Origin of the sequence: Rheinheimera texasensis DSM 17496 (assembly GCF_000711985.1) — a bacterium.
Lineage (GTDB): Bacteria > Pseudomonadota > Gammaproteobacteria > Enterobacterales > Alteromonadaceae > Pararheinheimera > Pararheinheimera texasensis.
The window spans coordinates 1-41,365 of record NZ_KL544005.1 but is presented as its reverse complement, the minus strand read 5'-3'; the positions used below and the strand labels follow the sequence as shown (position 1 = coordinate 41,365).

37 protein-coding genes and 2 tRNA genes are annotated in these 41,365 nt (G+C 51.8%); 22 read left to right on the top strand and 17 right to left on the bottom strand.

Translation table 11 applies throughout. The annotated features are described in order from the left end of the window. Window positions 1–117 precede the first annotated feature (117 nt). Window positions 118–414, bottom strand: a complete 297-nt coding sequence (gene yhbY / locus Q399_RS0110780; RefSeq protein ID WP_031568373.1) for a ribosome assembly RNA-binding protein YhbY — start codon at window positions 412–414, stop codon at window positions 118–120. 83 nt (window positions 415–497) lie between these two features. Between yhbY and rlmE the strand changes: the two genes are divergently transcribed. The 17 genes from rlmE (at window position 498) to Q399_RS0110695 (ending at window position 18,081) form a co-directional block, all read left to right on the top strand. Beyond that, on the top strand, window positions 498–1,127 hold the full coding sequence (rlmE, locus tag Q399_RS0110775; protein WP_031568372.1) for a 23S rRNA (uridine(2552)-2'-O)-methyltransferase RlmE: 630 nt from the start codon (window positions 498–500) through the stop codon (window positions 1,125–1,127). 53 nt (window positions 1,128–1,180) lie between these two features. Then, window positions 1,181–3,100: an ATP-dependent zinc metalloprotease FtsH gene (ftsH, locus tag Q399_RS0110770; RefSeq protein WP_211253298.1), complete on the top strand. Its 1,920-nt coding sequence runs from the start codon at window positions 1,181–1,183 to the stop codon at window positions 3,098–3,100. A gap of 55 nt (window positions 3,101–3,155) precedes the next feature. After that, a complete protein-coding gene (gene folP / locus Q399_RS0110765; RefSeq protein WP_031568370.1) occupies window positions 3,156–3,998 on the top strand; it encodes a dihydropteroate synthase in 843 nt (280 codons plus the stop codon). After that, window positions 3,995–5,329, top strand: coding sequence for a phosphoglucosamine mutase (gene glmM, locus Q399_RS0110760; RefSeq protein ID WP_031568369.1), 1,335 nt, complete (start codon window positions 3,995–3,997; stop codon window positions 5,327–5,329). Before folP ends, glmM begins: the two co-directional genes overlap by 4 nt. Before the next feature lie 149 nt (window positions 5,330–5,478). Beyond that, on the top strand, window positions 5,479–6,219 hold the full coding sequence (tpiA, locus tag Q399_RS0110755) for a triose-phosphate isomerase (protein ID WP_031568368.1): 741 nt from the start codon (window positions 5,479–5,481) through the stop codon (window positions 6,217–6,219). Between the two features lie 2 nt (window positions 6,220–6,221). Beyond that, window positions 6,222–6,566 carry a preprotein translocase subunit SecG gene (secG, locus tag Q399_RS0110750; protein ID WP_031568367.1) on the top strand — a complete coding sequence of 115 codons (345 nt, stop codon included), beginning with the start codon at window positions 6,222–6,224 and terminating at the stop codon, window positions 6,564–6,566. 26 nt (window positions 6,567–6,592) lie between these two features. Then, window positions 6,593–6,676: transfer RNA gene (locus Q399_RS0110745), tRNA-Leu, on the top strand. Between the two features lie 119 nt (window positions 6,677–6,795). Next, window positions 6,796–6,872 (top strand) — tRNA-Met (locus tag Q399_RS0110740). A 212-nt stretch (window positions 6,873–7,084) separates the two neighbouring features. Further along, window positions 7,085–7,540, top strand: coding sequence for a ribosome maturation factor RimP (rimP, locus tag Q399_RS0110735; protein WP_031568366.1), 456 nt, complete (start codon window positions 7,085–7,087; stop codon window positions 7,538–7,540). Window positions 7,541–7,572: 32 nt separating this feature from the next. Then, on the top strand, window positions 7,573–9,069 hold the full coding sequence (gene nusA / locus Q399_RS0110730) for a transcription termination factor NusA (protein WP_031568365.1): 1,497 nt from the start codon (window positions 7,573–7,575) through the stop codon (window positions 9,067–9,069). Window positions 9,070–9,093: 24 nt separating this feature from the next. Continuing rightward, on the top strand, window positions 9,094–11,766 hold the full coding sequence (gene infB, locus Q399_RS0110725) for a translation initiation factor IF-2 (protein WP_031568364.1): 2,673 nt from the start codon (window positions 9,094–9,096) through the stop codon (window positions 11,764–11,766). Window positions 11,767–11,843: 77 nt separating this feature from the next. After that, window positions 11,844–12,278: a 30S ribosome-binding factor RbfA gene (rbfA, locus tag Q399_RS0110720; protein WP_031568363.1), complete on the top strand. Its 435-nt coding sequence runs from the start codon at window positions 11,844–11,846 to the stop codon at window positions 12,276–12,278. 2 nt (window positions 12,279–12,280) lie between these two features. Next, on the top strand, window positions 12,281–13,207 hold the full coding sequence (gene truB / locus Q399_RS0110715; protein WP_031568362.1) for a tRNA pseudouridine(55) synthase TruB: 927 nt from the start codon (window positions 12,281–12,283) through the stop codon (window positions 13,205–13,207). A gap of 107 nt (window positions 13,208–13,314) precedes the next feature. Further along, the gene (gene rpsO, locus Q399_RS0110710; protein WP_031568361.1) at window positions 13,315–13,584 is read left to right on the top strand and encodes a 30S ribosomal protein S15; all 270 of its coding nucleotides are present in this window, start codon (window positions 13,315–13,317) and stop codon (window positions 13,582–13,584) included. Between the two features lie 271 nt (window positions 13,585–13,855). Beyond that, window positions 13,856–15,982, top strand: coding sequence for a polyribonucleotide nucleotidyltransferase (gene pnp / locus Q399_RS0110705; protein ID WP_031568360.1), 2,127 nt, complete (start codon window positions 13,856–13,858; stop codon window positions 15,980–15,982). Continuing rightward, window positions 15,963–16,934, top strand: a complete 972-nt coding sequence (nlpI, locus tag Q399_RS0110700) for a lipoprotein NlpI (protein ID WP_084164264.1) — start codon at window positions 15,963–15,965, stop codon at window positions 16,932–16,934. The genes pnp and nlpI overlap by 20 nt, the downstream gene beginning before the upstream one ends. Beyond that, window positions 16,918–18,081, top strand: coding sequence for a zinc metalloprotease (locus tag Q399_RS0110695; protein ID WP_051685910.1), 1,164 nt, complete (start codon window positions 16,918–16,920; stop codon window positions 18,079–18,081). The genes nlpI and Q399_RS0110695 overlap by 17 nt, the downstream gene beginning before the upstream one ends. Here Q399_RS0110695 and Q399_RS0110690 read toward each other — a convergent pair. The 16 genes from Q399_RS0110690 to Q399_RS0110615 all read right to left on the bottom strand — a co-directional run bounded on the left by Q399_RS0110690 (window position 18,062) and on the right by Q399_RS0110615 (window position 36,252). Further along, window positions 18,062–18,415, bottom strand: coding sequence for a PilZ domain-containing protein (locus tag Q399_RS0110690; protein ID WP_031568357.1), 354 nt, complete (start codon window positions 18,413–18,415; stop codon window positions 18,062–18,064). The genes Q399_RS0110695 and Q399_RS0110690 overlap by 20 nt on opposite strands. A 102-nt stretch (window positions 18,416–18,517) precedes the next feature. Then, complete coding sequence (gene lipA / locus Q399_RS0110685; RefSeq protein WP_031568356.1) at window positions 18,518–19,483, bottom strand: lipoyl synthase; 966 nt, start codon at window positions 19,481–19,483, stop codon at window positions 18,518–18,520. 5 nt (window positions 19,484–19,488) lie between these two features. Next, the gene (gene lipB, locus Q399_RS0110680; RefSeq protein ID WP_031568354.1) at window positions 19,489–20,136 is read right to left on the bottom strand and encodes a lipoyl(octanoyl) transferase LipB; all 648 of its coding nucleotides are present in this window, start codon (window positions 20,134–20,136) and stop codon (window positions 19,489–19,491) included. 72 nt (window positions 20,137–20,208) lie between these two features. Next, entirely contained in the window at window positions 20,209–20,487 is a 279-nt protein-coding gene (ybeD, locus tag Q399_RS0110675; protein WP_245612876.1) for a DUF493 family protein YbeD, read from the bottom strand. 114 nt (window positions 20,488–20,601) lie between these two features. Next, window positions 20,602–21,759 (bottom strand): D-alanyl-D-alanine carboxypeptidase family protein, encoded by a 1,158-nt coding sequence (locus Q399_RS0110670; RefSeq protein WP_031568351.1) that lies wholly within the window; start codon window positions 21,757–21,759, stop codon window positions 20,602–20,604. 45 nt (window positions 21,760–21,804) lie between these two features. Beyond that, window positions 21,805–22,860, bottom strand: coding sequence for a septal ring lytic transglycosylase RlpA family protein (locus Q399_RS22460; RefSeq protein ID WP_084164262.1), 1,056 nt, complete (start codon window positions 22,858–22,860; stop codon window positions 21,805–21,807). Next, window positions 22,857–23,972: a rod shape-determining protein RodA gene (gene rodA, locus Q399_RS0110660; protein ID WP_031568349.1), complete on the bottom strand. Its 1,116-nt coding sequence runs from the start codon at window positions 23,970–23,972 to the stop codon at window positions 22,857–22,859. The genes Q399_RS22460 and rodA overlap by 4 nt, the downstream gene beginning before the upstream one ends. Then, entirely contained in the window at window positions 23,969–26,194 is a 2,226-nt protein-coding gene (mrdA, locus tag Q399_RS0110655) for a penicillin-binding protein 2 (RefSeq protein ID WP_211253296.1), read from the bottom strand. Before mrdA ends, rodA begins: the two co-directional genes overlap by 4 nt. 3 nt (window positions 26,195–26,197) lie before the next feature. Continuing rightward, window positions 26,198–26,668, bottom strand: a complete 471-nt coding sequence (gene rlmH / locus Q399_RS0110650) for a 23S rRNA (pseudouridine(1915)-N(3))-methyltransferase RlmH (RefSeq protein ID WP_031568347.1) — start codon at window positions 26,666–26,668, stop codon at window positions 26,198–26,200. Window positions 26,669–26,671: 3 nt separating this feature from the next. Next, window positions 26,672–26,992 (bottom strand): ribosome silencing factor, encoded by a 321-nt coding sequence (gene rsfS, locus Q399_RS0110645; protein WP_031568346.1) that lies wholly within the window; start codon window positions 26,990–26,992, stop codon window positions 26,672–26,674. 95 nt (window positions 26,993–27,087) lie between these two features. Continuing rightward, window positions 27,088–27,720, bottom strand: a complete 633-nt coding sequence (gene nadD, locus Q399_RS0110640; RefSeq protein ID WP_031568345.1) for a nicotinate-nucleotide adenylyltransferase — start codon at window positions 27,718–27,720, stop codon at window positions 27,088–27,090. 3 nt (window positions 27,721–27,723) lie between these two features. Further along, on the bottom strand, window positions 27,724–28,764 hold the full coding sequence (holA, locus tag Q399_RS0110635; protein ID WP_031568342.1) for a DNA polymerase III subunit delta: 1,041 nt from the start codon (window positions 28,762–28,764) through the stop codon (window positions 27,724–27,726). Between the two features lie 3 nt (window positions 28,765–28,767). Then, window positions 28,768–29,253 carry an LPS-assembly lipoprotein LptE gene (locus tag Q399_RS0110630; protein ID WP_031568341.1) on the bottom strand — a complete coding sequence of 162 codons (486 nt, stop codon included), beginning with the start codon at window positions 29,251–29,253 and terminating at the stop codon, window positions 28,768–28,770. Then, window positions 29,253–31,883, bottom strand: coding sequence for a leucine--tRNA ligase (gene leuS, locus Q399_RS0110625; protein ID WP_051685909.1), 2,631 nt, complete (start codon window positions 31,881–31,883; stop codon window positions 29,253–29,255). Before leuS ends, Q399_RS0110630 begins: the two co-directional genes overlap by 1 nt. Window positions 31,884–32,033: 150 nt before the next feature. After that, on the bottom strand, window positions 32,034–33,236 hold the full coding sequence (locus Q399_RS0110620; RefSeq protein WP_106388981.1) for a serine hydrolase domain-containing protein: 1,203 nt from the start codon (window positions 33,234–33,236) through the stop codon (window positions 32,034–32,036). 142 nt (window positions 33,237–33,378) lie between these two features. Further along, window positions 33,379–36,252, bottom strand: a complete 2,874-nt coding sequence (locus Q399_RS0110615; protein WP_031568338.1) for a TonB-dependent receptor domain-containing protein — start codon at window positions 36,250–36,252, stop codon at window positions 33,379–33,381. A gap of 350 nt (window positions 36,253–36,602) precedes the next feature. On the opposite strand from Q399_RS0110615, the gene Q399_RS0110605 reads away from it, so the two are divergent. The 5 genes from Q399_RS0110605 to Q399_RS0110585 all read left to right on the top strand — a co-directional run bounded on the left by Q399_RS0110605 (window position 36,603) and on the right by Q399_RS0110585 (window position 41,200). Beyond that, the gene (locus Q399_RS0110605; protein ID WP_031568337.1) at window positions 36,603–37,055 is read left to right on the top strand and encodes a zinc ribbon-containing protein; all 453 of its coding nucleotides are present in this window, start codon (window positions 36,603–36,605) and stop codon (window positions 37,053–37,055) included. 92 nt (window positions 37,056–37,147) lie between these two features. Further along, on the top strand, window positions 37,148–39,568 hold the full coding sequence (locus Q399_RS0110600) for a Lon protease family protein (RefSeq protein WP_031568336.1): 2,421 nt from the start codon (window positions 37,148–37,150) through the stop codon (window positions 39,566–39,568). Then, entirely contained in the window at window positions 39,569–40,210 is a 642-nt protein-coding gene (locus Q399_RS0110595; protein ID WP_031568335.1) for a DUF2959 domain-containing protein, read from the top strand. 23 nt (window positions 40,211–40,233) lie between these two features. After that, on the top strand, window positions 40,234–40,557 hold the full coding sequence (locus Q399_RS0110590) for a hypothetical protein (protein ID WP_031568334.1): 324 nt from the start codon (window positions 40,234–40,236) through the stop codon (window positions 40,555–40,557). A gap of 112 nt (window positions 40,558–40,669) precedes the next feature. Further along, entirely contained in the window at window positions 40,670–41,200 is a 531-nt protein-coding gene (locus Q399_RS0110585) for a cytochrome b (RefSeq protein WP_031568333.1), read from the top strand. Window positions 41,201–41,365 lie beyond the last annotated feature (165 nt).

Below are 41,365 nucleotides of genomic sequence, written 5' to 3'. Positions count from 1 at the left end.
GCGTTGGCCTGAAAGGTGAGCGCCATGGATGGAAGCACATAAAAAAACCGCCTGGAGCGGTTTTTTAAATTTCATGTACTCAAACAACAGAGTCATCTGCTGTTTGTGCTGACGAAATCAGCCACGTGGCAGTTGCAGTTTTTTGTCCTTGGCGGCGCGGTACAGCACCAGAATATGACCAATTACCTGCACTTTCTCGGCTTTGGCTTCACGGACAATAGCGTCCATTACAGCCAGTTTTTCTTCGCGGTCAATGCTTGGCACTTTGACTTTAATCAGCTCGTGGTGCTCCAAAGCCAGGTCGACTTCGGCCATCACGCCCTCGGTCAGACCATTGCCACCCAGCAGGATCACCGGCTTTAATTCGTGGGCTTTGGCTTTTAAAAATTGTTTTTGCTTGTTTGTAAGACTCATAAAATAGATTTTTCCGTGTGGAAAGCTTGAAATAGCGTCATTGTACCGCCATCTTGCAGGGAAGACCAATTAAGAGTGTTTCCATGACAAAGAAAAAGCGCTCGGCCAGTTCCAGCCGCTGGCTGCAGGAACATGTGTCCGACCCTTTTGTGCATAAGGCACAAAAATTAGGCTTGCGCTCCCGGGCTTCTTTTAAGCTCGAAGAGATCCAGCAAAAAGATAAGTTGATCAAAAGCGGCATGACAGTCGTAGATCTGGGCTCAGCCCCCGGTAGTTGGTCGCAGTTGGCGGCAGAACTGGTGGGGCAGGACGGCATGGTCATCGCCTGCGATATTTTACCGATGGACCCGCTGGCCGGTGTGGCGTTTTTACAAGGCGATTTTCGCGAAGACGCAGTGCTGGAAGCCTTACTGACCCGAATTGACGGCCGCAATGTCGATGTTGTGTTATCTGACATGGCGCCGAATATGAGTGGCAATGCCACAGTAGATCAGAGCAGAAGCATGTATCTGGTCGAACTGGCGCTGGATATGTGTAACAAAGTGCTGAAGAAAAACGGTAGTTTTGTCGTCAAAGTGTTCCATGGCGAGGGCTTTGAAACCTTTGTCCAGCAGGTCCGGGACGTATTTACCAATGTACGGATCCGCAAACCCGATTCGTCCCGCGCCCGTTCCAGCGAGACATATATCGTGGCGACTGGTTTCAAACTCTAGTAAAGTAGCAACAGAAGCAATTCTGGTAACAAGAGGTTATTTCCTTGAGCGACATGGCAAAGAATCTGATGGTATGGCTGGTGATAGCCGTCGTACTGATGACGATGTTCAACAGCTTCAGTCCGGCCGACCGGTCAGACCGCAGCACCAGCTATACCCAATTCATCAATGATGTGAACCAGGGACAAATCCGTGAGGTCCAGGTTGACCGCGGTGGCGTGGTGCGGGCAGTCCGTAAAGACGGCCAGCGTATCGAAACAACAATTCCTGGCGGTTATGATGAAAAACTGCTGGACGATCTGATTAAAAACAACGTGGATTCTACTGGCGTGAAACCGGAAGAAACCAGCCTGTTGGGTCAGATTTTCATTTCCTGGTTCCCGATGCTGTTGTTGATTGGTGTATGGATTTTCTTCATGCGCCAGATGCAAGGCGGTGGTGGCAAAGGCGCGATGTCTTTTGGTAAGAGCCGCGCGCGCCTGATGGGTGAAGACCAGATTAAGACGACCTTTGCTGACGTTGCCGGTTGTGACGAGGCCAAAGAAGAAGTGACTGAGCTGGTTGATTATTTGAAAGACCCGTCACGCTTCCAGAAACTTGGTGGCCGTATTCCGAAAGGCGTGCTGATGGTAGGCCCACCGGGCACAGGTAAAACATTGCTCGCTAAAGCAATTGCCGGCGAAGCCAAAGTGCCGTTTTTCACCATTTCCGGTTCTGACTTCGTCGAGATGTTTGTTGGTGTCGGCGCGAGCCGCGTGCGTGACATGTTCGAACAGGCGAAAAAAGCTGCTCCGTGCATCATCTTCATCGACGAAATTGATGCGGTTGGCCGTCAGCGTGGCGCAGGTCTTGGCGGTGGTCATGACGAGCGCGAGCAAACGCTGAACCAGATGTTGGTAGAGATGGACGGTTTTGATGGCAACGAAGGTATTATTGTCATCGCGGCTACCAACAGACCAGACGTGCTGGACCCGGCGTTATTACGTCCGGGCCGCTTCGACCGTCAGGTCGTGGTGGGTTTACCGGATGTCCGTGGCCGTGAACAAATTCTGAAAGTGCATATGCGCAAAGTCCCATTGGGTGATGGCGTAGATGCGTCATTAATTGCACGTGGAACGCCGGGTTTCTCTGGCGCTGATTTGGCCAATCTTGTGAACGAAGCGGCTTTGTTTGCAGCACGCAATGGTCGGCGCGTGGTGTCGATGGACGAGTTTGAAAAAGCCAAAGACAAAATCCTGATGGGCACAGAGCGTCGCTCTATGGTCATGACGGAAAAAGAAAAAGAAATGACGGCTTATCACGAAGCTGGTCACGCTATCGTCGGTCGTCTGGTGCCGGAACACGACCCGGTGTACAAAGTCAGTATTATCCCGCGTGGTCGTGCTTTGGGTGTGACTATGTATTTGCCGGAGCAGGACCGCCACAGCCACTCTAAACGTTTCCTCGAGAGCATGATTAGCTCTTTGTTCGGTGGCCGGATAGCGGAAGAGCTGATTTACGGCTCTGAGGCGGTCAGCACCGGTGCTTCAAACGACATCGAGCGTGCAACCAATCTGGCGCGGAAAATGGTGACGCAGTGGGGTTTCTCTGAAAAGCTGGGCCCATTGCTGTACGCTGAAGAAGAAGGTGAAGTGTTTCTTGGGCGCTCAGTGACCAAAAACAAGCACATGTCTGAAGATACGGTGAAGCTGATTGACCAGGAGATCCGCGAGTTTATCGACCGCAACTATGTGCGGGCAAAGCAGCTGATCGAAGAGAACATGGACATATTGCACGCGATGAAAGATTGCCTGATGCAATACGAAACTATCGATGCTAAGCAAATCGATGACCTGATGGCCCGCCGTGAAGTACGTCCACCAGAGCACTGGGAGCCGAAGGACAAAAAGCCGGAAGCTCCAGGCTCAGGCGGCGCGGCGGCGACAGCAGCACCAGCTGCTGACGTGACGCCAAGCGAAAGCCATAGCAGTTAATCCCTGTGTATCAATGGAAACCCCGGCAAGCCGGGGTTTTCTGTTTGGAGTCCCAATGGAATTGTTATTACCCCGCCAACGCCGGTTGGACTTGCGCCAGACCAGACTCATGGCGATCCTGAATGTCACCCCTGATTCTTTTTCTGACGGAGGCCATTTTACCGGCGAACAAGCTTGTTTAACGCGGGTCAACGAATTAGTCGCCGCCGGCGCTGAAATCATTGATATCGGCGGAGAATCGACCCGGCCCGGTGCTGCCGATGTTGCGCTGGACGACGAGTTACAGCGAGTTGTGCCGGTGCTGAGCACTATCCGGCGTAAATTTCCTGACCTGGTGATTTCAGTGGACACCAGTAAAGCCGAAGTGATGCGGCAGGCGGCGCATGCCGGCGCTGACATTCTCAACGATGTGCGGGCTTTGCAGGAGGCAGGCGCTCTGGAGGTTGCGGTTGCCAGCCAATTGCCGGTGTGTCTGATGCATATGCAGGGGCAACCCCGGTCGATGCAGCATCAACCGGTGTATCAGGATGTTGTCAGTGAAGTTCTGCATTGGTTAGTCTCGCGGGCAGAACAATGCCAGCAAGCAGGGATCCCGGCATCACAAATCATCCTGGACCCAGGATTTGGATTTGGTAAAAGTCTCAGCCACAACTATCAGCTGCTGGCGGCGATGCCGGATTTTGTCGGGAGCGGATATGCGATTCTGGCCGGAATGTCACGTAAGTCGATGATCGGCCAGTTACTTCAGCGGGATGTGTCAGAACGTTTGGCAGGCAGTATTGCCTGTGCCACAATAGCCGCCATGCAAGGGGCACAGATTATTCGTGTCCATGATGTCAAAGAAACGGCAGATGCTTTAGCTATTGTTGCCGCGACCAAATCTGGAGTAATTCAATGAGCAGGAAGTTTTTTGGAACTGATGGTGTACGTGGCCGGGTCGGCGAGTTTCCAATCACACCGGAATTCGCGATGAAATTAGGCTGGGCTGCAGGCCGGGTGTTGTCACAGCGCGGTACGCGCAAAGTGTTGATTGGTAAGGACACCCGTATTTCTGGTTATTTGCTGGAGACAGCATTAGAAGCCGGCTTAATCTCTGCAGGTATAGATGTACGGTTATTGGGCCCAATGCCAACTCCGGCAGTTTCTTACCTGACCCACACTTTCCGCGCGGAAGCCGGTATTGTGATCAGTGCGTCGCACAACCCTTATTACGACAATGGCATTAAGTTCTTCTCCGGCGACGGCAGTAAACTGGCCGATGACATTGAACTCGCGATTGAAGCCGAGCTCGAGCAGCCAATGGTGTGTGAGCCTTCCGAAAAGCTCGGTAAAGCGCAGCGCATTGACGATGCTTCAGGTCGTTATATTGAATTTTGTAAAAGCCACCTGCCGAATCATATGTCGTTGAGCGGCTATAAAATCGTGCTGGATTGCGCCAATGGCGCCACCTACCACATTGCACCAAATGTATTTCGTGAGTTAGGCGCGGAAGTTCACACCATCGCTTGTACTCCAAATGGTCTGAATATTAATGAAAAGTGCGGCGCAACGCACACAGACGACCTGCAAAAAGCGGTGGTTGAATTAGGCGCTGACCTCGGTATTGCTTATGATGGCGATGGCGACCGGGTGATGATGGTGGATCATTTAGGTCGCCAAATCGATGGCGACGAAATTATCTATATGATTGCCCGCTCTGCGAAACAACGCGGCCGCCTGACCGGAGGTGTCGTTGGGACTTTGATGAGCAATATGGGCCTGGAATTAGCATTGGCTGAACTGGATATTCCATTTGTGCGCAGTAAAGTCGGCGACCGTTATGTAATGGAATTGCTGCAGGAAAAAGGCTGGCGCATTGGTGGTGAAAACTCTGGTCATGTGATCAATCTCGACCATACCGGTACTGGCGATGGTATCGTCGCGTCGTTGCAGGTCCTGGCTGCGATGATGGATACCAGCCTAAGCCTGGCCGAACTGAGTCACGGCATGACCAAGCTGCCGCAAGTACTGGTCAATGTGAAGTTTGAAAAAGGTTCGGCGCCGCTTGATAACATGCATGTAAAAGAAGTGATTGCTCAGGTTGAAGCTGAATTACACGGTCAGGGCCGGGTGCTTATTCGTAAATCCGGTACAGAGCCGTTAATTCGTGTAATGGTTGAAGGAAGAGAACAGACCCAGGTACAGGAATATGCTGAGCGAATTGCTGCAGCAGTAAAACTGGCCAGCTAAGTTCTGCGTTGTTTCAGCGCAATTCTCTCTGCGCAGATGCGCTGAAAAAATGAGCCGGAAAAAATCTAGGCACAGGTTTTTTTCGGCTTTTGCTTGTCTGCAGGTGCGATGTTCGTTAAGATCGCGCCGGCTGAAACAGGGGAGTCCGCATGACAGTCCGTCGTCCGTTAATAGCTGCAAACTGGAAAATGAATGGCGATCGTGAGCTGGTCACTATGATGGCTGCCACACTGCAATGTATAGATAGCAGCCATGAAATTCTGATCTGTCCACCTGTAATATTTCTTTCTGACTTCCCGAAATCGACACAATACCGGCTCGGTGCTCAAAATGTCAGCAGTGAGAAGGCTGGAGCCTTCACAGGTGAAATAAGTGCTGATATGATTCGCGCCGCTGGAGCCGAGTATGTGATTCTCGGACACAGTGAACGGCGTTGTCTGTTTGCAGAAACTGACGCAACAGTTTTGCAAAAAGCACAGCAGGCTTTACGGGTCGGGATCACGCCAATTATTTGTTTTGGCGAGACTTTATCCGAGCGGCAGCAAGAAAAAACCATGTGGGTTCTTGCGCAGCATTTAGATGCAGTGTATGCTGCGCAGCCTGATTTACTGGCCGAATCCGTGATTGCTTATGAACCCGTTTGGGCCATTGGCACCGGTCTGACAGCAACGCCTGAACAGGCACAACAAGTGCATTCGTTTATCAGGCAACACCTGGCACGCATCAATGCGGATGCAGCTGCTAAGGTCAGAATTTTATACGGTGGCAGTGTCAATGCCGACAACTGGCCGACACTGTTCAGCCAGCCAGACATCGATGGTGCACTGGTTGGTGGAGCAAGTTTAAAACCAGCAGAGTTTGCTGCAATTTGCCAGATGGCAAAGGAATAAAGATGTACGAAATTATCATCGTCTTATACGCAATCGTCGCGCTGGCAATTATCGGTCTGGTACTAATCCAGCACGGTAAAGGTGCAGATATGGGCGCGTCATTTGGCGCCGGTGCTTCTGCAACAATTTTTGGTTCTGCCGGTCGTGGTAATTTCCTGACCCGTTCAACCACAGTCTTAGCAGTGTTATTTTTTGTGTTGAGCCTGATTTTAGGAAATTACAACACCACGCACATTCAGAAAAAATCTGAATTTGAGAACATCACAGCGCCGGCTGCCGCAGAAACTGCACCAGCTAAGCCTGAAGAGAAAAAAGAAGCTGCAAAAGATATTCCGGTTGGTAATTAATTCTCCCGGAATACCCTCTGAATAATGCCGAGATGGTGAAATTGGTATACACGCTACCTTGAGGTGGTAGTGCCCTAGGCATGCGGGTTCGAGTCCCGCTCTCGGCACCAATTCTTGTTATCGCCGTTGATGAATCGCGGTGGTTACGCAGTGTAATACAGACAGTGCACTGCTAAACAATATGTTGCGATACAGTGGTCTCCACTATATAATGCACGCCAGTTACGGACGCGGGATGGAGCAGCCTGGTAGCTCGTCGGGCTCATAACCCGAAGGTCGTCGGTTCAAATCCGGCTCCCGCAACCACTTTTACCAGCAATGATCGTTTTCACTGAATTCAGTCGTTGTAGCGAACCGCAAGTGAAACTTGAGTTCGCAACCAGATTTAAAGCAGGATTGGCGATATCCTGTTTTACCGGTGTAAAGTCGCCCCGATCTATCGGGGCGTTTTTATATCTGGGGTAACGTTGTACTACTATTCTGGGCTATATGCCCTTTTTTTATTTCCGGAGGTCTCTTTGACTAAACAAGAACAGCGTTTAACCGAGCTGTTGGCACCTACAGTAGAGGCTAATGGCTTCGAATTGCTGGGCATAGAGTTCATGGCCGCAGGTCGGCATTCCACCCTGCGTTTATTTATCGATCATCCGGACGGGGTTAATGTTGACCACTGTGCGTTGATCAGCCGTGAAGTCAGTGCCGTCCTTGATGTCGAAGACCCAATTCCCAACGAATACAACCTGGAGGTTTCTTCTCCGGGTTTAGATCGTCCTTTGTTTACCCCGGCACATTTCGCCAAGGTGGTCGGACAAAAAATTGAAGTCAAACTGGCCATTCCTCAGGATGGCCGCCGGCGTTTCAAAGGGCTTCTTAACGCAATAGAAGATGACATGCTCGTCATCGAAGTGGATGGCAAACCTTATCGTTTGCTTATGGATAACGTAGATAAAGCAAACGTAGTTCCGGTGTTCTGATAAGAACCACGGCTCTGAGTGAGGCAGAAATCATGGCAAAAGAAATATTATTAGTTGTTGACGCGGTATCGAACGAAAAATCAGTTCCGCGTGAAAAAATCTTCCAGGCGCTGGAATTCGCGCTGGCAGCAGCCACCAAAAAGAAAAATGAAGGCGATATTGAAGTTCGTGTAGCTATTGACCGTAAAACCGGCGCTTATGAAACTTTCCGTCGCTGGTTAGTTATTCCGGACGACCAGGTGCAGGAACATCCGTTCCGTGAAATGACCTTGTCTGCGGCTCAATATGATGAGCCAAATCTGAAAGTCGGCGATTACGTTGAAGAACAAATTGAATCTATTCAGTTTGACCGTATCACCACGCAAATGGCCAAGCAGGTCATCGTACAAAAAGTTCGTGAAGCAGAACGTTCACAAGTTGTTGAAGCTTACATCGACCAGGTCGGTGAGCTGGTTACCGGCGTAGTGAAAAAAGTCAATCGCGAAAGCGTTATCGTGGACCTCGGTAACAATGCCGAAGCGATGTTAGCCCGCGAAGAGATGATCCCACGTGAAACTTTCCGTCCTGGTGACCGCATCCGTGCACTGCTGTATGCAGTGAACCCGGAAGCCCGCGGTGCCCAGTTATTCTTAAGCCGTACCCGTCCGGAAATGCTGATCGAACTGTTCCGCATCGAAGTGCCGGAAATTGGTGAAGAAATGATCGAAATCCGGGGCGCAGCCCGCGACCCAGGTTCTCGCGCTAAAATTGCCGTCAAAACCAATGACCGCCGGATTGACCCGGTTGGCGCCTGCGTAGGTATGCGTGGTTCTCGCGTACAAGCCGTGTCAGGCGAACTGGGTGGTGAGCGCGTCGATATCGTTCTGTATGACGACAATGCCGCTCAATATGTGATCAACGCGATGGCGCCGGCAGAAGTCGCCTCCATCATTGTTGATGAAGATGCCCACTCGATGGATATCGCGGTAGAAGATTCAAACCTGCCAATGGCGATTGGCCGTGCCGGTCAAAACGTGCGTCTGGCCAGTCAGCTGACACAGTGGGAACTGAACGTGATGTCAGTGTCTGACATGAAGAAAAAGCATCAGGAAGAAACGTCGAAAGTGCTTAGTGTGTTTATGGACGCGCTGGAGATCGACGAGGATTTCGCTTCTATTCTGGTCGACGAAGGTTTCTCTACACTGGAAGAAATTGCTTATGTACCGGTCTCTGAGCTGCTCAGCATCGACGGTCTGGACGAAGAAACTGTTGAAGAATTACGCCGCCGCGCCAAAGCCGTTCTGACGACCCGTGCGCTGGCCAGTGAAGAGTCACTGGAAGGTTCACAGCCAAGTGAAGCGCTGCTGAGCCTGGAAGGCATGGAAACCCACACCGCTTATGTCCTGGCCAGTAAAGGTGTGGTGACGCTGGATGATCTGGCCGAATTAGGTGTCGATGATTTGATTGAAATTGAAAAAATGGCAGAAGATAAAGCTGCTGCATTAATTATGGCTGCACGCAATATCGTTTGGTTTAGCGAGCAGAACTGATAGGTCAACGGAGGAAACTATTACATGGCAGATGTCACGATAGAAAAACTGGCCAGTGATGTGGGAACGACTGTTGATCGGTTGGTTCAACAATTTGCTGATGCAGGTATTGCAAAGCAGGCTGGCCAAATGGTCAGCGAAGATGAGAAAAAATCGCTGCTGGAGCACCTGAGTAAACAACACGGCGGTGCCAGCAATGAGCCATCACGGCTTACGCTGAAACGCAAAGAAAAAACCACGCTGAGTGTCAGCGGTGGTGCTGGCCGCAACCGCGAAATCCAGGTTGAAGTCCGCAAGCAAAAAACTTATGTCAAACGTCCGTTGATGGATGACGCTGCGATCAAAGCGGAAGAAGAAGCCCGTCTGGCCGAAGAAAAAGCCAAAGAGGAAGCTCGTCTGGAAGCTGAACGTCAGGCCGCTGAAAAACGCGCCCGCGAAGAAGCTGAGCGTAAAGCCGAAGCTGAGCGTAAGGCCGCTGACGCGAAAAAACGCGAAGCCGAGCGTGCCCAATTGGCTAAAGACGATCCGGAAGAAGCGGCCCGTCGTGCGGCGAAAGAAGAAGCCCGCAAAGAAGCCGAGCGCATCAAAGCGCAACAGGATGCAGAGCGTCTGCGCAAGCTGGAATTAGAAGCTCAACGCCAGGCCGAAGAAGCTCGTCGTCTGGCGGAAGAGAATGCTGAGCGCTGGTCACAGGAAGCTGCTCCGGCAGTGGAAGTTGGGGATTACCACCTGACCAGCAACGTATTTGCGAAACAAGCTGAAGACGAAGAAGATTCACGTGATGAGCGTGGTGGTCGTCGTCATGGCAAAAAAGCACCAGTTGGCAAAGCCAAGAAAAAAGACGACGCCGATGATAAAGACGCTTTTAACCGCGCCAATCGTCACAAGAAAAAGAAAACCCCAACCAGTATGTTGCACGGCTTTAACAAGCCAGCGCAGCCGGTTGAGCGTGAAGTAAAAATCGGTGAAACCATCACTGTTGCAGAACTTGCTGCCAAAATGGCGGTGAAAGCCTCTGAAGTCATCAAAGTGATGATGAAAATGGGCGCGATGGCTACCATCAACCAGGTGATTGATCAGGAAACTGCAGCTATCGTCTGTGAAGAAATGGGCCACAAGTTCACACTGACCCGTGAAAACGAGTTAGAAGAAACCGTGATGGCGGACCGTGAAGGTGAGGGCGCACTAGAGCCACGTGCTCCGGTCGTCACCGTGATGGGTCACGTTGACCATGGTAAAACCTCGTTACTTGATTACATCCGTAAAGCGAAAGTGGCCGCTGGCGAAGCTGGTGGTATTACCCAGCATATCGGTGCTTACCACGTTGAAACAGACCGTGGCATGATCACGTTCCTTGATACTCCGGGTCACGCTGCATTTACCTCGATGCGTGCACGTGGTGCCAAAGCGACAGACATTGTAGTTCTGGTTGTTGCTGCAGATGACGGTGTGATGCCACAAACTAAAGAAGCTATCCAGCACGCAAAAGCGGCCGGTGTGCCAATTGTTGTTGCCGTGAACAAGATTGATAAACCTGATGCAGATCCAGATCGTGTCCGTAACGAACTGTCGCAATACGGCGTTATTTCTGAAGACTGGGGCGGCGATACACAATTCGTGCAGGTTTCTGCGAAAACGGGCTTAGGCATCGACGACTTGCTGGAATCACTGTTGGTACAGTCTGAATTACTGGAACTGACCGCGGTGCGTGAAGGTATGGCGCGTGGTGTGGTTATCGAGTCCCGTCTGGACAAAGGTCGTGGTCCGGTGGCGTCTATCCTGGTACAGGAAGGCACGCTGAGCCAAGGCGACATCGTGTTGTGTGGTCTGGAATATGGCCGTGTGCGTGCGATGCGTGACGAAAATGGTCATGAAGTGAAAGAAGCTGGCCCGTCGATTCCGGTCGAAATTCTGGGTCTGTCCGGCGTTCCTTCAGCCGGTGACGAAGTGACTGTGGTTCGCGACGAGCGTAAAGCCCGTGAAGTTGCACTGTATCGTCAGGGTAAATTCCGCGACGTTAAACTGGCACGTCAGCAAAAAGCCAAGCTGGAAAACATGTTTGCAAACATGACTGAAGGCGATGTGGCCGAGCTGAACATCGTACTGAAAGCCGACGTACAGGGTTCTGTTGAAGCGATCAGCGAGTCACTGTCACGCTTGTCGACAGATGAAGTGAAAATTCGCATCATCGGTAGCGGTGTTGGTGGTATCACTGAAACTGACGCCACGTTGGCAGCGGCCTCGTCTGCCATCGTTATCGGCTTTAACGTCCGTGCCGAAGCCAACGCCCGTAAGATTATCGAAGACGAGAATCTGGACTTACGCTACTACAGCATCATCTATGAACTGTTAGATGAAGTGAAGGCTGCAATGACCGGCATGCTGGCGCCCGAGTTCAAACAACAGATCATCGGTCTGGCTCAGGTTCGCGATGTGTTCCGTTCACCGAAATTCGGTGCAGTTGCCGGTTGTATGGTCACTGAAGGTATCGTCAAACGCAATGCGCCAATCCGTGTACTGCGTGACAACGTGGTTATTTACGAAGGCGAACTGGAATCGCTGCGCCGCTTTAAAGACGACGTCTCTGAAGTGCGGAACGGCTTCGAGTGTGGTATCGGCGTGAAGAACTACAACGACGTTCGTGAAGGCGACCAAATCGAAGTGTTCGAAGTGGTTCAGGTTGAACGTACACTGTAATCTATTGAGTTAATAGAAATTATTGAATGAAGCAGGGGCCAGCGGCCCCTGTTTGTTTCTAATTTCAGGTGAGTATTATGGCAAAAGAATTCAGCCGGGTTGACCGGCTCGCCCAGCAAATGCAGCAGGAAATGGCACTCATTCTGCAGCGGGAAATTAAAGACCCACGGTTACATACCATGATCACAGTGTCTGATGTGGATGTGTCCAAAGACCTGTCACACGCCAAAATCTATGTAACTTTCCTTGGCCTCGAAGCGGACAAAGTCAAACAAAACCTCGACATCCTGAACGATGCCAGTGGTTTTATCCGTAGTTTGATCGCCAAACGCATTCAGGCACGCATTGTGCCGACAGTTCGTTTTTACTTCGATAAGTCGCTGGATGAAGGCATCCGGATGGCGAATCTGGTGGAAAATGTGCGTAAAAGCGACGAACAGAAGCGTAAAGACGCAGGCCAGGAACTGGAAGCGAAACCAGTCGCTGACACAAAGTCTGACGAAGAAGAATAAGCATGGCGCGACGTATCGTTGATGGCATACTGCTGTTGGATAAACCGCTGGAAGTGTCCAGTAACGGCATTTTACAGCGGGTACGCTGGTTATATCAGGCTGAAAAGGCCGGTCATACCGGTGCTTTAGACCCGCTGGCGTCTGGTTTATTGCCAATCTGTTTTGGTGAAGCCACCAAATTCAGTCAGTTTTTGCTGGATACCGACAAGACTTATGAAGTCAGTGCGCGTTTTGGCGTACGCACCGATACTTCAGATGCGGCCGGTGAAATTATCAGCGAAAAACCGATTAACTTTGATTTGGCACAGTTACAGCAGGCAGTTGAAAAGATGCGGGGGCCGCAGCTGCAGGTTCCTACGATGTTTTCTGCGCTGAAGTATCAGGGGCAGCCGCTGTACAAATATGCCCGTCAGGGCATCACAGTGCCGCGCGATGCCCGGCCCATCAATATTTTCCGCTTTGATTTACTCGATTTCGACGGTCAGAATGCCCGGTTTATTGTGCATTGCAGCAAAGGCACATATATCCGCACTTTGATTGATGATTTGGGTGAAACGCTCGGCAGCGGTGCTTATGTCACCGCGTTGCGCCGGACTCAGGTCGGGCCTTTTCAGGCCAGTCAAATGCTGACTGATGCGTTTCTGGCGCCGCTGAATCAAGCGCAGGATTGGGCGGGGCTGGATGCCTTGTTGTTGCCAATGGATTATGCACTGGCCGGTTTGCCGCGGCTGACATTAGACCCTGCGGCAGTGAAACGTCTTCGGCATGGCCAGACAGTTTTGCTGACCCCTGAGCTGCTGGCACTGTTGCCGGCAGAGCCAAGCGATGCTATTGCGCTTTATGACGACCAACAAAGTTTTATTGGGGTTGGGATGCAGGAAGGCGCGGAACTCAAAGTGCGGCGTCTGCTGAATACGGCTAATCGCTGAGATAATGCTTGTACTGAGCGCGTGCTGTGTTAGAATGCGCGCTCTTTTTTGGTCGTAGGCTGGATTAGTGCCTGGCTGCGGCTGTATTTCATATCCTGGAGGATACTATGTCACTAACTACTGCTGAAAAAGCAAAAATCCTGGCTGACTTCGGTGCAAACGCTGCTGATTCAGGTTCAACTGAAGTTCAGGTCGCTCTGCTGACCGGTTCTATCAACAAGCTGCAACCACACTTCGCTGAACACAAACACGACTTCCACTCACGTCGTGGTCTGTTGCGGATGGTTTCTCAGCGTCGTAAACTGCTGGACTACCTGAAGCGTACTGATTCAGCTCGTTACGCAACACTGATCGAGCGTTTAGGTCTGCGTCGTTAATCGACCAGCCAAACCAGAAAAAAAAGGAGCTTTTAGCTCCTTTTTTTATGCCTGCTATATTTCAATCCCTCTGCGTTCAGCGAATTCCTCGGTTCCCCCATTTTACTGCGATAAAAAGCCGGGCTTTTTCCTGCTGCACTTTGGTGCTGAACTATCTTTTCCGCCCCTGAAACAGCTATACTGTGCCGCGCAATATCGAGCCAAAAATATACCGCGTAAAAGGCCCAGCAGGGCCCTGATCCACGCGTACAAGACAAAGGAAAAATATCAAGTGAATCCTATCGTAAAATCATTTCAATTTGGTCAGCATACCGTCACATTAGAAACCGGTGTTATTGCCCGTCAGGCAGACGGCGCCGTATTAGCCAGCATGGGCGATACCGCAGTTCTGGTCACTGTCGTTGGTAAAAAAGAACCAAAACCAGGTCAGGACTTTTTCCCGCTGACTGTAAACTATCAGGAAAAAATGTACGCAGCCGGCCGCATCCCAGGTGGCTTCTTTAAACGTGAAGGCCGCCCAAGCGAAGGCGAAACGTTAACTTCACGTCTGATCGACCGTCCAATCCGCCCACTGTTCCCTGAAGGCTTCACCAACGAAGTTCAGGTCATTGCAACTGTGGTTTCTGTTGAGCCGGACATCCAGCCGGACATCATCTCTATCCTGGGTACTTCTGCCGCACTGGCGATTTCAGGCATTCCGTTCAGTGGTCCGCTGGGCGCTGCCCGCGTCGGTTATATCAACGACCAGTACGTACTGAACCCGTCTGAAACTGCACTGAAAACCAGTAAACTTGACCTGGTTGTAGCCGGTACTGCCAACGCGGTATTGATGGTTGAATCTGAAGCTCAGGTACTGTCAGAAGACGTGATGTTAGGTGCAGTGGTTTACGGTCACGATCAAATGCAAGTCGCAATCAAAGCCATTGCTGAATTTGCTGCTGAAGCTGGCAAGCCAGCCTGGAACTGGGTTGCTAAGCCGAAAAATGACACGTTGATCAGCAAAATTGAAGCACTGTCGACTGCTGCCGTTGGCGAAGCATACCGCATCACGGAAAAGGCTAAGCGTTACGAGCGCATTGGCGCTATCAAAGCCGAAGTCTTTGCCCAAATCAAAGCTGAGCTGGCTGAAGGCGAAAGCTTCAACGAAACTGAAGCCGGCGAAATTTTCCATAACCTGGAATCAAAAATCGTTCGTAGCCGCATCATTGCCGGCGAACCACGTATCGATGGTCGTGACAACGAAATGATTCGTGGTCTGTCTGTGATGACTGGTTTACTGCCACGCACGCACGGTTCAGCACTGTTCACCCGTGGTGAAACGCAGGCACTGGTGACTTGTACTTTAGGTACTGCCCGTGACGCACAAACAGTTGACGATCTGCTGTCAGACAAAACTGACAACTTCCTGTTCCACTACAACTTCCCTCCGTTCTCAGTTGGCGAAACCGGTATGGTCGGTTCACCAAAACGCCGCGAAATCGGTCACGGTCGCCTGGCAAAACGCGGTGTTGCTGCAGTTATGCCTGATTTTGATGCTTTCCCGTACACAGTGCGGATGGTATCTGAAATCACTGAATCAAACGGTTCAAGCTCGATGGCGTCTGTGTGTGGTTCTTCGCTGGCACTGATGGATGCTGGTGTACCAATCAAAGCGTCTGTTGCTGGTATCGCCATGGGTCTGGTCAAAGAAGGCGACAACTTCGTTGTACTGTCGGACATTCTGGGCGACGAAGATCACCTGGGCGACATGGACTTCAAAGTAGCCGGTACTACAGCTGGTATCACTGCACTGCAGATGGATATCAAGATTGAAGGTATCACCAAAGAAATCATGCAGATCGCACTGAAACAAGCCAAAGCCGCCCGTATCCACATTCTGGGTGTTATGGATTCTGCGATCAGCACGCACCGTTCAGAGTTGTCTGAGCACGCGCCACGCATCTACACCTTGCACATCAACCCGGAGAAAATCCGTGATGTGATCGGTAAAGGCGGCGCTGTGATCCGTCAGATCACTGAAGAATCAGGCACCACCATCGAAATCGAAGATGACGGTACAGTCAAAATCGCCGCCACCAACAGCGCTGCTGCTGGTATTGCAATCGCGAAGATTGAAGCCATCACTGCTGAAATCGAAGTGGGCGCAGTGTACGAAGGCGAAGTGGTTCGGATCGTTGATTTCGGTGCTTTCGTCAACGTACTGCCAGGGAAAGATGGTCTGGTGCACATTTCACAAATCTCTGATGAGCGCGTGAATAACGTGGCAGAGCACCTGCAACTGGGTCAGAAAGTTAAAGTGAAGGTACTGGAAGTAGACAAACAGGGCCGTGTCCGCCTGTCTATCAAAGAAGCCAATGCAAAACCGGGCGAGGCTGCCCATGCCGAAGCAGTTAACTAAGCTGCTGTTGGTGCCACTGCTGCTCAGCGCAGTAGTGGCGTTACCTGCCTGCCAACTGGCGCCCAAAGCGCCTGTTGGTGTCCTCGTTGAAAACCCGCTTGAACCAGAGCCTCTCGCTGCGCCATTTCGCACTGAAATCGCTATCGCGCGGATCAGTGAAATGCTACAGAGCGCGAAAATGGATGACGCCGAACGTGGCCGTTTGCACTATGACCGTGGTGTGATGTATGACAGTGTCGGTTTGTCAGCATTGGCACGGTATGATTTTATGCGTGCCTTGCGCCTGCAGCCTGATATGGCCGATGCCTATAACTTTATGGGCATTCAGCACACGCTGAGCGGTGACTATGAATTGGCTTACGATGCTTTTGATTCCGCACTCGAACTGGAACCCAAGTATCAATACGCCTATTTAAACCGCGGTATTGCTTTGCAGTATGATGGAAAGCTGGCGCTGGCTATCAGCGATTTTCAACAGTTTCAGGCGTTAAAGCCGGATGATCCGTACCGGAGTCTCTGGCTGTTTTTAGCCGGAGCCGAACAGTCAGAGCCGCAGGCATTGGCTTTATTAGCGAAGCAACAAGCGGCGCTGGATAAAAAAGCCTGGTCTGCGCAGATTGTGGCGTTTTATCTTGGACAAATCAGTGAAGCAGAGCTGTTAGAGCTGGCCAGCACTGATGCTACAGATCCGAAGCAACTCGCTGAACAGTTGTGTGAGGTGTATTTTTATCTGGCGCGCTGGCATGCTCTCAAACATAACCCGACACAGGCAGCCTTGTACTTTAAAAAGTCATTGGCGACCAATGTGTATGAGTTTGTTGAACATCGTTACGCCCGGCTTGAGCTGGAACGGTTGCGTCAGGCTGTGATTGAACAAGCTGATGCGCATGAGCATGGCGGTTCTTCAGAACAGACTGACGAGCAGGATAAGTCGGATGCACATCAGCATTAAGCTGTGTTATCTGGTTAAAAAAAGCCGGCTTGCTGGCTTTTTTTTATTTGCGCTGCTGGCGGGCTGCCAGCCAAAGCCCGTACCGGAACCGGGCTCACTGGAACTAACCAGAGCCCAACAATCGTTACAGGCTGGCTTGCCAATCAAAGCAGCCGAGCAGCTGGCTATTGCTATCCGGCAAGGTCATCCTGAAGCCGTCACACTATGGCTGGAACTGACACTGCCGCAGCTTGGCCCGTTGCAACAATACCAACAACTGCAGGCATGGTCTAAAGCACCATTGTCATCTGCACAGGCGGTGCGTTTAGGCTTATGGCACGACGCAGCTGTGATGCCGCCAACCTTGGCCGCAAGTTCAGCGCCAGCCGGTTGTAAGTTGACCGTACAGCCTGTACTCAGCACAGAAACGTCGGTCGCGCATTGGCAACGGTTGCAGCAAGACTGGCCACAGTCGGATTTTGCGCCACTGCCAGTCTGTTTTTTAGCGCCGATTTTCGTTGATAGCCGCGAGCTGCGCTGTACTGAGCAGGCACAGCAGCGTATTGCCTGTGAAACGAGCCGTTTAAGTGACATTATGCAGCACAGCACCGCACAAATTCTGCTGGTCGCGGCAGGGCGGGGCCAGGCCAGTTTTAACAATGGCTGGCTGCAATTGCCCGAGCAGTTTTCACCGGCGTTGTTCCGGCACGAATTTAGCCATGCGCTGGGATTTATCGATGAGTATCAGCTGCCTGCGTTAACTGCGGCAGCAGAATGTGTGCGTACTGATATTCTTGCAAATTTGTTGCTGGATACTGCTGATGTAGGCCGTTATGCCAGGCACTGGCAGCTTGATGTGCAGGACTTGCAGTTAACACCAGTGGAAACTTGTCGTGCGGCCGGCATTCAGGCGTGGCGACCGGTGCAGGCAGACAGCCATATGCAGCATTTTGAACTGGCAGTACCGGTGTTATATCAGCAGGTGATGCAACAGCAGCTCTCGCAAGCAGCATCGCTGATGCCGGTGCAGTATTATTTTGCTTATCTGGCGCGGCAGCAGCAGGATATGCAGCGTTGGCAGCTATTAATGGAACGAGCGGCCGCCTTTGGTTATCCGGCCGCTGTGGCGGCGCTGGAGGCCGTCGGGGCTAGTTTGACAGCTCGCTGAGTTCGCGGCTCAGCATTTCTGCGTCACCCAGATTCAGCTCTAACAACCGGCGCAAATGACTGGCACTTTCGATGTCGATGCGCTCACAGCGCAGGCCAATAGTGGCGTCGTGTAAGTGGGCAATGCTGACATCCATTTCTAACACCAGTTCAGACTGGTCCAGCTGAAACTGTAATTGCGCCTGTTCACCGACCAGCCCCTGAAAATCGGCCGGGCGCTGTACCAGTGCACCTTTTAACGACAGGTCCAGCACCTGAGTGAAGAAGTTCTGCCCCTGAAAACGCAGAGTGGCCTGATTGTTATACAAAATACGGCTGAACTTACGGTGGTCCATGACTGCTCCTTGAGAATCGTTAAAAGCATAAGCTGTTTTAGCGAAAAAAAACAGGCTGTTGTGATACAGCCTGTTCCGGAATAACTTAAGTCTGTCCAGCGGTTAACTGATATCTTCGCCGGCAGCCTGACGGTCGGCATGATAGCTTGAACGCACAAATGGGCCTGAGGCGACGTGTTTAAAGCCAATTTCGTAACCGATGCGTTTGATCTCATCAAACTCTTCCGGCGACACATAACGTTTGACCGGTAAGTGGTGTTTGCTCGGTTGCAGGTACTGCCCAACGGTCAGCATATCGACGTTGTGGGCGCGTAAGTCTTTCATCACTTCAATGATTTCTTCGGTGGTTTCACCAAGACCAACCATCAGTCCGGATTTGGTTGATACTTCCGGATGTGCTTCTTTATAACGACGTAACAGTTCCAGTGACCATTTATAGTCCGCGCCCGGCCGCGCCAGTTTATACAGGCGTGGTGCGGTTTCCAGGTTATGGTTAAACACATCCGGTGGCGTCTGGGTCAGAATATCCAGCGCTGTGTCCATGCGGCCGCGGAAATCCGGCACCAGCACTTCAATTTTGATCGCCGGGGTTTCGCGGCGGATAGCAGTGATACAGTCGGCAAAATGCTGGGCACCGCCATCACGCAGGTCATCGCGATCGACCGAGGTGATCACGACGTATTTCAGCTTCATATCTTTGATGGTCAGTGCCAGTTTTTCCGGCTCTTCGGCGCTTGGTGGCAGTGGGCGGCCATGCGCCACATCACAAAACGGACAACGGCGGGTGCAGATCGCGCCCAAAATCATGAAAGTCGCGGTACCGTGATTAAAACATTCGGTCAGATTCGGACAAGACGCTTCTTCACACACCGAATGCAGGCCATGCTTACGCAGGGCACCTTTGATTTCATCGATGCGTTCAGAGCTTTTTGGTAATTTGATTTTGAGCCATGCCGGCTTGCGCTGCATTTCAGCTGGTTCGGTTGGCAATACTTTTACCGGGATTAAGGCCATTTTGTCGGCGTCACGCAGTTTGACGCCTGGCTCCATACGGGCAGTTTTGGTCATCTGTACTAAAACCCTGTTAATTCCTGAAATTCACTGACATTCAGCAGTTTTACCAGCTGAGCACTCAGTTGCTGTTTTGCCTGTTGCATCGACACAGGCCCGCCCAAATCTTTACTTTGCACCATTTGCATGCCGGCATAACCGCAAGGGTTAATGCGGGAAAATGGTGATAAGTCCATATCGACATTCAGTGCCAGACCATGGAAGGTACAGCCTTTACGCACGCGAAGGCCTAATGAGGCCACTTTTTTTTCATCAACATAAACACCGGGTGCGTCGGCCTTGGCATATGCCTCCACATCATTTTGCGCCAGTGTAGCAATAATGCTCTGTTCAATCAGGTTCACCAGTTGGCGTACCCCTAAATTGCGGCGTTTGATATTGAGCAACACATAAGCCACCAGCTGGCCCGGACCGTGATAAGTGACCTGACCTCCCCGGTCAACCTGTACCACCGGAATATCGCCAGGGAACAGCAGATGCTCGGCTTTGCCGGCCTGGCCTTGAGTGAACACCGGCGGGTGCTCCAGCAACCAGATTTCGTCGAAAGTGTTGTCGTCACGTTGATCGGTAAATTGCTGCATCCGTTGCCAGGTGGAGGTGTAGTCCACCAGACCTAAATCGCGGATGATCAGTGCATCAGAACAGGGCAATCGGCAATCCTCGGCTGAATTCTGAGTGTCAAAGCCGGCGCATTATAAGGAACCGGCCGGCTTGCGCGAGTGTTACATGACATAGCGGACCAGTTCGAGCCTGCCAAGTTCGGTATACAGCAGTTCGATATGGTCTTTGTCCCGCACTACCACAGACACTGATACTGAGTGGTAGTTGCCTTTACTGGAAGGTTTGACCGTCGGTGCGTAATCGTTGGCACCGGCATGTTGTTGCAAAGTCGCAATCACCTGCGGCACCAGATCTTCGTGGGCCAGCCCCAGTACCTTGAAGGTAAATGCGCAGGGGAACTCCAGAAATTCGTCAAATTTGGTATCTTTAACCACAGTCACCACAGGACACCTCTTGCTCGTAGCAGGGAACAGCGAAAAAACGGGCTCTATTCTAACAAAAAGTCCCGGGCTGTGCCGGGACTTTCTGAACTCAGGGTAAATTTTCAACCGCTGTTATTGCAGCTGCATCTTCACATAATCGACTAAACGGCCAAAAATACCTGCTTGTTCAATATCTTCCAATGCGACCAGTGGATATTCGGCGACGTCTTCGTCATTTAACTTCAGGTACACAGTACCGACCACCTGGCCTTTAGTGACAGGCGCAACCAGTTGCTGGGTCAATTTAAAGTCGGCTTTGAGATTTTTACGCTGACCGCGTTGCAGCGTGATCGGGGTTTCGCTCAGCACGCCCAGGCTGATGTTTTCTTTGACACCTTGCCAGATACGCTGCGAAGCGAATTCTTCGCCGGCTTTATAAGGTGAAAAGGTTTCAAAAAAGCGGAAGCCATAAGTCAGCAGTTTTTTGTTTTCTGCTTCACGGGTCTTGGCGCTGTCAGTTCCCATGACGACAGAAATCAGCCGCATACCGTCTTTGGTCGCTGAGGTGATCAAGCTATAGCCGGCTTCTGAAGTGTGGCCGGTTTTGATGCCGTCGACGTTCAGGCTCTTGTCCCAGAGCAAACCGTTACGGTTGTATTGTTTGATGCCGTTAAACACATACTCTTTTTCAGCGTAGATTTTGTATTCTTCCGGTACATCACGAATTAATGCGACCGACAACTTCGCCATATCGCGGGCGGTGGTTTTCAGCTCCGGGTCCGGGTAACCGTGTGAGTTGGTAAAATGGGTATTTTCCATGCCAATACGTTTAGCATGAGCATTCATCAGCTCGGCAAACGCGCCTTCAGTACCGGCAATATGTTCGGCCATGGCTACACAGGCGTCGTTGCCGGACTGGATGATAATGCCGCGGTTTAACTCTTCGACGGAAATGGTTTTGCCCACTTCGATAAACATCTTGGACGAGTCAGTGTATTTTTTCGCCCAGGCATTTTCGCTGATGGTCACCTGATCAGTTGGCTTGATGTTGCCGTTTTTGATTTCTGTGCCGATGACATAGCTTGTCATCATCTTTGTCAGACTGGCTGGCGCTAACGACGTATCAGCATTGCCTTCAGCCAGTACTTTGCCGGTGTGGTAGTCAATCAGGATAAAACCTTTGGCATTCACTTCCGGTGGGGTCGGGGTGATCTGTACAGCCTGGCTGTGCGCGAAGAAACTGAAGCAGCTCAGGCTGCTGGCGAGTAAAAGACGACGATACTGATTCATGAGACTCTTTCTTATTGTGCTAACAGATTAATTGGATTGGGCTTTTCAGCCACATAAACTCTTATTGGTGAAATATGCCTGCGGATATTCACCGGAACGCACTGTGTCAAGCACATGCTGCGCATTGCCCTGTAATGGGCCCGCCAGCAGCCGGAATAAGCCGTTGGCACTTTCAATCGCTGTAGGTACGGACAATTGCTGTTGTAATTCGTTCCCTAAACGCTGCACTTTCGCTTTATCGCTGCTGGCAATTAGCTGGATAAAACAGCCATCGGCACTGCTGCTACTGGCCAGTTGCGGTGCAGTGGCCGGACGTGCGGGTGCTGAAGGTGCTGTGTTCACACGGGCCGGCGCAGTGGCAGGCACTGCGGCAGCTGGCACATAAGGCCGTTCGACAAATGCAGTGCTGCTGCGGCTTGGGCGTTCGCTTGGAGTCACCGGCTGATAAGGAATGTCTGGCAGTTTGGCGATAGGGGTGGCAAAACTTTCCTGCGATGCCATCGCCGGTGATGAAATCAATTCCAGCTTCACCCGGCCTGTGCCGCCCGGGAAAATACCCAGTTTGTAAGCCGCAGAGTAAGACAAATCGATAATACGGTTGTCGTGGAAAGGGCCGCGGTCATTAACCCGCACTATCGCGGTGCGGTAGTTATCCAGATTCGTTACCCGCACATAAGAGGGCAGAGGCAATGTTTTATGCGCCGCTGTCATCGAAAACACATTGTACACTTCGCCGTTTGAAGTCAGATGGCCGTGAAACTTGCTGCCGTACCAGGACGCGATGCCTTCTTCTTCATACTGCAGGATGTCGGTACGTGGCGAGTAATTCACGCCATAGATGTTATAAGGTTTGTTGCCACCGCGACTCAGCGCTTCAACGGTTGGTTCCGGGTCGCGTAATTCGTCTTCGGTCGGCAGGCGCAGCGGAATACTGTCTTTATCCTGCGAATAACGGCCGGCGTTTGGGTCCATATTGTCGCGCAGCCCACTGTCGGTCGATTCCGGCGCGCTGGAGCAGGCAGCAAGAAAAACGGCAAGAGCGATAACGGAAACTGTTTTGCCGGAGCAAGGGAGATGAAAAATTCGGGCGCTGTGCTTCATGATTGTTTTGCTAACATCCGTTTGTGGGTACTGATCGACATCAGAATGCCAAAGCCGGCTAATAAGGTCACCAACGAGGTGCCACCGTAACTGATAAGTGGCAATGGCACGCCAACTACCGGCAGGATACCAGATACCATGCCGATATTAACAAACACATAGACAAAAAACGTCAGCGTGATACTGCCGGCGAGGAATTTGCTGTAATTGTCCTGCGCCTGGCTGGCAATGATAAGGCCACGCCCCAGAATAAACAGATAAATCCCCAGCAGCGCCAACACGCCCATCAGACCAAATTCTTCGGAATACACGGCAAAAATAAAATCGGTATGGCGTTCCGGCAAAAATTCCAGCTGCGACTGAGTGCCATGTAACCAGCCTTTGCCTTCGATACCACCGGAACCGATGGCGATTTTTGACTGAATGATTTGAAAGCCTTTGCCGAGTGGGTCCCGTTCTTCGTCCAGCAGTGTGAGCACGCGCTGACGCTGGTAATCATGCATCAGGAAGTTCCACAATATCGGAATAAAACCGGCGATTAGAGCCGCGATCACGCCGATGATTTTCCAGCTCATGCCACTGAAAAAAATCACAAAAACCCCGGCGACACAAACCAGAATGGAAGTACCGAGATCGGGCTGTTTGGCAATCAATAACGTGGGCACCAGACAGATGGCAAAGCCGATTAAAATATCGCGGATGCGTGGCGGAATAGCCTGGTTGCCCATGTACCAGGCCACTGCCATCGGTACCGCCAGTTTCATTACTTCTGACGGTTGAAACTTGGTAAAGCCGAGGTCCAGCCAGCGGGTTGAGCCTTTCGCGGTATAACCGAACAGTTCAACCAGTACCAGCATCACCACGCCAAAGCCGTACAATGGCACAGACCAGTGCTGATAAGTTTTGGGATTGACCTGGGCAAGGCCAAACATCACGATGAGGGCAAAACCAAGCCGGGCTGTTTGTTGTTCCAGTTTAATTAAATCCTGGCCATCGGCACTATATAGTGTGGCCAGTCCGAGTACGGTCGCGACCAGTAAACCAATCAACAACGGCAAATCGATATGCCAGCGTTGCAGACGATGCTGGGTGTTTTCCATAAAGCTGTTCATTGGCGGCCTCCGCTGTTCGTGCCCGTTGCGTTATTGCCGTTTTGTTGCTGGCCTTGCTGCTGACCTTCCTCGTCCAGCTGTGGTGCCGGCAGGTTTTCAGGTTCAGGGGTTGGAATGACCGGAGCGGCGTTTTGCGGCTGGCTGCGGGCCGGCACATTGTCGGTGTTTGTTTCAACGTTTGCCGGTGCCGGGCCTGAATTGGTGTCGGCTTTGTTCTGGCTGGCTTTTTGCGCAGCCAGAGCTTTGGCAGCTTTTTCCCGCGCCGCTTCTTCAGCGTAACGTTGTTCACGTGCAAGCATGGCTGCTGCACGTTCGGCCTGAATTTTTTGTACTGTGGCGCGGTCCGGCAGTTGCGGCGCGTCATACTGCGGCGAGAAATAATAATCCATCAGCTGGCGTGCAACCGGTGCAGCGTTGGTACCACCGCCGCCACTGGCGACGTTTTCAACGATGACTGAGATTACAATTTCCGGCTTGTCGTGCGGCGCATAACCAACAAACAAGGCGTTATCGCGATGGCGCTCACTGATGTTAGTCGCTTTGTATTTGGCGCCGGCGGCAATATTGATTACCTGGGCGGTGCCGGTTTTACCGCCAACGGTGTAGGGCACACCGATAAAAGCGCCGCGTGCGGTACCGCCTTCCTGATGTGCGGTGCGATACATAGCTTCGCGTGCAATGGCCCAGTTTTGTGGATTAACGACTTCGATCACCTGCTCTTTGGGTTGTAACAGCGAGGTTTGCTGCTCTTTATTGCGAAAACTCTCACCAAGGCGCGGTGTGATGCGGGCGCCGTCGTTAATCAAGGTGGCGGTGGTCAGTGCAATTTGCAGTGGGGTGGATTGCCAGTAGCCCTGACCGATGCCGATATTGATGGTGTCCCCTGGTCCCCAGTTTTGTTTGCGCCGGACTTTTTTCCACTCACGGCTTGGCATCAGGCCTGACGTTTCTTCTCCAATATCGATGCCGGACAGATGGCCGAAGCCGGCTTTCTGCATAAAATCAGAAATGCGATCAACGCCCATTTTGTACGCTAAATCATAGAAATAAGTGTCGCAGCTTTTGATGATGCCGGTATAAACATCAACATAACCATGGCCATATTTGAAATGGTCGCGCCAGGGCCGGCTGACTTTGGGCAAGCGGTAAAAGCCAGGGTCCGGCACCCGGGTGTGCTCAGTGACAATCCCGGCTTCGAGGCCTGCGACCGCCATCAGCGGTTTCACGGTCGAGGCTGGCGGGTACACGCCTTGGGTCATCCGGTTCACCAAAGGCCGATCCGGTGAATTCAGCAACATGCGATAGTCTTTGCCACTGATGCCATGGACAAATAAATTCGGGTCATACGAGGGGTTGGAATAAAACGCCAGAATGCCACCGGTGCGCGGGTCCAGTGCGACAATAGCGCCACGGTTTTCCCCCAGAGCTTCCTGCGCTTTTAATTGCAGGCCTAAATCCAGCGTCAGATATAAATCGTCACCGGAAACGGCTGGTTGTTCGCGTAGTGTGCGGATCACCCGGCCGCGGTTGTTAACTTCCACTTCCTGAAAGCCAACAGTGCCGTGTAGCTGGGCCTCATAATATTTTTCGATACCGATTTTGCCGATATCGCGGGTAGCTGCGTAGTTCGGGCTCTGGCCGTTTTCTTCAATCTGCTTAAATTCTTTATCGTTGATTTTGCCGATGTAACCCAGGCCATGCGTCAGCAAATCGCCGTAAGGATAATGCCGGGTTAAGCGCGCTTCTAAGGTCACGCCTTTGAGATGATGCAAATGCACCGCCAGACGTGCGACTTCCTGCTCGGTCAGCAGTTCTTTCAGTGCAATACTTTTAAAACGGCGCTGTGCTTTGACTTCTTTGAAAAAGTCCGCTTTTTGCTCTGGTGTGATCTCGATAATCGCTGCGATTTGTTCGACTGCAGCCTGCAGATCCGGCACTTGCTCCGGCACCAGTTCGACCGAGTGCACCGGCGCATTTTCTGCCAATAAAGTGCCGCGCCGGTCGAAAATCATGCCGCGATTCGGCGATAAGGGTACCAGCTTGATGCGGTTACCGTCGGCACGGGTCGAGTATTCCTCGTAACGCAGCACTTGCAGGTTATACAAGTTGGCGATCAGAATGCCAAAGCACAGCAGAATAAAACCAAAAGCAATCAGCGCCCGGCGATTAAACAGCAGGGTTTCAAAAGCAACATCAGCAATGGCAATACGGCGTTTTTGCATCCGTTACTCGCGATGATAAGGATGGTTAGTACTGATACTCCAGGCGCGGTACAGGCTTTCAGCCAGCACCACGCGCACCAGCGGATGCGGTAAGGTTAACGCTGACAACGACCATTTGCCCTCGCTGGCAGCGATACAGGCCGGCGCCAGCCCTTCAGGCCCGCCGACTAACAAACAGACGTCGCGGCCATCCAGTTGCCACTGCACCAGTTTTTGCGACAGTTGCGGGCTGGACCAGTTGCCGCCTTCGACTTCCAGTGTGATGATGCGGGCGCCTTTGGGCACAGCGGCCAGCATTTTTTCGCCTTCGATATCCAGAATGCGTTTAATGTCAGCGTTTTTGCCGCGTTTGCCGGCCGGAATTTCAATCAGTTCAAACGGCATATCACGCGGAAAGCGCCGGGCATATTCTTCAAAGCCGGTGCTGACCCAGCCCGGCATTTTGGTGCCTACTGCGATTAAAATCAGTTTCATGGTTCAGGCTGCCCAGAGCTTTTCCAGCTGATAAAACTGCCGGCTTTCTTCCTGCATCACGTGGACGACCACGTCGCCTAGGTCAATCAGCACCCATTCGGCACTGCGATCGCCTTCGGTACCGATAATATGCAGACCGGCTTTGCGCGCTTCGCTGATCAGATACCCGGCGACAGCACGGGTATGGCGGTTGGATGTGCCGGAGCAAATCACCATAAATTCGGTTTCTGAGGATTTACCTTTGACATCGAGCTGGATGATGTCACGACCTTTCATGTCGTCGAGTTTATCGACGACAAAAGCGGCTAATTGTTCGCTGTGCACTGGGCGGGTCCTTCAATCTTAATCGCAACATGTTAACAGTTTCTGCCGCGCAAGCCAAAGTCGGAAAAGGCCCAATCTAAGGATTTTCGCTGATTTCAGCCCCTATAAAGACCATGCTGCTGGATATAGGTCTGGACATCGGAGATTTGCAGTGAAGCAGGGGCGGAACCGCTGCGGATTGCGGTGGCGGAAACATCTACAGGTGGGTTTTGCAGCAGCAGAATGTGGCCATGCTTTGCTGCACGCAAAGCGCTTACGGACTGACTGCCGAATTGCTGTAAAAGCCCAGGCGCATCACCGGAAGCGGCGCTGTAGCCGGGTCTTTGCAATACCAGCAGATGACAGAGCACCAGAATATCGGGCCAGCGGTGCCAGCGGGTGAAATAACATAAAGAATCCATGCCGATGACAAAACACAGAATGTCTGAGGGATATTGCCGGCGCAGCTCAGTCAGGGTATCGACGGTGTAAGACGGTGTGTCGCGTTCAAGTTCCAACAGGTTTAGCCGCAGCTGCGGATAAGGTGCAATGGCTAAGCGAACCATCTCAGCACGGTGTGCGCTGCTGCTTGGCGAGTCGCGGTGCGGCGGTAAATGACAGGGCAACAGGTCGAGGCTATCAAGCTTGCATGCTTGCTGCACATAAAGCGCCGATTGCAAATGGCCCTGGTGGATGGGGTCAAAAGTGCCACCATAAAAGCCGCGTAGTAGGGGGGTCGCAGGGGCCACCGGTTAATCTCCGGCAACCAGCTGCTGCAAGGCAAAAACTTTGGGCACAGGTTTGATAAACAAAGTCACCAGATGTGCCAGCGCAGTTTCCGGATGGCTTAGCTGACCGGATTTAAAACTGCGGTCAAATACCTGCAGTTCCTGCAATAAAAAATGCAGCCAGTTTGGCGATAACCGCAGCAGCGCCTGTTGATACAGCGGCTGGCGTTTGGGCCAGATGCCGTGTTTTTTATACTGCTCGTCGCCGACCTGACCAGCTTGTTGCAGCGCCAGTAAAGTGGTGGCTTCTTTTTGCAGCTGCCAGGCGATGATCACAGGCTCAGTGTCCTGTTGCAACAGCCGGTCGAGCCGGTGCAGCGCTTCTTCGCCCTGACCTGCCAGTAACGCATCGACCAGCTGAAACACGGTAAAATGCGACTGATCGGCGAGGTACTGCTGTAAAAAAGCACCATCGAGCCACTGGCCCGGCGCTGTCAGCGCCAGTTTTTCCAGCTCCTGCCTCGCCGCCAGTAAATTACCGGCGGCGTGGTGCTGTAACAGCTGCAGCGCGTCGGTTTGTAATTTGAGGCCAAGCTGCTGCGCGCGCTCTCTCAGCCAGCGCATAAACTGATTGTCATCGAGCGGGTAAAACTGCACCTGCACGCCTTGCTCAGACAATGTTTTGAACCAGCTGGTTTTGCTGAATTCGCCGCTGCTGCGCGCAGCATGCAAAACCAGACAAACATCTGCATGCAGCATGGCCGGGATTTTTTTTAGCTGGTCTTGCTGGGCCGGGGTAATTTTGCTGGTGCCGAGGTCGAGTTCAATCAACTTGCGGTCGGAAAATAACGACAGACTGTTAAATTCACCAAACAGGCTGTCCCAATCAAGCTGAGCTTCGAGCAGATAACTTTGCCGCTCAGTAAAACCCTGATTGCGCGCCGCAGCGCGGATCTCATCGAGGCTTTCCAGTTTTTGTAAGGGTTCTTCCCCAAATACCAGATAAACCGGTGCCAGCTGCTTTTTTAAGCTGGCGCCCAGTTGATTGGCATAGAGTTTCAGCATGGCTCAGAGCCGGCCGAATTGACGGATAATCCGGGCGACCGCCTGTGAGCGCAGTTCGGTCAGCATCAGATCCAGCTCTTTGGATTTCGCCAGTGCACGGGACGGGTCGTCCTGATAATCGCGGTACAGTTCAATCTGGTAAGGGCGGGGCTCTTGCCCCGGCAGCACCAGCTGATAATTGACCTTGTAAATCAGTTCGTATTCCGCCACCTGGCCGTTCGGGAACAACGAGAGGGTGCGACGCTGCAGGCTGTCTGAATCCAACACAAAAATGGCGGCTTTAGCATCAGAAGTATCCAGCAGCTTCACCTGATTGCGCTCCAGCTGGGCCCCCAGTTGTTGCAACAGCTCAGAGTGCTTGTCGCCTTGCAGGTAAACCGCCGGATATTTCTCCAGCGGCAAAGAACCCCGCAGCTGAAAACCGCAGCCGCTGAGCAGCAGGCTCAGCAGCAGCGGTAACAGCAGGGCAGGCAGGCGCAGGGCGCGCATCAGCCGACCACCAGACTCAGCAGTTTACCTGGCACGTACACGACTTTTTTCAGTTCAACGCCTTCGAGGTAACGCTGGACGTTTTCTTCTGCTTTGGCGAGCGCCAGCACGTCGTCCTGCGTTGCATCAATGGCAACTGTGACTTTACTGCGCACTTTGCCGTTGATTTGCACCACCACCAGCTTGGCGTCTTCGACCAGCGCCGATTCGTCCACTACAGGCCAGCCGCTGCGTTCCAGCTCAGTGGTGTAACCCAGCGCTTTCCACAGATATTGTGATAAGTGCGGCGTGATTGGGTTCAGCAGTTGCAGCACGGCGATAATAGCTTCGCCGAGAACGGCTTTATCCTGTGCGGTTTCGACAGACGCTTTTTGCAGTTTGTTCATCAGCTCCATAATGGCGGCGACGGCGGTGTTAAAGGTATAACGCCGGCCAATGTCGTCTGTTACTTTGGCGATGGTTTTGTGCAGTTCACGGCGCAACGCTTTTTGGTCAGCGGTTAATGCCGCTTTGTCGACGGCATCAACTGCACCAAAAGTGCTGAACTCGTTGACCAAAGTCCAGACGCGGCGCAGGAAGCGCAGCGCGCCTTCAACCGCAGAATCCTGCCATTCCAGCGTTTGCTCTGGTGGTGAGGTGAACATCATAAACAGCCGCACAGTGTCCGCGCCGTATTGATCGATAACCGTTTGTGGGTCGATGCCGTTGTTTTTTGACTTCGACATTTTGCTCATGCCGGCGGATTCGACTTTCTGGCCGTCAGATTTTAGTACTGCACCGATGATACGGCCTTTGTCGTCACGCTCGACTGCAACATCTTGTGGCGAGAACCAGGTTTTGCTGCCGCCTTCGTTGTCGCGGTAGAAAGTTTCCGCCAGCACCATGCCCTGACATAACAGGCGTTTGAATGGTTCGTCTGACTGCACCAGACCAACATCACGCAGCAACTTGTGGAAGAAACGTGAATACAATAAATGCAGAATGGCGTGTTCGATACCACCGATATACTGGTCAACCGGCAGCCAGTAGTTGGCTTTAGCCGGGTCCAGCATCATGTCAGTGCTGTCCGGGCTGCAGTAGCGGGCGTAGTACCAGCTGGATTCCATAAAGGTGTCAAAAGTGTCCGTTTCATGGAAGGCCGCTTTGCCGTGGTAAGTGGTTTTTGCCCACTCCGGGTCGGCTTTGATTGGCGATTTGACGCCGTCCATCACCACATCTTCCGGCAAACGTACTGGCAGTTGATCAGCCGGCACCGGCACTTGCGTACCATCTTCCAGTGTCAGCACAGGAATAGGGGCGCCCCAGTAACGTTGACGGGAAACGCCCCAGTCGCGTAAGCGGTAATTGACCTTGACCTTGCCAACGCCTTTTTCGACCAGCTTGTCGGAAATAGCTTTAAACGCAGCAGGGAAATCCAGACCGTCAAACTCGCCGGAATTGATCAGCACACCTTTTTCAGTAAAGGCGGCCTTGCTTAAGTCGACTACTGATTCAGAACCAGCAGCTGGCGCGACCACTTGTTTGATTTTCAGACCGTATTTAGTGGCGAATTCATAGTCGCGCTGGTCATGGCCTGGTACTGCCATCACCGCGCCTGAGCCATAGTCCATCAACACAAAGTTGGCGACAAAAATCGGTACCTGTTCACCGGTCAGCGGGTGCACGGCGAAGAAGCCGGTCGGATGACCTTTTTTCTCCATCGTTGCCATGTCGGCTTCAGCTACTTTGTTGCCTTTGCAGTCTTCAATAAAGGCAGCCAGTTTGTCGTCCAGCTTGGCGGCTTTTTGTGCCAGCGGGTGTTGCGGCGCAATAGCGACATAAGTCACACCAAATAAGGTGTCAGGCCGGGTGGTGTAAATAGTGAAGTCGTAACTGGAACCACCCAGGCTAAACTTGATTTCGACGCCTTCTGAGCGGCCAATCCAGTTGCGCTGCATGGTTTTGACCTGCTCTGGCCATTCGTCCAGCTGGTCAAGGTCATTGAGTAATTCTTCGGCGTAATCGGTGATCTTGATAAACCACTGGGCTAATTCGCGCTGTTCGACCAAAGCGCCTGAGCGCCAGCCGCGGCCGTCGATGACTTGCTCGTTGGCCAGTACACACTGGTCTACCGGGTCCCAGTTGACGGTCGCCATTTTTTTGTAGACCAGGCCTTTTTCAAACAGCTTGGTGAAGAACCATTGTTCCCACTTGTAATATTCTGGTTTGCAGGTGGCGATTTCACGGTCCCAGTCATAACCAAAACCCAAGCGTTTCAGCTGGTTTTTCATGTATTCGATGTTGGCGTAAGTCCATTTGGCCGGCGCCGTTTTATTGGCAATGGCGGCGTTTTCAGCCGGCAGACCAAAAGCATCCCAGCCCATCGGTTGCATCACGTTTTTGCCTTGCATGCGCTGGAAACGGCTGATCACATCGCCAATGGTGTAGTTGCGCACATGGCCCATGTGCAGGCGGCCGCTTGGATAAGGGAACATCGACAGACAGTAGTATTTTTCTTTGCCTGGCTCTTCAGTCACTTTAAAGGCGTTGGAGTCGGCCCAGTGCTGTTGTAAGGCGGTTTCAATCAGGCGCGGCTCATACGCGGCTGCTTGCGCTGAAGGGGCCTGAGTGCTTTGTTCTGGTGCTTGCATGCGAAGGATCTCAACAGATAAATATCACGAGGGATATTGGCAAAAAAATAAAAGCAATTTGGCGTTAGGATAACGCATTCAGGCCTGTGGCAACAACTGCCACGAAGGCCTGAAAGGGCAGCAAACTGTGCTTTTGCCAATCAACAGCGATTATTTGGTTGCCGGCAAGGCCGCCAGAACTTTGCTTACCAGTTGATTCAGTTCTTTGCCGTTACCAATCCAGCGCGTGACTATTAGCAAATCGTGTTCTTTATCCAGATAAATCACATTGCGACCAGCGCCTTCAAAGGTGATGGCGGAGGCGGGCGCAGCGGGTAAGGCTTTTTGATCAGTATTTAAAAACCAGTTAGCAAAACCGTATTGCGCATTCGCCGGGCCACCTGTGCTTGCCTGCTGAATAAACCCGGGGCTTACGAGCTGCTGCCCATTCCAGTTGCCATCACGCAAAAACAGATAACCAAAACGCGCTAAATCCCAGGCGTTAATAAACATGCCACCGCCCCAGTGACCACCGCCGGACACGGACTGCACCTTTTCGCCGTCCAGTTCAACCCAGCTGTTGTCGTAACCAACCCAGCGCCAGGTCGATGACGCGCCAATCGGCCGCATAATCTGTTCGTTGAGTACTTGTGGCAGCGGTTTGCGCCAAACGTATAAAGTCGACAGTGCCAGCAGATTCATCCGCACATCATTGTATTTGTAATAAGTCCCAGGCTTACGCAGTGGCCGCTGTGGCCAGTCTGCCGGTGTTTTACCTTCCGGCCGGTCGGCCCAGTCCGGTTTGCCCCACAAAGTGCCTTGCCAGTCGCTGCTTTGGCGTAATAGGTGTTCCCAGCTGATTTGGCTGTTATGTTCGCCCTGATACAAATCAACGCCAGCGGGCATATAAGGCGCGACTTTGTCGTTAAAACTGTGAATAAGCCCCTGCTGCCATGCAAGGCCGGTCACTGTGGTTAAAAAGGTCTTGGTGATGCTGTGGGTCATATCGACTTTATCGACATCGCCCCAGCGCGCGATAATTTTGCCGCGATACACAATCAGGCCGTTGGCAGCGGCGCGCACACTCATAGGGCCAATGATTTGGTCATAGGGCTCTTTAGCACCAAAAGTGGTGGCCTGCACAATCGCCTGATCTTTCGGCGCTTTGTTTTCGCTGACAATGGCATAATCCACCGCCTGCTGTAATAAAGTGGCATTCACCTGCAAACTTTGTGGTTTCGCTTCAGCCCATTGGCCGGCTGGCGGGAAATAAGTACTGGCTGCAGCAGGCAACGCAGCACTGAATAGCAACAACAGCAGCGCGGAGTGCTTTTGCAGACAACTTTTTAACGGGCTTTTAAGCGGGCTTTGCATGCACCAAGCTCCTGAATAAAAGCAGCAGCATGTAGGTGTTCTGCGGCAGCGGCAACCGGGCTGCGACCAACAGAGCAAATTGGCAGGCGAAAAAAAGGAGAGGCAAGCCTCTCCTTTAAATAGGGACTGAATCAAACGGGTATTAGAACTTGTAGTTCACGCCCAGCGTCAGACGACGACCCAGAATGTCATAGTGCTCACCTGAGTTATAGGTATTTGGGTTACGCACTGGTTGACGGTCGGCCAGGTTCAGCACGCCGGCGCGCACTTGCAGCTCTGGCGTCAGGTTATATTTACCGGTTAAATCCCAGGCAATATAAGAGCCGATGTCGTTGAAGTTATTCACTTCCGGTGTCCAGGAGTTGCGATCCCAGACTGAGCTGTGAATATAAGTAGCGCCTAACACCAGCGACAGATCTTCATAGCTGTAGTTGGCGTTAAAACGGCCTTTCCAGCGGAAATAGTCATAAGTGCCCGCATACTTGCGGTCATCACCGGCACGACCTGTGGTGTTTTGATCCCATTTTTCGGTATAAGTGGCGATTAAACGCAGATCTAATGCACCGTAACCGTTCAGGTCAAGCTTATAGTTGGTCTCGATATCGTAACCAGCCAGTTCCGCAGATGCTGAGTTCACCGGCTTGACGAAGTAGTTGGTGATATCACGGGTCACAGCGTCACGGGTAAACAGTGAGCAATACGGGTTATCCAGACTGTCTAACTGATAACAGAAGTTCACCAGGTTTTGCGCCGTGTGGCTTTCAATCATGTCAGCAATTTTGAATGACCAGTAATCGACTGTCAGACTGAAACCATCCAGGTAAGACGGCGTATAGATGAAGCCGGCAGTGATGTCATAAGCACGTTCGCTGTTCAGATCAGTGTTACCAATGATGAAACCTGGTTTGTTTCCACCATTGACCCATGCCGGAGTTGGTGACCAGCCTTGTGGCATGCCATCGGCGCGACAGTTTTTCTCGACGTTGGCTTTATATACACCAGCGCTGTCGATACGCAGTTGCTGACATGGGTCAACCAGCGTACTGAAGGTCTGGCCTGGTGGGTTGTATAATTCACCAATGTTTGGTGCTCGCACTGACTTCGAGCGGTTCAAACGGAGTTTCAGGTCGTCATTGATGGTGTAGTTCAGACTGATTTTCCATGCATTTTCGCTGCCGGTGGTGCTGTAGTCCATGGCGCGAAACGCTGTTTCCAGTGTCAGGTCTTTGACATAAGCCAGGTCAGCCAATAACGGGATCGAGAATTCGGCAGAAGCTTCGCGCACTGAGAATTCACCGGACAATGGGGACGACTGGTTGTTAAACAAAGCGCCTGAACGCATGGCCGGATCTGGCAGCGATGAAGAACGCTCTTTGCGGTACTCGACGCTGAACGCTGAACCGACGATACCAGCAGGTAGTTCATAGACATCACCAGTCAGGGTGAAACCGGCTACGTCCTGATCCAGCGTAGCATCACGCATCGCATCAGTGCGGATCCAGTCCAGTGCCGCCTGCGACGCCATCCCTGAACCATAAATATTCAGTGGCACACAACCTTGCGCACGCATAGCTTCATCTTTACAAACGATATTACCTTTGGTATCGCGGGTGGCTTGGATAGCCGCATAGAAACGGTCTTCCAGCATTTCACCAAACCATTTTGAGTTGGCATCGACATGGCCTTTCTGGGCGTAAGCTTCATAGCCCCAGGTGTCTGTTAACAAACCTTCCAGACCAATAGCGGCACGCGCCAGCGTCCGGTTCTGATCGTATTTACGGTTACCGAAAATATCGGCCAGGTAAGTGTTCTGAATCGATGACGTGACATTGTTATCAGCAAAGAACTTACGTGCGCTGTCGGTCAGCATCGGGTTCAGCGGGTCAATGCCATTGGCACTGCTCAACACAAAAAATGCCGGGGAGCTTTCACCAAAGGCTTTGGTGTTTGAATAAGTTGACTCGAAAGTGAAGCGGTGATCATCGTTAATTTGATAACCGTAGTTCATATTCAGGTTGATACGTTCCAGCGGGGTACGCAGATAGGTATGGTCCAGCGTGTTATAACCATCACCTGGTGCGCCATCGGCTGACAAATAACGGCTGTTATTGGCACTGCCCGCCACAAATGGATACGCTGTGCCGCCGTTCATATCAAATGGACGCACTGAGCCGTCATTGGCGAATACATAGTTTTTACCGCCGACCGCAAAGGTACCCGTTTTGCCGTAGTTGATCAAAATCGGGTTACCGGTTTTTTCCCACTGGATACGTCCCGGGATGCCGTCAGTACTGGTTTTATTGGCTGGATTGTCAATCATGATTAGGCCGTCGCGGACGAAATCACGCTGGCTGCCGCGGATCTGCGACTGTTCTGAGTAAGTCAGGTTAGCAATAAAATCAGATTTGCCTTCGCTGTTTCCAAAAGTCAGGCTGTAAAAGTCTTCTTCACCGCCATCTTGCTGCGGCCGGCTGGTTGCTACGTCGACTTCAAAACCGTTAAAGGATTTTTTCGTGATGATGTTGACAACACCCGCTACCGCGTCTGAACCGTATACAGCCGAAGCGCCACCGGTCGAGACTTCAATCCGCTCAACCATGGCTGTTGGGATGTTGTTCAGGTCGACCGCGCTATTGCCTGGATTCGAGCCAACAAAACGGCGGCCATTCACCAATACCAGGGTGCGGTTAGTACCTAGTCCACGCAGCGCCGTGTTATTTAGACCTGAAGCAAAAATGGTGTTGTTAGTGGTTTCCGGTGACAGACCGGTTACCGCGTTTGGCATATCGTTCAGCAGCTCACCTACGTTGGTGACACCCGCATCAACAATCGAGTCGCCGGTAATGACGGTAACCGGCGTTGGCGACAATTCACCAATCCGTTTGATTTTTGAACCTGTAACTTCAATGCGTTCTACTTTGTCGTCGGTCTTGGTTTCCTGTGCCTGCGCCTGACTGACCAGACCCAGACTTAAAGCGATTTGTACGGCAATCGCCAGCTTATTATTTTGGTACATCCTGGAATTCCTCTTAGTGACTTGTTTGCTGCAACACCCATCACGTCATGATCGCAGGGAGAAAGGTTGTTTTCATAAAATGGGTACAGGTGTTGCAGCGCGCACAAGCTAGTCAGTCGGGATTTTTGACACAATCAAATTGCGATGACTTCACAGAAAAACCACATTGATGGGTAAAATCGGTACAAAATACATACAAATGATACATGCTGATTTGTCTTGCGGTGGCAATCAACACGCAGGTCGCCGCTGTCATTGCGTCACGCTGTAGATTGCTGCGCTGGTGTTTGACGTAGAGCAAAAAGTCCGGGTCTATACTATGCAGACAGTCCTTCGGTTTAGAGGTGGTTATGACGGATTTACTGCACAAATACCGGCAGTGGTTGCAGCAGCTTGAACTCTCTTTGCAAAGCCAGCTTGACCTGGCGGTAAGGCCTGTAGTGGAAGTGGCTGACACGCTGGCGGCTTATCTGCAGGCGGGGCGCGACCTGACCGCCTATGAAACCCAGTTATTTATCGAAACCTTCTTTCGCCAGCAACAACAACCGCAGCCGCCGTCAATCTGGCCCGAGACTCTATGGCAAATGCTGGCGCAGGTTACTGACAAAACTCAGGTGGAATGGCAGGAACTGGAGCAGGATTTGTCGCATCAGGGGCTGTATTTACAGGGCGAAACGGTGGGCATGGGGCTTTATGTCTGCCGCGTTTGCGATGAGGCGCTGCATTACAATCACCCGGCCGAGCTGTTGCCTTGTCCGGCCTGTGGCGGTGGGCATTTTTTACGCCGTGGCCTGCCGGTCTGAATGCGTTTCTGCAGAGCTTTGCGCAGATAAATTTTTCGGCAGGCTGCTGATTTTGTTAGTATGCCTGCATCTGTAGTGAAGGAATTTCTGGCATGACGCAAATTGCAGTAAACAAAGCTGCCGAGGCAAAACTTCAGGCGCTGGCCTTACAGGCAGCGCAGCTGTCGCCGCAACTGGATGAGGCGCAAATCAACGATGCGCTGGATGTTGCCGGCTACAGCAGTACTTTTATCGGGCAAGACCGCGCGAAAGCCGCATTGAGTTTTGCCATCGGCATGGATATGCCGGGTTATAACCTTTATGTGATGGGCGAGCCGGCGCTCGGGCGTTTTACCTTAATACAGGATATTCTGCAGCAGGCCGCCAGCGAAAAAGAAACACCGGACGACTGGTGTTATTTAAATAATTTTGACGATGAGCGCACGCCGCAAACCTTACGGCTGTTGCCTGGCGAAGGCCGGGTACTGGTGAAAAAACTCGAAGCGCTCATTGACGAATTGCTCGATACTTTCCCGGCCGCATTTGATAACCCGGGTTATCAGCGCCGCAAAAAAGCCATTCACGCTGCCTTTGATAATAAATACGAAGCTGCCATCGCGCTGGTCGAACGCAAAGCGCTGGAAAAACAAGTGGTGTTGTACGAAGACAACGGCGCTGTCAGTTTTTCACCGGTGGTGGATGGCAAACCGCTGGATGATGCCGAATTTGCTAACCTCGCCGATGACAAACGGCAGTTTTTCTATGAACTGGTCAGCGAACTTGAAACCATTCTGAACGAGCAGTTGCTGGAACTGCCACAGTGGAAACGTGAACTGTCGGAGAATTTACGCACGCTTCGCCGCGAAACGATTGAACAGGCAATTAAACCGCTGCTGAAACAGTTAGAGCATGACTACGCCACTGAACTGGGTATTTTGCGTTATTTGCGTGAAATGAAGCCTGAGCTGGTAAAAGCAGTGCTGGAATTACTGCCGGAGGAACTCGAAAGCGATAAAGCCGAAGAGTTGGATATCCGCGGTATTTTTATCAATGACTTTGTACCGAACGTGCTGGTGCATCATGAATCGATGTCCGGTGCCCCAATAGTGTTTGAAGCCAACCCCAGCTACGGCAACATTTTTGGCCGGGTCGAATACAGTTCAGCACAGGGTTCTTTATATACCAACTACCGGATGATCCGCGCCGGAGCGCTGCATAAGGCCAATGGCGGTTATCTGATCCTCGACGCTGACCGCTTGCTGACGCAACCGCAAGTGTGGGATGCGCTGAAGCTGGCGCTGAAATCAGGCGAAGTGTCGATTGATACATTGAGTGAACATGCGGTTACCAACTCAACCATCATCACGCCCAAAGCTATTCCGCTGAATGTCAAAATCGTGCTGCTCGGTTCACGCGATTTGTATTATTTAGTACAGGACGTCGACGATGAATTTAACGAGTTGTTCCGCGTGCTGGCCGATTTTGAAAATTATCTGCCACTGAATGACCAGACCATCAAATACATGTCACTGCAACTGCAGGACCAAATCCAGCAACTGGAAGCAGGTCCGCTGACAGTCTGTGGTTTGAAGCAGTTGCTGTTATTCAGTTTCCGCCAGGCCGAGCATCAGAAGAAATTATCCGCCCGTTTTGCCGATGTGCTGGAGCTGGTACGTGAAGCCTGTTTTTATGCCAATCAGGCCGGCGATACTGAACTGAGCGGCGCCCATGTGCAGCAGGCATTAGCCGGCAAACAATATCGCACCGGCCGCATCAGTGAGTCGTTCCTGGAGGACATTCAGGAAGGACAGATTTTGATTGATTCCGACGGCTGGGCCGTTGGTAAAATCAATGGTCTGACAGTACTGGAAATTGGCGACACCGCTTTTGGTACGCCGGCGCGGATCAGTGCCACAGTGTATCCGGGCTCCAGCGGTGTGACGGACATTGAGCGGGAAGTCGAACTCGGTAAAGCCATTCACTCCAAAGGCGTGATGCTGCTGACCGGTTACCTCGGCGCTAAATATGCCCAGCAATTTCCGCTGACGCTGTCGGCTAATATCGCGATGGAACAGTCCTATGGCCTTATCGATGGCGACAGCGCGTCGCTGGCCGAAGTGCTGGCGTTAATCTCCGCCATTTGTGGCGTGCCACTGCGCCAGGACCTGGCCATCACTGGCTCTATCAATCAACATGGTCAGGTGCAGGCGATTGGTGGAGTGAATGAAAAAATCGAAGGCTTTTTTAAGTTATGTCAGTCGCGTGGCCTGACCGGCCAGCAAGGTGTGGTGATCCCGGCCAGTAACCAGCTGCATCTGGTGTTGCATCAGGATGTGATCAACGCGGTGGCATCCGGCCAGTTCCATATCTACACGGTACGCACTGTCGATGAGGCACTGGAGCTGTTAACCGGGCTTTGTGCCGGTGAACGCAATCACAAAGGCCAATATCCGAAAAAAACCTTAAACGCGCTGACGATGCAAAAACTGGCTGCCATTGCTGAATTGGTTAATGGCGGCGCTGAGGAAGAATAAATGTTAAAAAAAGTGGTACTGCTGGCGGGTTTGCTGGCATTAAGTGGTTGTTCGACGGCCTATTATGCGGCGATGGAAAAAGTCGGCATTCATAAACGCGACATCCTGATCGACCGGGTGGAAGAGGCGCGGGATGCGCAAATTGAAGGCCAGCAGGAATTTAAAGATGCGCTCGACCAGTTATCGCAGCTGATTGGGTTTCATGGCGGCGATTTGCAGGGGCGTTATGAAGCGCTGAACAACCAATACGAAGACAGTAAAAAAGCGGCGGCAGAGGTCAGTGCCCGTATCAATAAAGTCGAATTAGTGGCTTTTGATTTGTTCAATGAATGGGACGATGAATTAAAGCAATACCAGAACAAAAAACTGCGCGCTGAGAGCAAACAAAAGCTGCTGGATACCAAACGGCAGTTTGATGCACTGGTCAAAGTGATGCGCCGTGCTGAGAGTAAAATGCCGCCGGTGTTGCGGGTATTGCAGGATAATGTATTGTATTTAAAACATAATCTGAATGCGAAAGCGGTAGGCGCTATTTCGGGTGAATTTTCTGTATTACAGCAGGATGTCGACCGGCTGGTACAGGATATGAACCGGGCAATTGCCGATTCGAATCAGTTTATTGCCACTATCAAACAGCAATAATCTCTGCACAACAAGGACCGGGCATGACGAACAAAGCCGTTGTTGAAGTGATTTACCGGCTGGAACCAGGCTGTCTGGGGCCGGACGGCGCGCAATATATCACTGAGTTTTGTCAGTTTGCCCAGCCGCTGGTCAGCAGCCATGCCCCGGCCTTTATGCAGTGGGTGTTGACACCGCGATTTGATAAGTCGTTGCCGGAATTGCAGTTTTCCCTCGGCGGGCGGCTGTTAAGTGACGCGCAGGCCGAGCGCTTGTGCAGTAGTTATCAGACCGACGCTGATACCCTGGTCGAAGAGTTAAACCATCACCTGATGCTGCTGATTGACCAGTATTTTGGTCGTTGGTAGCCCGACTTCAGATAATCTTCAGTATTTTTGCTTAATGTTGTGCCAACGCAAAGTCGGTTTGAAAAAACTGACACATGCTGTCGTTGAATTTCATTGATTACGGAGCGAACTCATGAGCACCAGCCGTTATTCCTTACCGACCATTGCACTGCACTGGCTGACTTTTTTGCTGATTATCGGGGTCTACGTGACGATGGAGTTTCGTGGCAGCTTTGAACGCGGCAGTCCGGAACGTGAACTAATGAAAACGGTGCACTATATGCTGGGCCTGACCGTGTTGCTGCTGACTGTTGCCCGCATCTGGTTTCGCAGTCGTCAGGCTTATCCGGCCATAGTGCCACAGCCGCCGGTCTGGCAACACAAACTGGCTGCCTTAGTGCATCTGGCGCTTTATGCGATGATGCTTGGCTTGCCGTTGTTGGGGTGGTTAATTTTATCGGCTGAAGGCAAAGTGATCCCATTCTGGGGGCTGGAATTACCGGCGCTGATCGCACCAAATGAAGAGTTGGTGGAGATTTTTGAAGACTTACATGAGTTAGTTGCGGATGCTGGTTACGCACTGATTGGTATTCATGCCGTCGCGGCGATTTATCATCATCACATTGTCAAAGACAATACATTGTTGCGAATGAAAGGGAAGTAAGAAAAAGCAGCGCTTTGGTCTTTAGTATTTACTAGGGCGTGTTGACGTTTGGTGATTGTTTTTGCAGCAGTTTGGCAGCTTTTTATGCAAGGCAGTGCGAGAGCCGTGTAGTAATTCTACACAAACGAGCACTAACGCAGCAGAAAGAGCTGCCAAACGCTGCCC

What these genes read in the sequence shown, in the direction of transcription:
- infB (WP_031568364.1), top strand. Translation starts at nt 9,094, where the DNA reads ATGGCAGATGTCACGATAGAAAAACTGGCCAGTGATGTGGGAACGACT.
- rlmH (WP_031568347.1), bottom strand. Translation starts at nt 26,668, where the DNA reads ATGAAACTGATTTTAATCGCAGTAGGCACCAAAATGCCGGGCTGGGTC.
- nlpI (WP_084164264.1), top strand. Translation starts at nt 15,963, where the DNA reads ATGCCGAAGCAGTTAACTAAGCTGCTGTTGGTGCCACTGCTGCTCAGC.
- Q399_RS0110670 (WP_031568351.1), bottom strand. Translation starts at nt 21,759, where the DNA reads ATGAATCAGTATCGTCGTCTTTTACTCGCCAGCAGCCTGAGCTGCTTC.
- Q399_RS0110590 (WP_031568334.1), top strand. Translation starts at nt 40,234, where the DNA reads ATGACGAACAAAGCCGTTGTTGAAGTGATTTACCGGCTGGAACCAGGC.
- Q399_RS0110630 (WP_031568341.1), bottom strand. Translation starts at nt 29,253, where the DNA reads ATGCGCGCCCTGCGCCTGCCTGCCCTGCTGTTACCGCTGCTGCTGAGC.
- truB (WP_031568362.1), top strand. Translation starts at nt 12,281, where the DNA reads ATGGCGCGACGTATCGTTGATGGCATACTGCTGTTGGATAAACCGCTG.
- folP (WP_031568370.1), top strand. Translation starts at nt 3,156, where the DNA reads ATGGAATTGTTATTACCCCGCCAACGCCGGTTGGACTTGCGCCAGACC.
- rbfA (WP_031568363.1), top strand. Translation starts at nt 11,844, where the DNA reads ATGGCAAAAGAATTCAGCCGGGTTGACCGGCTCGCCCAGCAAATGCAG.
- glmM (WP_031568369.1), top strand. Translation starts at nt 3,995, where the DNA reads ATGAGCAGGAAGTTTTTTGGAACTGATGGTGTACGTGGCCGGGTCGGC.
- Q399_RS0110695 (WP_051685910.1), top strand. Translation starts at nt 16,918, where the DNA reads ATGCACATCAGCATTAAGCTGTGTTATCTGGTTAAAAAAAGCCGGCTT.
- lipA (WP_031568356.1), bottom strand. Translation starts at nt 19,483, where the DNA reads ATGACCAAAACTGCCCGTATGGAGCCAGGCGTCAAACTGCGTGACGCC.
- rlmE (WP_031568372.1), top strand. Translation starts at nt 498, where the DNA reads ATGACAAAGAAAAAGCGCTCGGCCAGTTCCAGCCGCTGGCTGCAGGAA.
- Q399_RS0110595 (WP_031568335.1), top strand. Translation starts at nt 39,569, where the DNA reads ATGTTAAAAAAAGTGGTACTGCTGGCGGGTTTGCTGGCATTAAGTGGT.
- tpiA (WP_031568368.1), top strand. Translation starts at nt 5,479, where the DNA reads ATGACAGTCCGTCGTCCGTTAATAGCTGCAAACTGGAAAATGAATGGC.
- Q399_RS0110690 (WP_031568357.1), bottom strand. Translation starts at nt 18,415, where the DNA reads ATGGACCACCGTAAGTTCAGCCGTATTTTGTATAACAATCAGGCCACT.
- Q399_RS0110620 (WP_106388981.1), bottom strand. Translation starts at nt 33,236, where the DNA reads ATGCAAAGCCCGCTTAAAAGCCCGTTAAAAAGTTGTCTGCAAAAGCAC.
- mrdA (WP_211253296.1), bottom strand. Translation starts at nt 26,194, where the DNA reads ATGCAAAAACGCCGTATTGCCATTGCTGATGTTGCTTTTGAAACCCTG.
- Q399_RS22460 (WP_084164262.1), bottom strand. Translation starts at nt 22,860, where the DNA reads ATGAAGCACAGCGCCCGAATTTTTCATCTCCCTTGCTCCGGCAAAACA.
- nusA (WP_031568365.1), top strand. Translation starts at nt 7,573, where the DNA reads ATGGCAAAAGAAATATTATTAGTTGTTGACGCGGTATCGAACGAAAAA.
- ftsH (WP_211253298.1), top strand. Translation starts at nt 1,181, where the DNA reads ATGGCAAAGAATCTGATGGTATGGCTGGTGATAGCCGTCGTACTGATG.
- Q399_RS0110600 (WP_031568336.1), top strand. Translation starts at nt 37,148, where the DNA reads ATGACGCAAATTGCAGTAAACAAAGCTGCCGAGGCAAAACTTCAGGCG.
- Q399_RS0110605 (WP_031568337.1), top strand. Translation starts at nt 36,603, where the DNA reads ATGACGGATTTACTGCACAAATACCGGCAGTGGTTGCAGCAGCTTGAA.
- holA (WP_031568342.1), bottom strand. Translation starts at nt 28,764, where the DNA reads ATGCTGAAACTCTATGCCAATCAACTGGGCGCCAGCTTAAAAAAGCAG.
- leuS (WP_051685909.1), bottom strand. Translation starts at nt 31,883, where the DNA reads ATGCAAGCACCAGAACAAAGCACTCAGGCCCCTTCAGCGCAAGCAGCC.
- Q399_RS0110615 (WP_031568338.1), bottom strand. Translation starts at nt 36,252, where the DNA reads ATGTACCAAAATAATAAGCTGGCGATTGCCGTACAAATCGCTTTAAGT.
- Q399_RS0110585 (WP_031568333.1), top strand. Translation starts at nt 40,670, where the DNA reads ATGAGCACCAGCCGTTATTCCTTACCGACCATTGCACTGCACTGGCTG.
- yhbY (WP_031568373.1), bottom strand. Translation starts at nt 414, where the DNA reads ATGAGTCTTACAAACAAGCAAAAACAATTTTTAAAAGCCAAAGCCCAC.
- secG (WP_031568367.1), top strand. Translation starts at nt 6,222, where the DNA reads ATGTACGAAATTATCATCGTCTTATACGCAATCGTCGCGCTGGCAATT.
- rpsO (WP_031568361.1), top strand. Translation starts at nt 13,315, where the DNA reads ATGTCACTAACTACTGCTGAAAAAGCAAAAATCCTGGCTGACTTCGGT.
- rodA (WP_031568349.1), bottom strand. Translation starts at nt 23,972, where the DNA reads ATGAACAGCTTTATGGAAAACACCCAGCATCGTCTGCAACGCTGGCAT.